The 56,386-nt window shown below is 64.7% G+C and carries 53 protein-coding genes and 1 riboswitch (2 of these 54 cut by a window edge); of the genes, 16 read left to right on the forward strand and 37 right to left on the reverse strand.

The window, feature by feature from the left end:
• Positions 1–524: the 5' portion of a ZIP family metal transporter gene (locus NX775_RS14430; RefSeq protein WP_258836769.1), read on the reverse strand. Its footprint begins 175 nt before the window's first position; 524 of the gene's 699 nt are visible here — the first part of the coding sequence; it begins with the start codon at positions 522–524; the stop codon falls past the left edge of the window.
• Here NX775_RS14430 and NX775_RS14435 point away from each other — a divergent pair.
• Entirely contained in the window at positions 460–624 is a 165-nt protein-coding gene (locus NX775_RS14435; protein WP_258836776.1) for a hypothetical protein, read from the forward strand. The two genes, NX775_RS14430 and NX775_RS14435, sit on opposite strands and share 65 nt — an antisense overlap.
• A gap of 252 nt (positions 625–876) precedes the next feature.
• Here the strand turns inward: NX775_RS14435 and NX775_RS14440 are convergent, their stop codons facing one another.
• From NX775_RS14440 to polA, 3 genes are all read right to left on the reverse strand, one after another.
• Positions 877–1,761: a dienelactone hydrolase family protein gene (locus NX775_RS14440; protein WP_258836629.1), complete on the reverse strand. Its 885-nt coding sequence runs from the start codon at positions 1,759–1,761 to the stop codon at positions 877–879.
• Between the two features lie 69 nt (positions 1,762–1,830).
• Positions 1,831–4,767: a hybrid sensor histidine kinase/response regulator gene (locus NX775_RS14445; RefSeq protein WP_258836630.1), complete on the reverse strand. Its 2,937-nt coding sequence runs from the start codon at positions 4,765–4,767 to the stop codon at positions 1,831–1,833.
• Between the two features lie 194 nt (positions 4,768–4,961).
• Positions 4,962–7,736, reverse strand: coding sequence for a DNA polymerase I (polA, locus tag NX775_RS14450; protein WP_258836631.1), 2,775 nt, complete (start codon positions 7,734–7,736; stop codon positions 4,962–4,964).
• 193 nt (positions 7,737–7,929) lie between these two features.
• Here polA and NX775_RS14455 point away from each other — a divergent pair, with 193 nt between their 5' ends.
• From NX775_RS14455 to NX775_RS14465, 3 genes are all read left to right on the forward strand, one after another.
• Positions 7,930–8,472 (forward strand): hypothetical protein, encoded by a 543-nt coding sequence (locus NX775_RS14455; RefSeq protein ID WP_258836770.1) that lies wholly within the window; start codon positions 7,930–7,932, stop codon positions 8,470–8,472.
• A 64-nt stretch (positions 8,473–8,536) separates the two neighbouring features.
• Positions 8,537–9,544 (forward strand): homoserine kinase, encoded by a 1,008-nt coding sequence (locus tag NX775_RS14460; RefSeq protein WP_258836632.1) that lies wholly within the window; start codon positions 8,537–8,539, stop codon positions 9,542–9,544.
• Positions 9,541–10,326, forward strand: a complete 786-nt coding sequence (locus NX775_RS14465) for a BPSS1780 family membrane protein (RefSeq protein WP_258836633.1) — start codon at positions 9,541–9,543, stop codon at positions 10,324–10,326. The genes NX775_RS14460 and NX775_RS14465 overlap by 4 nt, the downstream gene beginning before the upstream one ends.
• A gap of 63 nt (positions 10,327–10,389) precedes the next feature.
• Here the strand turns inward: NX775_RS14465 and NX775_RS14470 are convergent, their stop codons facing one another.
• Positions 10,390–12,702, reverse strand: a complete 2,313-nt coding sequence (locus NX775_RS14470) for a UvrD-helicase domain-containing protein (RefSeq protein ID WP_258836634.1) — start codon at positions 12,700–12,702, stop codon at positions 10,390–10,392.
• Positions 12,703–12,758: 56 nt separating this feature from the next.
• Here NX775_RS14470 and NX775_RS14475 point away from each other — a divergent pair, with 56 nt between their 5' ends.
• Positions 12,759–12,989 carry a hypothetical protein gene (locus tag NX775_RS14475; protein WP_258836635.1) on the forward strand — a complete coding sequence of 77 codons (231 nt, stop codon included), beginning with the start codon at positions 12,759–12,761 and terminating at the stop codon, positions 12,987–12,989.
• A gap of 23 nt (positions 12,990–13,012) precedes the next feature.
• On the forward strand, positions 13,013–13,558 hold the full coding sequence (locus tag NX775_RS14480; RefSeq protein ID WP_258836636.1) for an SRPBCC family protein: 546 nt from the start codon (positions 13,013–13,015) through the stop codon (positions 13,556–13,558).
• 42 nt (positions 13,559–13,600) lie between these two features.
• On the opposite strand, the gene hpaR is transcribed toward NX775_RS14480, so the two are convergent.
• The 6 genes from hpaR to NX775_RS14510 form a co-directional block, all read right to left on the reverse strand.
• Positions 13,601–14,089, reverse strand: a complete 489-nt coding sequence (gene hpaR / locus NX775_RS14485) for a homoprotocatechuate degradation operon regulator HpaR (protein WP_258836637.1) — start codon at positions 14,087–14,089, stop codon at positions 13,601–13,603.
• A 222-nt stretch (positions 14,090–14,311) separates the two neighbouring features.
• A complete protein-coding gene (locus NX775_RS14490; RefSeq protein ID WP_258836638.1) occupies positions 14,312–15,157 on the reverse strand; it encodes a hypothetical protein in 846 nt (281 codons plus the stop codon).
• A 211-nt stretch (positions 15,158–15,368) separates the two neighbouring features.
• A complete protein-coding gene (locus NX775_RS14495) occupies positions 15,369–16,475 on the reverse strand; it encodes an S-(hydroxymethyl)glutathione dehydrogenase/class III alcohol dehydrogenase (protein ID WP_183556889.1) in 1,107 nt (368 codons plus the stop codon).
• A 229-nt stretch (positions 16,476–16,704) separates the two neighbouring features.
• On the reverse strand, positions 16,705–17,853 hold the full coding sequence (locus NX775_RS14500; RefSeq protein WP_258836639.1) for an OmpA family protein: 1,149 nt from the start codon (positions 17,851–17,853) through the stop codon (positions 16,705–16,707).
• Positions 17,854–17,870: 17 nt separating this feature from the next.
• Positions 17,871–19,673, reverse strand: coding sequence for an ice-binding family protein (locus NX775_RS14505; protein WP_258836640.1), 1,803 nt, complete (start codon positions 19,671–19,673; stop codon positions 17,871–17,873).
• 357 nt (positions 19,674–20,030) lie between these two features.
• A complete protein-coding gene (locus NX775_RS14510) occupies positions 20,031–20,435 on the reverse strand; it encodes a hypothetical protein (protein WP_307732254.1) in 405 nt (134 codons plus the stop codon).
• A gap of 291 nt (positions 20,436–20,726) precedes the next feature.
• Here NX775_RS14510 and NX775_RS14515 point away from each other — a divergent pair, with 291 nt between their 5' ends.
• Entirely contained in the window at positions 20,727–21,854 is a 1,128-nt protein-coding gene (locus tag NX775_RS14515) for a metallophosphoesterase (protein ID WP_258836641.1), read from the forward strand.
• Here NX775_RS14515 and NX775_RS14520 read toward each other — a convergent pair.
• The 9 genes from NX775_RS14520 to NX775_RS14560 form a co-directional block, all read right to left on the reverse strand.
• On the reverse strand, positions 21,849–22,373 hold the full coding sequence (locus NX775_RS14520; protein WP_258836642.1) for a GNAT family N-acetyltransferase: 525 nt from the start codon (positions 22,371–22,373) through the stop codon (positions 21,849–21,851). The genes NX775_RS14515 and NX775_RS14520 overlap by 6 nt on opposite strands.
• Before the next feature lie 59 nt (positions 22,374–22,432).
• Positions 22,433–23,146 (reverse strand): ion channel, encoded by a 714-nt coding sequence (locus NX775_RS14525; RefSeq protein ID WP_258836643.1) that lies wholly within the window; start codon positions 23,144–23,146, stop codon positions 22,433–22,435.
• Positions 23,147–23,184: 38 nt separating this feature from the next.
• Positions 23,185–23,799, reverse strand: coding sequence for a thiamine phosphate synthase (thiE, locus tag NX775_RS14530; RefSeq protein WP_258836644.1), 615 nt, complete (start codon positions 23,797–23,799; stop codon positions 23,185–23,187).
• Between the two features lie 10 nt (positions 23,800–23,809).
• Positions 23,810–24,553 carry a bifunctional hydroxymethylpyrimidine kinase/phosphomethylpyrimidine kinase gene (locus NX775_RS14535; protein WP_258836645.1) on the reverse strand — a complete coding sequence of 248 codons (744 nt, stop codon included), beginning with the start codon at positions 24,551–24,553 and terminating at the stop codon, positions 23,810–23,812.
• Positions 24,550–25,395 carry a thiazole synthase gene (locus NX775_RS14540; protein WP_258836772.1) on the reverse strand — a complete coding sequence of 282 codons (846 nt, stop codon included), beginning with the start codon at positions 25,393–25,395 and terminating at the stop codon, positions 24,550–24,552. The genes NX775_RS14535 and NX775_RS14540 overlap by 4 nt, the downstream gene beginning before the upstream one ends.
• Before the next feature lie 20 nt (positions 25,396–25,415).
• Positions 25,416–25,619, reverse strand: coding sequence for a sulfur carrier protein ThiS (gene thiS, locus NX775_RS14545; protein ID WP_258836646.1), 204 nt, complete (start codon positions 25,617–25,619; stop codon positions 25,416–25,418).
• Positions 25,620–27,545, reverse strand: coding sequence for a phosphomethylpyrimidine synthase ThiC (thiC, locus tag NX775_RS14550; RefSeq protein WP_258836647.1), 1,926 nt, complete (start codon positions 27,543–27,545; stop codon positions 25,620–25,622). It abuts the gene before it with no gap.
• Positions 27,546–27,622: 77 nt separating this feature from the next.
• Positions 27,623–27,735, reverse strand: a riboswitch (TPP riboswitch).
• Positions 27,736–27,791: 56 nt separating this feature from the next.
• The gene (locus NX775_RS14555) at positions 27,792–28,199 is read right to left on the reverse strand and encodes a hypothetical protein (RefSeq protein ID WP_258836648.1); all 408 of its coding nucleotides are present in this window, start codon (positions 28,197–28,199) and stop codon (positions 27,792–27,794) included.
• A gap of 20 nt (positions 28,200–28,219) precedes the next feature.
• Positions 28,220–30,334: a hypothetical protein gene (locus NX775_RS14560; protein ID WP_258836649.1), complete on the reverse strand. Its 2,115-nt coding sequence runs from the start codon at positions 30,332–30,334 to the stop codon at positions 28,220–28,222.
• Positions 30,335–30,580: 246 nt separating this feature from the next.
• Between NX775_RS14560 and NX775_RS14565 the strand changes: the two genes are divergently transcribed.
• The 4 genes from NX775_RS14565 to NX775_RS14580 all read left to right on the forward strand — a co-directional run bounded on the left by NX775_RS14565 (position 30,581) and on the right by NX775_RS14580 (position 35,842).
• Positions 30,581–33,379, forward strand: coding sequence for a valine--tRNA ligase (locus NX775_RS14565; RefSeq protein WP_258836650.1), 2,799 nt, complete (start codon positions 30,581–30,583; stop codon positions 33,377–33,379).
• Positions 33,380–33,612: 233 nt separating this feature from the next.
• Positions 33,613–33,981, forward strand: a complete 369-nt coding sequence (locus NX775_RS14570; RefSeq protein WP_258836651.1) for a hypothetical protein — start codon at positions 33,613–33,615, stop codon at positions 33,979–33,981.
• A 32-nt stretch (positions 33,982–34,013) separates the two neighbouring features.
• Positions 34,014–35,159 (forward strand): acyltransferase family protein, encoded by a 1,146-nt coding sequence (locus NX775_RS14575; protein ID WP_258836652.1) that lies wholly within the window; start codon positions 34,014–34,016, stop codon positions 35,157–35,159.
• Positions 35,159–35,842, forward strand: a complete 684-nt coding sequence (locus NX775_RS14580) for a transglycosylase domain-containing protein (protein ID WP_258836653.1) — start codon at positions 35,159–35,161, stop codon at positions 35,840–35,842. Before NX775_RS14575 ends, NX775_RS14580 begins: the two co-directional genes overlap by 1 nt.
• Here the strand turns inward: NX775_RS14580 and NX775_RS14585 are convergent, their stop codons facing one another.
• On the reverse strand, positions 35,843–36,913 hold the full coding sequence (locus NX775_RS14585) for an MBL fold metallo-hydrolase (RefSeq protein WP_258836654.1): 1,071 nt from the start codon (positions 36,911–36,913) through the stop codon (positions 35,843–35,845).
• 115 nt (positions 36,914–37,028) lie between these two features.
• Positions 37,029–38,510 (reverse strand): alanine/glycine:cation symporter family protein, encoded by a 1,482-nt coding sequence (locus NX775_RS14590; RefSeq protein ID WP_258836655.1) that lies wholly within the window; start codon positions 38,508–38,510, stop codon positions 37,029–37,031.
• A gap of 232 nt (positions 38,511–38,742) precedes the next feature.
• Here NX775_RS14590 and NX775_RS14595 point away from each other — a divergent pair, with 232 nt between their 5' ends.
• From NX775_RS14595 to NX775_RS14610, 4 genes are all read left to right on the forward strand, one after another.
• Positions 38,743–38,937, forward strand: coding sequence for a hypothetical protein (locus NX775_RS14595; RefSeq protein ID WP_183556826.1), 195 nt, complete (start codon positions 38,743–38,745; stop codon positions 38,935–38,937).
• A 106-nt stretch (positions 38,938–39,043) separates the two neighbouring features.
• On the forward strand, positions 39,044–39,496 hold the full coding sequence (locus NX775_RS14600) for a DUF2147 domain-containing protein (RefSeq protein ID WP_258836656.1): 453 nt from the start codon (positions 39,044–39,046) through the stop codon (positions 39,494–39,496).
• 39 nt (positions 39,497–39,535) lie between these two features.
• On the forward strand, positions 39,536–39,877 hold the full coding sequence (locus NX775_RS14605; protein WP_258836657.1) for an SMR family transporter: 342 nt from the start codon (positions 39,536–39,538) through the stop codon (positions 39,875–39,877).
• A 61-nt stretch (positions 39,878–39,938) separates the two neighbouring features.
• Positions 39,939–40,463, forward strand: a complete 525-nt coding sequence (locus NX775_RS14610) for a hypothetical protein (RefSeq protein WP_258836658.1) — start codon at positions 39,939–39,941, stop codon at positions 40,461–40,463.
• Here the strand turns inward: NX775_RS14610 and NX775_RS14615 are convergent.
• From NX775_RS14615 to NX775_RS14625, 3 genes are read right to left on the reverse strand one after another with little or no spacing between them, the layout of a single operon-like run.
• Complete coding sequence (locus NX775_RS14615) at positions 40,430–41,035, reverse strand: response regulator transcription factor (protein WP_258836659.1); 606 nt, start codon at positions 41,033–41,035, stop codon at positions 40,430–40,432. The two genes, NX775_RS14610 and NX775_RS14615, sit on opposite strands and share 34 nt — an antisense overlap.
• Positions 41,032–42,153, reverse strand: a complete 1,122-nt coding sequence (locus NX775_RS14620) for a sensor histidine kinase (RefSeq protein ID WP_258836660.1) — start codon at positions 42,151–42,153, stop codon at positions 41,032–41,034. The genes NX775_RS14615 and NX775_RS14620 overlap by 4 nt, the downstream gene beginning before the upstream one ends.
• Before the next feature lie 16 nt (positions 42,154–42,169).
• Complete coding sequence (locus NX775_RS14625) at positions 42,170–43,981, reverse strand: CIA30 family protein (protein ID WP_258836661.1); 1,812 nt, start codon at positions 43,979–43,981, stop codon at positions 42,170–42,172.
• A gap of 248 nt (positions 43,982–44,229) precedes the next feature.
• Here NX775_RS14625 and NX775_RS14630 point away from each other — a divergent pair, with 248 nt between their 5' ends.
• Positions 44,230–44,685 (forward strand): hypothetical protein, encoded by a 456-nt coding sequence (locus NX775_RS14630; RefSeq protein WP_258836662.1) that lies wholly within the window; start codon positions 44,230–44,232, stop codon positions 44,683–44,685.
• Here NX775_RS14630 and NX775_RS14635 read toward each other — a convergent pair.
• The 12 genes from NX775_RS14635 to tyrS all read right to left on the reverse strand — a co-directional run.
• Positions 44,677–46,332 carry an ATP-binding response regulator gene (locus NX775_RS14635; RefSeq protein WP_258836663.1) on the reverse strand — a complete coding sequence of 552 codons (1,656 nt, stop codon included), beginning with the start codon at positions 46,330–46,332 and terminating at the stop codon, positions 44,677–44,679. The genes NX775_RS14630 and NX775_RS14635 overlap by 9 nt on opposite strands.
• Positions 46,323–46,790 carry a response regulator gene (locus NX775_RS14640; protein WP_183556801.1) on the reverse strand — a complete coding sequence of 156 codons (468 nt, stop codon included), beginning with the start codon at positions 46,788–46,790 and terminating at the stop codon, positions 46,323–46,325. Before NX775_RS14640 ends, NX775_RS14635 begins: the two co-directional genes overlap by 10 nt.
• Positions 46,787–49,123: an ATP-binding protein gene (locus NX775_RS14645; RefSeq protein ID WP_258836664.1), complete on the reverse strand. Its 2,337-nt coding sequence runs from the start codon at positions 49,121–49,123 to the stop codon at positions 46,787–46,789. Before NX775_RS14645 ends, NX775_RS14640 begins: the two co-directional genes overlap by 4 nt.
• Positions 49,124–49,252: 129 nt before the next feature.
• The gene (gene ruvB, locus NX775_RS14650) at positions 49,253–50,329 is read right to left on the reverse strand and encodes a Holliday junction branch migration DNA helicase RuvB (protein WP_258836665.1); all 1,077 of its coding nucleotides are present in this window, start codon (positions 50,327–50,329) and stop codon (positions 49,253–49,255) included.
• Positions 50,330–50,342: 13 nt separating this feature from the next.
• A complete protein-coding gene (gene ruvA / locus NX775_RS14655) occupies positions 50,343–50,921 on the reverse strand; it encodes a Holliday junction branch migration protein RuvA (protein WP_258836666.1) in 579 nt (192 codons plus the stop codon).
• Between the two features lie 15 nt (positions 50,922–50,936).
• The gene (gene ruvC, locus NX775_RS14660; protein ID WP_183556793.1) at positions 50,937–51,476 is read right to left on the reverse strand and encodes a crossover junction endodeoxyribonuclease RuvC; all 540 of its coding nucleotides are present in this window, start codon (positions 51,474–51,476) and stop codon (positions 50,937–50,939) included.
• A gap of 137 nt (positions 51,477–51,613) precedes the next feature.
• Complete coding sequence (gene purH / locus NX775_RS14665) at positions 51,614–53,200, reverse strand: bifunctional phosphoribosylaminoimidazolecarboxamide formyltransferase/IMP cyclohydrolase (protein WP_258836667.1); 1,587 nt, start codon at positions 53,198–53,200, stop codon at positions 51,614–51,616.
• Between the two features lie 91 nt (positions 53,201–53,291).
• Positions 53,292–53,525, reverse strand: a complete 234-nt coding sequence (locus tag NX775_RS14670; protein ID WP_005667930.1) for a helix-turn-helix domain-containing protein — start codon at positions 53,523–53,525, stop codon at positions 53,292–53,294.
• 116 nt (positions 53,526–53,641) lie between these two features.
• On the reverse strand, positions 53,642–54,667 hold the full coding sequence (gene dusB, locus NX775_RS14675) for a tRNA dihydrouridine synthase DusB (RefSeq protein WP_258836773.1): 1,026 nt from the start codon (positions 54,665–54,667) through the stop codon (positions 53,642–53,644).
• A gap of 241 nt (positions 54,668–54,908) precedes the next feature.
• Positions 54,909–55,583 (reverse strand): histidine phosphatase family protein, encoded by a 675-nt coding sequence (locus tag NX775_RS14680; RefSeq protein WP_258836668.1) that lies wholly within the window; start codon positions 55,581–55,583, stop codon positions 54,909–54,911.
• A 167-nt stretch (positions 55,584–55,750) separates the two neighbouring features.
• Complete coding sequence (dtd, locus tag NX775_RS14685; RefSeq protein WP_258836669.1) at positions 55,751–56,209, reverse strand: D-aminoacyl-tRNA deacylase; 459 nt, start codon at positions 56,207–56,209, stop codon at positions 55,751–55,753.
• Positions 56,206–56,386, reverse strand: partial view of a tyrosine--tRNA ligase gene (gene tyrS, locus NX775_RS14690; RefSeq protein WP_258836670.1) — the 3' portion only. The gene runs 1,049 nt beyond the window's last position; 181 of the gene's 1,230 nt are visible here — the last part of the coding sequence; its start codon lies beyond the right edge, outside the window; its stop codon occupies positions 56,206–56,208. Before tyrS ends, dtd begins: the two co-directional genes overlap by 4 nt.

The raw sequence follows: 56,386 nt of genomic DNA on the forward strand, positions 1-56,386 counted from the left end.
CGGTCCAGCGTGTAATACCCCAGCAAGCCCCCCGCGACCGCCATCAGGCTGCACAGCAGGTTGAACACATAGGCGCGCAGGCGCGAGAAGCCCGCATTGAGCAGCACGATGAAGTCGCCGATCTCCTGCGGAATTTCATGGGCGACGATCGCCAGTGCGGTAACGATGCCCAGCTCCGGATTGGCCAGGAAGGCTGCGGCGATCAGGATGCCGTCGGTGAAGTTGTGCATGCCGTCACCGAGCAGGATCATCCAGCCGGCCTTGCCCGCTTCACGCGCATCGTGGCCGTGCGCGTGGTGGTGGCCGTCGCCTTCGTGGTGGTGCGAGTGGCGCAGCAGGGCGACCTTTTCCAGCAAGAAGAAGGCCAGCAGGCCGCCCAGCAGCGTGGCGAACAGGCTCCTGGTATCGGCGCCCGAATCGAATGCTTCCGGCAGCGCGTGCAGCAGCGATGTGGCCAGCATGATGCCGACCGACAAGCTGACCATCTTTTCCACCACTTTCGACAGCAGGGCAAACGAGAAAATGGCAGCCCCGGAGATGCTGACGACGCCGGCGACGAGCGTCGCGAGCAGGATCGAGCGCAGGGTCGGGTCGATGAAGGGGGCTGAAAACGGGTCGATTTGAAGGCCTCTTGTTCTGTACGTGCGACGAGCCGCAAACCGGGCATTGTACCGCTCCCGGCCTGCCCTCGTCCAAGGCAAAGCCTGCTAGGGAAGCACTGATTTATTCTGGGGGATGGAATTGGCAGTTGAAAAAGTCAGCCTGCAAGGCGCAAAATCGAAGCAATAGCGAGCTATTGCGAGAATTTGCAACGCCGCAGGATGGCTCTTTTCAACGCCAAGTTCGCCGCCATGAATTAATCAGTGCTTCCCTAGATCAGGCGACGCCGTATTTGGCAAACCACGCCAGCGCGCGGTTCCAGCCATCCTGCGCGTCCGCCGCGTTATACATCGGGCGGTAGTCGGCGTGGAAGGCGTGGCCCGACTCCGGGTACACGTGGATCGTCGAGCGGCTGTTGCCCTTGTCGAGCGCGGCCTGCATGCGCTGGACCGATTCGACCGGAATGCCGGTGTCCTTCGCGCCGTACAGGCCCAGTACCGGTACTTTCAGGTTCTGCGCAAAATCGATCGGGTGCTTGGGCGACGTGGCGGTGGCTTCGCCCACCAGGCGCCCGTACCAGGCGACGCCCGCCTTGACCTTGAGGTTATGCGCCGCGTACAGCCAGGTGATGCGCCCGCCCCAGCAAAAACCGGTGATACCCAGTTTTTCGGTATTGCCGCCGCGCTGGGCGGCCCACGTGACCACGCGATCGAGGTCCGACATCACTTGTGCATCGGGCGTCTTCCCCACGATGTTCTTCATCAGCTCGGCCGTGCTCGGGGCCTTGGTCGCGTCGCCCTGGCGCACGAACAGGTCGGGCGCAATCGCCATATAACCCTGCTTGGCAAAGCGCCGCACGACGTCCTTGATGTATTCGTGCACACCGAAGATCTCGGAAATCACCAGGATCACCGGCACGCCCGTCTTGCCCTTGGGCTGGGCGCGATACACCGGCACGTCCTGGCCGTCGATGACGAGGATGGTGTCGCCGGCATCGAGGCCGTCGGTATCGGTCTGGATCTGGGTCTGCGCCATGACCGGCAGCGCGCTGGCGGCAAAGCCGGTGCCAATGGCGGCCCGGATGAAGTCGCGGCGCCCGACGCCATCGGTGTATGCGCTCGCGCCAAGCAGGCTGCCGGCGTCGTTGACGAGGTCTTTCATGGTCATCCCTTCGATCAGTGGTGGACAGGCTTGCGAGTTTAGCATCGCCTGTGCCGGGCACGCACGGCGCTACGTGTGCGCAGGCACCACTTCGTCAAGGATCGCATACAGCTTCTGCATGTCGACCGGCTTGACCAGATGGTGGTTGAAGCCGGCGGCCGCAGTGCGCGCGCGATCCTGCTCCTGGCCGTAGCCGGTGATCGCCACCAGCACCGCGCGCTGCGCGTTGGCCCGGGCGCGCAGGCGCCGTGCCAGTTCGATGCCATCGATGTCGGGCAGGCCGATATCGAGCAGGTACACATGCGGCGCCGCGTGCTCGGCCGCGGCCAGCGCCGGCAGCGCCGCATGCTCGACCCGCACTTCGTGCCCGTTCGCTTCGAGCAGCAGCGCGAGCATCGTCGCCGCGTCCACGTTGTCGTCCACCACCATGATCCGAAGGTGGTCCGACGGCGCCGGTGCGCCCACCGGGCTGGCGGCCGGGGCGCCCGCGGCCTCGGCCTCGCTGTCCAGGCGCGGCAGGCAGACCGTGAAGGTGCTGCCCTTGCCCTGCCCCGCACTCTCGCAGGCGACGCTGCCGTGATGCAGGCCGACCAGGCTTTTCACCAGCGCCAGGCCCAGTCCCAGTCCACCCAACGACCGGTCGGACGAGCGCTCGGCCTGCGAAAACAGCTCGAACGCGCGCGCGACCAGTTCGGGCGCCATGCCGATGCCGTCGTCGGCCACCCGCAGCAGCACGTGCATCGCGTGCACTTCGGTGCTCAAGGTGATGTGGCCACCTTCGGGCGTGTATTTCGCCGCATTGCTCAGCAGGTTGGCCAGCACCTGCACCAGGCGCTTGTGGTCGCCCTCGACCAGCGGCGCTTGCGGCGGCAGTTCGAGCGCCAGGTGATGGCGGCGGGCGTGGATCAGGGGCGTGACCTGCTCGATCGCGTCGTTCACGATATGCCGGATGTCCAGGCGCTCGGTGTGCAGCGCCACCAGGCCGCGCGTGACGCGCGAGACGTCGAGCAGATCGTCGACAAGGCTCGTCATGTGGCGCACCTGCCGCCCGATGATCTGGCTGGTCTTGCGCACCTGCGCTTCATCGAGCCGCGCCCGTTGCAGCAGGTCGGCGGCTGCGCCGATGGGTGCGAGCGGATTGCGCAGTTCGTGCGCCAGCATCGCCAGGAATTCATCCTTGCGCCGGTCGGCGGCAGTGAGCTGCTCTTGCGCTTCGCGGCGCTCGGTGACATCGCGGAAGAAGAACGCGATGCCGCCATCGAGCGAGCGGTGGGTGCGCGTTTCGATCCAGGCCTGGCGCCCATCCGGCATGCGGTGGGCCAGCTCGAGAATCCCGGGGGCGCCGGTGCTCATCACGCGCCGGAACACCGCGTCGGCCGGGGTAGCGCGCAGCTCGGGCCAGACTTCCCAGTGGCTGTGACCAATGACGTCTTCGGCGCGGCGCTGGGTCAGGCGCAGGCCTTCGGCGTTCATGCGCAGGATAGTCCAGTCCTTGTCGAGCACCGCGAAGCCCTCGCCCATGCTGTCGAAGATGCTCTGGCTCTGGTCGCGTTCACGGCGCAGCGCGGCGTGCGCGCGGGCCGCTTCGACCGCCGACCAGGTGCGTTCGGCGGTTTCCTGCGCCATCCGTATCTCGGCCTCGCGCCACCGGCGCGGCGCGGCATTCTGCACCGTCAGCACGACCCGCATCTTGCCGGCCTTGATGTATGGGACCAGCAGGTCGGCGCCGACGCCGATCTGTGCATAGACGCCCGTATTGCGCGCGGTGCGGCTGTCCTGCGCGACATCGTGATTGACGACGGTCTGGCCGGCGCGCAGCGCAGCGATCATCGGCGGGCCGAAATCGTCCATGACCATGACCTTGCCGGCCAGGCTCGCCACGCCCTGCGCGGTCCAGTCGCGTACGATCGCAACGGTGCCGGCGTCGTCGTCGATCTGCGCATACAGCACGCGCGACGCCTGCAGGGCGCGGCCCAGCAGCTCGCAGGCTGCCTCGGTGACGTCATCGGGATCGGCGAGCTGCCGGATGCGGTCGGCCAGTGTGAGCTGGAAGGTCTGGTTTTCGCGGACCTCTTCGAGCTGCTGGACTTTTTCGAACAGCGCCTGCGCCGCGTGATAGGCCTCGGTGACATCGCTGCCCTGGGCAAAGATGCCCGTCACCTGCCCGTCGTGGCCGAAGATCGGCTGGCACAGCAGATCGACGTAGCGCTGTTCCAGCGCGCCATCCGGCCGGCGCTGCAGCGAGATCAATGAATCGCGCAGCACGACCGGTTTGCCGCCCGCGAAGACGCCATCGAATACGCGGCGCACGCCCTGCGCCGCGAGCTCGGGCAATGCCTCGAGCAAGGGTTTGCCGATCAGCTCCCGGCGCCCGACCAGCTGGTAATACGCTTCGTTGGCCATCTCGAAGACATGGTCAAGGCCGGTAAGCACCGCGATAAAGCTCGGCGCCTGGTTGAACATCGTCTGCAACTGGCTGCGCTCCAGGCTCAGGATGCGCGTCATTGCCTCGTGCATCTGCGGCCGGGTCATCTGCGGCATGTCGGGGACCGCATGCGCGCCATGCCTGAGATGGTACGCGCCGCTGGCGGCGTCGAAGCGGTACAGATCCGTGACATCGATGGCGTTTTGCGCCACGAAGGCGACCTCGCCGGCCGCATCGAACACCGGCGTATGGATCGCGCTCCAGTAACGCTCGCCAAACACGTGCCCGCCCGGCGTCTCGCGCGGCACCGCATACCGCAGCAGCGCGCTGGTGTGCGGCTGCTTCGTGGCAAATGCTTGTTCGATCGATCGGCGTACCTCGTCGACATTGGTCGATGCGGGGTCGTTCGGATCGGCCGGAAACGCCTCGAAGATGTGCTGACCGACGATCTGTTGCGCCGTGCGCCCGGTCGATTCCAGATACGCGGGATTTGCACCAATGATGGTGAAATCCCGGTTGATGAGAAGGTAAGGATACGGTGAGGCCGCGAACAATGCCGCGTAGTCAGGCTGCGTAAACATCACTTATTCTCACATATAAATTGCGAGAAAAATACGCGTTCTGTAACAGATTTTGTGGGACAGTTGCCAGCCAGTGCCGATTCGGGATTGGCTGATGAGGAGGGGTTTCTGGCGGTGATGGTCATGCGAACCGCGTTCAACTCTGCCCCACGCGCGGTTGAACGCGTGGACGGCGTAGCCGTCCACCCTATGGTTTAGTGCGCCTTTTCCCAGTTCTCGCCGACGCCCGTTTCGGCCACCAGCGGCACCTTGAGCGTTGCCACGCCCGCCATCAGCTCAGGCAGCTTCACGCGCACCAGTTCGAGTTCGGCCTGTGGCACTTCGAGTACCAGTTCATCGTGCACCTGCATGATCATGCGCGTGCCCAGCTTTTCAGTTTCGAGCCAGTCCTGCACGGCGATCATCGCCAGCTTGATCAGGTCAGCCGCCGTGCCCTGCATCGGCGCATTGATCGCGGCCCGTTCGGCGCCGGCGCGGCGCGGGCCGTTCGGCGAATTGATCTCGGGCAGCCACAGGCGGCGGCCGAACACCGTTTCGACATAGCCGCGCGCCTTGGCCTGCAGGCGCGTTTCGTCCATGTACTGCTTCACGCCCGAGAAGCGCGCGAAGTAGCGTTCAATATAATTGGCCGCCGCGCCCCGTTCGATGTTCAGGTTGGCCGCCAGGCCGAAGGCGCTCATGCCGTAGATCAGGCCAAAGTTGATGACCTTGGCATAGCGGCGCTGTTCGCTCTGCACGTCCGCGGGCGGGATGCCGAAGATCTCGGCGGCCGTCGCGCGGTGGATGTCTTCGCCATCGGCAAAGGCCTTGAGCATCGCGGCGTCGCCCGAGATATGCGCCATGATGCGCAGCTCGATCTGCGAATAGTCGGCCGAGACGATCACGCTGCCGGGCGGCGCGATGAACGCTTCGCGGATACGGCGCCCTTCGGCGTTGCGCACCGGGATATTCTGCAGGTTCGGCTCATTGGACGACAGGCGCCCCGTGATTGCCACCGCCTGCGAGTAATTGGTGTGCACGCGCCCCGTGCTGGCGTTGACCATCTTCGGCAGCTTGTCGGTATAGGTCGACTTGAGCTTGGACATGCCGCGGTGCTCGAGCAGGATCTTCGGCAGCGGGTAATCCTCGGCCAGCTTTTGCAGCACTTCTTCGTCGGTCGACGCCGCGCCGGTGGCGGTCTTCTTGATCACCGGCAGGCCGAGTTTGACGAAGAAGATCTCGCCGATCTGCTTCGGCGAACCCAGGTTGAACGGGCCACCGGCCAGCTCGTAAGCCTGCTGCTCGAGTTCGAGCATGCGCTTGCCCAGTTCGTTCGATTGCACGCCCAGCAGGTCGCTGTCGATCAGCACGCCGTTGCGCTCGATCTTGTGCAGCACTTCCATCGTCGGCATCTCGATGTCGCGGTAGATGTACGTGAGGCCCTTGTCGGCTTCGACGTGCGGCAGCATCGACCCGTGCAGGCGCAGTGTGATATCGGAATCCTCGGCCGCGTACTCGGTGGCGCGGCCCAGCTCGACCTGGTCGAAGCAGATCTGGTTGACGCCCTTGCCGCACACATCCACGAACGGAATCGTCGTGTAACCGAGGTGGCGCATGGCCATCGTGTCCATGTCGTGCGGCTTGTGCGACTCGAATACATACGACTGCAGCAGCGTGTCATGCACGATGCCCTTCAGGGTGATGCCATGGTTGGCGAAGATGTGCATGTCGTACTTGAGGTTCTGGCCGAGCTTGGGCTTGGCCGGATTTTCCAGCCAGGACCGCATCTTTTCCAGTACGTGCTCACGCTCGAGCTGGTCAGGGGCACCGGCATAGCGATGCGCCAGCGGGATGTAGGCGCCCTTGCCCGGTTCGACCGACAGCGAAATGCCGACCATCTGCGCCGTCATCGGATCGAGCGACGTCGTTTCGGTATCGACCGACGTGAGTGCGGCAGCGTCGATCAGCGCCAGCCACGTGTCGAGCTGCGCATCGGTGAGAATCGTCTCGTACTCGCCCTTGATAACCGGCATGCCGTCCAGCGTGGCCTGCGCGCCTTCCGGCGAATTGAGCGGACCGCCGCCCGGCGCACTGCCGGCTGCCGGCCGCACGCTGCCGTCGCCGGCTTTGGCGCCGCCCAGGTCGCGCAGCATCGTCTTGAAGCCGTAGCGGCTGAAAAATTCGCGCAGCGCGTCGGCATTTTCGGGCCGGCCGACCAGCGTTTCTTCAAATGACACCACGTGCTTGACCAGGTCGCAGTCGGTTTTCACGGTGATCAGCTCGCGGCCTTTCGGCAGCCAATCGAGCGCCGCGCGCAGGTTCTCGCCCACGGCGCCACCGATACTGCCGGCGTTTTCCATCACGCCGTCGAGCGAGCCGTGCAGCGTGAGCCACTTGACGGCTGTCTTGGGACCGCACTTGGGCACGCCCGGGACGTTGTCGACGGTGTCGCCGACGAGGGTCAGGTAATCGATGATGCGGTTCGGTGGCACGCCGAACTTGGCCAGCACGCCGGCGTCGTCCAGGCGCTCGTTGCTCATCGTGTTAATCAGCATGACCTTGTCATTGACAAGCTGGGCCAGGTCCTTGTCGCCGGTGGAGACGACCGTCTTCATGCCGCGCGCGGTGGCCTGTACGGCCAGCGTGCCGATCACGTCGTCGGCCTCGACACCCTCGACCATCAGGATCGGCCAGCCCATGAGCCGCACCACTTCGTGGATCGGCTCGATCTGCTTGCCCAGGTCTTCCGGCATCGACGCACGCGTGGCCTTGTAGTCGGGGTACAGGTCGTCGCGGAAGGTCTTGCCCTTGGCATCGAACACGCAGGCAATGTAGGCGGCAGGAAAGTCGGCGCGCAGGCGGCGCAGCATATTGACCATGCCGTGCATGGCGCCGGTCGGGAAGCCGTCCGGGCTCCTCAGGTCGGGCAATGCATGAAAGGCGCGGTAGAGATAGCTGGAACCGTCGACGAGCAGAAGGGTATTGTCCATATGGGGCGAAAATCAGGTAAGCATGCGGCGTCAGGGTGGCGCCAGGGTCGCTGCCATTATCGCAGAATCCGCATGATGAGCAGCGCCCGCTCCAGCGTCTCAATTCCTCGCAGCAATCATGGGATATGGCACACGTTTCACAGGGAGGCGGTACTGTTTGCTACAATGGACTAAACGACATTAGGTGACCATCATGCTGCGCTCGACACCCCGCTTTGCCCTCCTGACGCTGTGCCTGTTCGCCCACGCGGGCTTGGCATCGGCGCAGCCGACCACACCACCGCAAACGCAGACCCAGCCAGCGCCACGCGCCACGACGCCAGCCCAGCCAGCGCAGCAACAGCGCCCGAGCGACGCGCCGCCGCAGACCGAGCGCATCGAGCCGGGCAGCGATGTGCCGGCCACGACGATCCCGCCGCGCAAAGGCACGGTCATTACCGAGAAACGCGGCAATGACGGCAAGATCAACGAAGTCGAAGTGCAAGCCGGCCCAAGCCGCTACACCATGAAGCCCAACGTTGCACCGGGAAATGCCCAACCAGGCGATATCTCGGGCAGCAGCATCCGCGCCCCACAATGGCAAGTGATGGAATTTGATTTTGGCAATCCCAAGAAGCAGAACACCGACGAGCAGCCAGCCGCCGCGGCGCCAGCCCGTGCCGGTGCAGCCGGGACCATCCCGGCGCGCGCCGATGTGCCGCCGCCACCTGCACTCGAGCCGACCACCAAACAATGATCCCGCCTGCCGCGTTCGCGCGGCAGTCTCGCGGCCATCGTCCACTTCTCTTTCTTGCTAGCTCATGGCAGTTTTCACCGCGGTCTCGCTGGATGACCTTCACCAGTGGATCAAGCAGTTCCCCCTCGGCCAGGCCGTCGGGCTCGAAGGCATTTCCTCCGGCATCGACAACAGCAATTTCTTTTTGAATACTCAGCACGGTCCGCAGTCCGGTCCGCAGTCCGGTCCGCAGTCCGGTCACTATGTGCTGACGATCTTCGAGAACCTGCGCTTCGACCAGCTCCCCTTCTATGTCAACCTGATGCGCCACCTGGCCGAACGCGGCATTCCCGTGCCGGCGCCGGTGCCCAGCAACGATGGCGAGCTGATCGTGAGCCTGCACGGCAAGCCGGCGATCATTGTCAGCCGCCTGAATGGCAGCTCGCAGCTCGCCCCGCAGCCGGTGCATTGCGCCGAAGTGGGCCGCATGCTGGCGCGGATGCATCTGGCGGCGCAGGACTTTTCGCTGCAGCAGCCGAACCTGCGCGGCATCGACTGGTGGACGGCAACCGCGCCCGAGGTCGCCCCATTGCTGAGCGAGGCCGAAGCCACGCTGCTGCAGGACGAGGTTGCGTACCAGGCCACATTCGCCGCAAGCGCCACCTATGCCAACCTGACTCGCGGCCCGGTGCACGCCGACCTGTTTCGCAATAACGTGATGTTCGAGGGCGAGCGCCTGAGCGGCTGCTTCGACTTTTACTTTGCCGGCATCGACACCTGGCTGTACGACGTGGCCGTCACCGTCAACGACTGGTGCGTCGACCTGGCCACGGGCGAGCTGGACGAAGCACGCGTGCGCGCCCTGCTCGACGCTTACCATGCGGTGCGCCCGTTCACCGACGACGAGCGCGACGCCTGGCAACCACTATTGCGCGCGGGCGCACTACGCTTCTGGCTGTCACGCCTGTATGATCTGCACCTTCCCCGCGCGGCCGAACTGTTGACGCCGCACGACCCTACCCATTTCGAACGTATTCTGCGCGAGCGCATTGCGCACCCCGCGCCGGGCTTGCCCACCACTGTCATTACATGAACAAACTACCTGCATCTACCGGCTGGACCTGGCTCAAAAATGGCGCCCTGCTGTTTCGTCAACAACCGGCCGCGCTGACCACGCTGCTGTTCGCCAATATCCTGGTCAGTATTCTGATCAGCGCCGTGCCGGTGCTGGGCGCGATGGTGGCGGTGGTGCTGATTCCCTCGTTCTCGATGGCGTTCATGATGGCGTGCTCGATGATCGAAAACGGCCAGCGCGTCACGCCGGCCGTGGCGCTGACGGGTTTTCGCAAGCCAGTGCTGCGCGAGCTGTGCAAGGTCGGCATCGTCTACCTGGGCGTGTCGCTGATCCTGACGCTGATTACGCGCTTTGCCGTCCAGCCTGACTTCTGGGAACAGGTGCAGGCCCAGAGCACGGATGGCACGCCCGCCGTGCTGGCAGGCCAGGACGTGCTGGCGATGTTCCTGATTTTCGCGCTCGACGCGGTGGCGCTGATTTCGCTGTGCTTCGCCGCGCCGCTGACCTACTGGCAGAAAATGCCGCCGTTCAAGGCCGTGTTCTACAGCTTTTTTGCCGTCAAGCGCAGCGCGGGCATCTTCATCGTGATGCTCCTGGCGTGGTTCGGCATCTTCTTTACTGTGTGCATGGTGATCGCCGTCATCCTGGGCGGTAGCAGCATCGCCCGCGTCGTGATCATGTGGGTGATCTTCTTGTTCATCCTGCTGCTGCAGTGCGCGCTGTATGTGGGTTACCGCGAGATCTTCGGCAAGCCACCGGCAGAGCCCGGCAGCAAGGTCAACCTCGACAAGCAGCGGTAGTCAGAAAAGATCAGCAGCAATCAGCAAACACTGGCGGCCATGCCGCCAGCGTTTGCTGTTCTCTTAGCGGCCCACCCGCTCCAGCTTCGCGATCGACAGATCCAGCACCTTCACCCCCGCCGAACCAAAGTTGATCTGGGCCCGCGCCGCGCCAGCGCCGCCCTCAATGTTGACGATCACGCCTTCGCCAAACTTGGCGTGGACCACACTCTCGCCCACGCGCCAGCCGGTGCCATTGCCCGCCTTTTGCGTGATCTGCTGCGCGATCTTGTTGTCGCTGCCACCTTCGCGGAACTTGGCGTCGTCCCATGCCGTCGTCGACTTGCGCCCGCCAAACCAGTTGCCCTGCACGCGTGGCGAGAGCCACTTGATCGATTCATCGGGCAGTTCGTCGAAGAAACGCGATTTCATGTTGAAGCGTGTCTGGCCGTGCAGCATGCGCTGCTGCGTAAAGCTCATGTACAGACGGCGGCGCGCGCGTGTGATTGCCACGTACATCAGGCGCCGTTCTTCATCGACACCGTCGGCTTCGCGCGCGCTGCTCTCGTGCGGGAACAGGCCTTCTTCGAGGCCCGTGATGAACACGGCGTCGAATTCGAGGCCCTTGGCCGAGTGCACTGTCATCAGTTGCAGCGCCTCTTGCCCGGCCTGCGCCTGGGCATCGCCCGCTTCGAGCGACGCGTGCGACAGGAACGCCGACAGCGGTGACATCACGGTAGGCAGCGGCGCGCCGCCATCGAGGATCTCGATGCCATCCTGATACACGACCGATTCACCGGCCTGCGCCTGCGCCGGTGGCCCGAGGTGGGCCGGCGCCTGGGTACCGAAGCCCTCTTCTTGCACGAACTGGGTCGCGGCGCTGACCATCTGCTCCAGGTTTTCGATGCGGTCGGCGCCTTCTTTTTCATTGCCGTAATGCGTCAGCAGCGTACTGCGCTCGAGCACCACGCGCACAAGTTCGGGCAGCGGCAATTGCTGGGTCTCGAAGCGCGCACCTTCGATCAGTTTGACGAAGTTGCCCAGCACGGTGCCGGCCTTGCCCGTCATGTACGGCACGGCCGCGTACAGCGAAATGCCATAGCTGTCGGCCGCCATCTGCAACTGCTCGATCGAGCGCGCGCCGATACCGCGCGTGGGAAAGTTCACCACGCGCATGAAGGCCGAATCGTTGTGCGGATTGTCCATCAACTGCAGATAGGCGATCGCGTGCTTGACCTCGGCGCGCTGGAAGTAGCGCAGGCCGCCGTACACCGTGTAGGGAATGCCGGCCGCGAACAGCGCATGCTCGATCACGCGGCTCTGCGCGTTGCTGCGGTACAGGATCGCGATCTCGTTGCGGCCCATGCCCTCGTTCATGAGGCTCTTGGATTCTTCGATGATCCACTGCGCTTCTTCGAGATCCGACGAGGCCTCATACACGCGCACCTGCTCGCCCTGGCCCGCATCCGTGCGCAGGTTCTTGCCCAGGCGCTTGGCGTTGTTGGCGATCAGGAAGTTGGCGCTGTCGAGGATGTGGCCATGCGAGCGGTAATTCTGCTCGAGCTTGATCAGATTCTTGACCTGGTAGTCGCGTTCGAACGCCGACATATTGCCGACGTTGGCGCCGCGGAAGGCGTAGATGCTCTGGTCATCGTCACCGACGGCAAAGATGGCGCCGCCGCCCGATTCGCCCTGCCCCGCCAGCAGCTTGAGCAGATTGTATTGGAGGTCGTTGGTATCCTGAAACTCGTCGACCAGGATGTGGCGGAAACGCATCTGGTAATGGTGGCGCAGCGGCGTGTTGCGTGCCAGCAGTTCGTAAGAGCGCAGCAGCAGTTCGGCGAAATCGACGACGCCTTCGCGCTGGCATTGCTGGTCGTACAGTTCATACAGCTCGACCATGCGGCGCTCGATTGGGTCGTAGGCCTCGACCTGCGACGCGCGCAAGCCCTGGTCTTTCGCGTTGTTGATGAAGTACATCAGCGCCTTGGCCGGGTACTTTTCATCGTCGACGTTGTGCGCCTTGAGCATGCGCTTGATCAGCGAAAGCTGGTCTTGCGAATCGAGAATCTGGAACGTCTGTGGCAGCGCGGCGTCGCGGTAGTGCGTGCGCAGCAGCCGGTTGCACAGGCCGTGGAAGGTGCCGATCCACATGCCCCGCGTGTTGATCGGCAGCATCGACGACAGGCGCGTGAGCATTTCTTTCGCGGCCTTGTTCGTGAACGTCACCGCCATGATGCCGGCGGGCGAGACCTGATTGGTCTGGATCAGCCAGGCAATCCGCGTGGTCAGAACGCGCGTCTTGCCCGAGCCGGCGCCGGCCAGGATCAGGGCGCTTTGCGCCGGCAAGGTGACGGCGGCAAATTGTTCAGGATTCAGGGTGTCGAGTTTCAGCATCCGGCCATTATACCGCCGCCATATACTGTATGCCCATCCAGTTTCGTGGCGTACGCATGACGAATAGGACCGATGCGCTGTTGAACAATGCGCCATTGGTTTCAAACCGTACTGCGTCGCAGAAGTACCAGGTGGATAACGTCATCTTCCCTCCTGCTGTCATCTTCGGACATTTCATCGAAGAAATAGGATTAACTTCGCGTAATTTTCACGAATTAATCATCAAGCGCGCGCCGTGCGATGAGTGTTTCGATTATGTTAACACCAGCGTTGCGACAAGCTCGTGAAAATCTTAACAAGGAGAATGATCATGCTAGGACGCGTAGTGACCATGGCCGCACTGGCCGTCGGCGGTGTGATGCTGTCGAAAAAATTCAAGGGAAACAATGGCTTTGGCGCCAGCTCGGGAATCGTCGAAACCATCGAGATCAATGTGCCCGTGAGCACCGCCTATAACCAGTTCACACAGTTCGAAGACTTCCCACAATTCATGAAAAGCGTGAAGGAAATCCGCCAGCTCGACGACACGCACCTGCACTGGCGCGCCAACGTCGCCGGCGAAGAAAAAGAGTGGGATGCCGAGATCACCGAGCAGATTCCGGACAACCGCATCGCATGGCGCAGCGTCACCGGCGTGAAAAATGGCGGCGTCGTCACCTTCCACAAGATCTCGGACACCGTCACGCGCATTGCGCTGCAGATGGATTACGAGCCCGAAGGCGCGCTGGAAACCCTGGGCGACGCCCTGGGCGCCGTGCGCATGGAAGCGCGCGCCAACCTGGCCAACCTCAAGGAATTGCTCGAGCAGCGTGGCAGCGAAACCGGCGCCTGGCGCGGCAAGGTCGACCAGCATTGATCGAGCAGCATTGCTCGACCCATGCTGGCACAGGCACGCCGGCTAAGGCCGGCGGCTGTTGACCGGCTTGATCGACGACGGCAGCGCCACCCGCTCGACCGGCGTCGTCTGCGCAGCAATAAAACCTTCGAGCGCCAGCGACAGATCGGCCACAACCTGCGCGCCGTAAGCCGCTTCGATCAATTTGTACTGGCGCTCGATGAGCGGCGCGATATCGTCAATCAGACGGTCGCCTTTGGGCGCGAGGCGCACCCAGATGCGGCGCTGGTCGGCCGCCACGCGCTGGCGCTCGATCAGCCCCAGCTCTTCCATCCGCGACAGCACGCCCGTCATGCTCGGGCTCAGGATCTGGCAAAGTTCGCACATCTCCCGTGGCTCCAGTTGCGCATGCTCGTCCAGCACGCGCAGGATGCGCCATTGCTGTTCGGTCACACCGAAATGGTTGAGGATGGGACGGAAGTGCAGCAACAACGATTCTCGCGCCTTCAGAAAAAGCTGGGGAAGATTGCGGTGGGTGATCCGGCGGGCCAAGGAATGCTCCGTAATAGGTAATTCTGTCTCTGGTTCTGCATCGGCCGCTGCGCAGGGAGCGCGGCAATCGTGCCTGGCTGACTAATATACTTGCCAGCCCGGTGGATTTCGCTTCACGCAGCCGATTCCAGGCGAATTTTTTGTGAACAGATATTACCGCAACCCCTCTGGAGCACAAAAGGGCGGCTCGATGGCCGCCCTCTTCACGTCAATGGGAACGCATCAACCCGCAACCGGCGCCGGCCGCGCCAGCCCTTTCGCCCGCGCATCGCGGATCAACGCGCGCACTGTTTCATCGGCGACTTTGCTTTCGCGCTCCATCTCCTTGCCCAGCATGCCCATTTGCTCACCCAGCACATGCATCGGCTTGCCGGCCTCTTCCATCTGGCGGCCAATCGCCTCCATCGACGCGTGCGACTTGCGTATCTGCGGCGAGTCATAGGCCTGGCCAATCTGCCGGCCCGCGGCATTCATGCGTGCACCGGTCGCGGCCATTTCGCGGCTCAGGCGCTCGCGCTCCGCCTGGTCACGTGCCGTTTCCATCTGGCTGCTCAGGCGTTCCATGTGCTGGCTCAGGGCCTGCATGCCGCCGTCGATTTCACGCATGTCGCGCTCGCTGGGCAGGTTGTCCTTGCTGACGGCAACCCGGTCCATCTGGCGCCCCAGCGCGTCCATTTTCTTGCTGTGGACATCCATCTCCTTGCTGTGCACGTCCATGCGGGCACTCAGCCGATCCAGCGGCGCCCAGGCGGTACGCACTTTGGCCATGACCGCGGCATCCTGAATCACGTAGTCGCGTCCGCCTTCACGGAACCAGATGAACTCGCCGGGAATGGCGCGCTGGGCCGCTTTCACTGCTGGCCAGTCGTCGCTGCTGCCACTGATATTGAAGCTGCCTTCCTTGCCGCGCACAAGCGCGTACGGCTCGCCCTGCGTCACGCGCACCGCGCGTTTGGCCTCCTGCGCGCCAGCCTGCATGGGCACGGTCAATGCCAGCGACGCAGCGCACAGCGCCAGGCCAATGAAGGGAAGCGCCAGTCGGCGTGTGAGCGGTGCAGGATGCGGCATGATGTTCTCCTTGGGCCAGGGACAATGGCAACGGGCCGGACGCAGCCGGCGATGACATCACTCTAGCCACCGCTCACGCCACGAACCAGCACGCTGCGACAGGGCGTCGAAATCGCGGCGCAGGCCGTCATTCGAGGCACAGAACGACAACGCGGCCCGAAGGCCGCGTTCAATTCATGCAAAGAGCGCAAGCCGCGAGGCCTGCCTTGACTTAATACACGACCACCGAGCGGATCGACTCGCCCGACTTCATGAGGTCAAAGCCTTCGTTGATGCGGTCGAGCGGCAGGTGGTGGGTGATCAGGTCGTCGATATTGATCTTGTTTTCCATGTACCAGTCGACGATCTTCGGCACGTCGGTGCGCCCGCGCGCGCCGCCGAAGGCCGAGCCCTTCCATTCGCGGCCCGTCACCAGCTGGAACGGACGGGTGGCAATTTCCTGGCCAGCAGCGGCCACGCCGATGATGATCGACTTGCCCCAGCCCTTGTGGCAGCACTCGAGCGCCTGGCGCATCGTGTTCACGTTGCCGATGCACTCGAAGCTATAGTCGGCGCCGCCATCGGTCAACTGAACAATGGCGTCGACCACGTTCTCGACCTGGGTCGGATTGATGAAATGGGTCATGCCGAACTTGCGCGCCATCGCTTCGCGTTCCGGGTTCAGGTCGACACCGATGATCTTGTCGGCGCCCACCATCCGGGCTGCCTGGATCACGTTCAGGCCGATACCGCCCAGGCCGAACACGACCACATTCGCGCCCGCCTCGACCTTGGCGGTGAAGATCACGGCGCCGATGCCGGTGGTCACGCCGCAACCGATGTAACAGATCTTGTCGAACGGCGCGTCATTGCGCACCTTCGCCAGGGCGATCTCGGGCACCACGATGTAATTCGAGAAGGTCGACGTGCCCATGTAGTGATAGATCGGCTGGCCGTCGATCGAAAAGCGCGACGTCGCATCCGGCATCAGGCCGCGGCCCTGCGTCGAGCGGATCGCCTGGCACAGATTGGTCTTTTGCGACAGGCAGAATTTGCACTGGCGGCATTCCGGCGTGTACAGCGGAATCACGTGATCGTCTTTACGCAGGCTGGTCACGCCCGGACCCACATCGACCACCACGCCCGCGCCTTCATGGCCCAGGATCGACGGGAAGATGCCTTCCGGGTCAGCGCCCGACAGCGTGTAGTAGTCGGTATGGCAAATGCCGGTGGCCTTGATCTCGACCAGCACTTCACCGGCCTTCGGGCCTTCGAGTTCCACTTCTTCGATCGTCAGCGGCTGACCCGCCTTCCACGCGATTGCTGCCTTGGTTTTCATGTCGTTTTCCCGTTGCTTGAGGTGATCCGCGCACGCGTGTGCGCTGCAAAGACCCCATGATAACAAGCCTGGCGCATCATGGCCGCGCACGCCGGTGGGTGCAGCGCTGTCACCGTTGATCCTGCAACGAGGTCGTGCCGCAGAGGCAACAACGCCGTCCGGGCTGTTTCCAGCGGGGACGGCGTTATTGGATGACGCTGAAGGCCATCGGCGCTTCAGCCAAACCCGCTCAGCGGCTGGTACGCGTTCCCACCACTTCGATCACGACGCGGCGATTCTTGGCGCGTCCTTCGGCCGTGGCATTGTCCGCGATCGGCTGCGTTTCGCCCTTGCCCTCGGTGTACAGGCGGGCCTGGTCCAGACCTTTCGACACCAGGTAGGCCTTGACGGCATCGGCGCGGCGCAGCGACAGTTTCTGGTTGTACGCGTCCGAGCCGACCGAGTCGGTATGACCCACAGCAATCATGACTTCGGTATCCATGCCCTGCAGCTTGCTCATCAGGTCGTCCAGCCCTGCCTTGCCCTCAGGCTTGACCACCGCCCGGTCGAAGTCGAACAGCGCTTCGGCCGCAAACGACACCTTCTCCGACACGGGCTGCGGCGCCGGCTGCACGACTGGCGCCACAGGTTGTACTTCCGGCTGCATGACCACCGGCTCCGGTGCCGGGATCGGGCGGGCCGCAGGCCGGCCGAACGCACGGATCAGGCTGATCGACGCCAGGTCCATTTCGCCGCGGTTGCCCAGCGGGTCACGCAGACGATAGCGTTCGATCTCGCCGCGCACTGCCCAGGCATCGTTGATCTGGTATTGCAGACCGAGGCCGACCTTGGCCTGGAACTTTTCTTCTTTCTCGGGATTCGGGGCAGTCACGCCATTGAGCCGGTTGCCCGAAAAATGCGCCGTCGAGCGTCCATACTGACCACCGACGCGTGCCAGCGCCGACAGGCGCGGGGTCAGCGGCAGATAACCGATCAGGTCGAGGTTGACGCCGCGAAAGCTCGTCTCGCCGCGCAGGTTGCCGTTGCCAGATGTGGTGGCCTGAAAGCCGAACTTGCCGATGTCAAAGTACCCGGCCTCGACCGCGAAGTAGCGGTTGAACTTCTTGCCGACGAATACCTTATAGCCAAGATCACGCTGGTCGGTCGTAAACGACTCGAGGCTGGCGCCGTTGGAGGTCAGGCTGCGCGCGATGCGCTCGTCGTCGATCTTGGCACGGCCCTGGCCCAGGCCGGCACCGGCATACCAAGCGCTGTCGGCCCAGTCGGGATCGATGATATCGCTGTTGACGGTGCTCCGGTCCTGGCCCGCCGCGCTGGCGGCGTTGATGCCAGCGCCGGCAAGGACGGCGCAGGCGAGCAGTGTGAGTGTATTTTTCATGATGGGTTCCGGACCGGTTATTTGGTGATGCGGTTATTGAGCAGCGTGACGGCGACGCCCGAGAGGACGCGGCCATTGAGCAGCGTGGCGTTGTCACCCACGGTGATCGCGGCAGCCTGCCCCAGAACCGTTCCCTTGAAGGTGCTGTTCGCGGCCACGGTGGTTGCGCCCACAGGCACCCACGTGACGTCGTTGGCCGTGGCGCCGTTGATGAGTTCCACTTCCGAGTTTGCCGCCGTATCGAGCGTCTGCGCGGTGCGGAAGATATACACACCAGCACCATTCAGCGTCAGTTTTCCGGTGATGTTGATCTTGCCAGCGTAGCAATACACACCAGGCGTGAGCACCAGGCTGCCGAAGTCGACGTCGCCTGCAAAAGTAAGCGTGCACAGTCGGCTGTTGGCATCGACGATGGCCAGTTGAAGGTCGTTCAGCGCGGTCTGCAGAATTGCACCCGACTGGTAGTTCGTGAAACCGGGCGCGACGACCGGCGCAGTGGTTTGCGACGGCGAACCGACGTCGCCGGTGATGAGCGTGGTGCCGCCCGAATTATTGGTCAGCGCGGTACCGGCCAGCACGCCGAACGTCGCTGCAGAGCGCAGGTTGACGGAAGCAACCGGCGGCGCGGGCACAACGGGTACCACGGGCACAACTGGCACAACAGGCAACACGGTCAGATTGGCCGTGCCCGATGCGCCGTCCAGTGCTGCGGTCAGGACCACATTGCCGGCGGACACGCCAGTGGCGATGCCGGTAGGCAGCACGGTAGCGATCGCCGTCGAAGACGATGTCCAGCTGACGGCCGTGGTAACGATGGCGCTCGTGTTGTTCGAGTAGAAGGCCGTGGCGACGAATGGCATGCTGCCGTTGACGACGACGGTGCCAATCTCCGGTGTAACGACGAGTCGGGAGATCGTCACGCCAGGCAGCACGGCGCCGTTCAGCGTGGTGGCGCTCGCCGTGGCCGACCTGCCGCTGAAGCTGGCGGTAATGACCGACGTACCCGGCGCGACGCCGGTGATCACGCCACTGGCGGCGACGGCGACCTGCGCCGTGCTGGACGAAACATACGTGCTCGCGCCTGTGACATCGACGACCGAGCCATCCGAATAGCCTGCCAATGCGGTCAGCTGGGCAGTGGCGCCAACGGCGAAGCTGTTCGCGGCAGGCGTGAGGCCCAGCGAGACCAGCGTCGCCGGCAGGACCGTCAGCGTGGCGTTGCCTGTGAGGCCGCCGGACGATGCGCTGATGACCGAGGTCCCCTGCGCCTTGCCCAGCGCCAGACCGGTGCCGGCCACGACCGACGCCACATTCGTGGAGGCCGAGCTGAAGGTCGATACTGCACTGATGTCGCGCGTCGTGTTGTCACTGAACGTGCCAAGCGCGACGAACTGCTGGGTATTGCCGATATTGATCGACGGATTCACCGGAGCGACGGCAAGCGATACCAGCCGCGCGGGCAGGACCGTCAGAGTTGCCGAGCCGCTCTTGCCTTCAAAGGCAGCGGTGATCACCGAAGTGCCGGCAGCAACGCCGATAGCCATACCGCGCGCTGCATCGACCGTGCCAGCCGCCGGCGTGGCCGAGGTCCAGGCCGAAAGCAGCGTGATATCACGCGCCGAACCGTCGGAATAGGCGGCCGTGGCCGTAAATTGTTGGGTTGCACCGATTGCCACCGACGCGGTCGTTGGCGACACCGCCACGCTGACCAGACTTGTCGCCGGCAATCCCAGGACCGGATCGCGTCCCTGGTCACCGCCGCCACAGCCTGTGACAAGCACGGCGCTCATCAGGCCGAGGCCGCACAAGAGGCGTTTCATGGAGCGTCTCACGGTTTGTATCATATGTATTCCTGTTCGAGAAAATTTCCGGAGCTGCTCTGCATGGGCTCATGCACGAGGACGGAAACTGCGGCGGCGCTTGCGATGCAAAGACGCGAACCGGAACCGACTATCTGTTGTAAAGTTGGTGAGAACCGTGCGGTAGCGCGCTTATGCACAGCAATAGTTTCCCAAAAGATATATCCACTTGGAATCGTTATTCTGTGTTAGCGCGCGGGAGAGGATGTCACCTGCCGGAAGGCACGGTGCCTTCAATGGGCGAAAGATGGTTAGCAGACGACGTTATCTGGCAGAAGCAGCAACCCTGGTCTGCCGCTTCTTTTGATTGACAGGCGGTCACACTCCCGGCGCATCCACCAGCAGGTCGGGCTGCAGTGCGCGAATACGCAACTCGGTGAAATAGCCACCGGCCTCGTTATAGCGTAGGTAGTGGCGGCTGCATTTGGTGCAGCGTGCCACGCTACAGCGGTTAGTTGGATAAAAACGCGGCGCGATGGGCGCGTCCGGGCTGTCGTAGCGGGTGCCGGCCGGGTGGTATTCGGCAAAGGTCGGCTCGTCGTACGGATCATCGAGCAGGGTGCCGACCTCTTCGAAGCAGTCCAGCTCCAGGGTCAACGGCTGCGCGGTCCAGGCTTGCAAGGGCGTGATGGTGCAGCTGCATGCCTGCGTCACGGCCGCCGATGCCTGGGCCTGGCGCATCAGCAATGGGAAATCCACTGTCAGCTGGTTGTTCAAGGACATATCGGTTCTTTCATCGATCGTCGGGTGCGAAGGCGATTTCATCGCCTTCACGCAGCCTGCCATGGCATCCTACCCTGCCCCGCCCGTGGCGTCACCCAGGGACCTTCGTCTCCATTTCTTCCCGGGTCCTCAGCGCTGCCATCGGACAATCTGCGTTATGCTCGCCTGTTCGACAGTTCAAGCAGAAGCCACGATGCATATTTACCCAACGTTTTCTGCGGACAGCACGCCCTGTCCGCACCACCCCCCGGTATGCCCAAGCGGCATGGCAATCCTGACCGGGAGTGTCTGATGTTTCATCTGATGTTCAGCCTTCCCTGCCTGCTGGTCCTGGTGCGCTGGCTCTGGCCGCTGCCGTTGCCCACGAAATCCAAAGTCGCCAGCGCCGTCGTGCTGGTGCTGGTCTCGCAATACCACCTGTGGTCGCGTCTGTCGTCCGGCAGCGTGTTCTCGCCCGAATTCCCGAAGGGCCTGATCATCCTGTTCAACTGGGGCTTCGGCGCGATCCTGCTGCTGGCCGTGTTCCAGCTGCTGGTCGATGCCGGCGCGCTGATCGCGATGGCGATCCGGCGCCGCCGCGTGGCGATTGCACCGCGCGTGCGCTACGGCATCGCCATCGCCGCTGCGCTGCTGGCCGCCCTGGGCGTGAACCAGGCAATCAAGTCGCCGTCGCTCGAAGACGTGCTGATCGAGGTGAAGAACCTGCCGCACGAATTCGACGGCTACCAGGTCGTGCACCTGACCGACCTGCACATCAGCCGCCTGTTCGACGCGCCGTGGACGCGCAAGGTCGTCGCCGACGCCAATGCGCTGGACGCCGACCTGATCGTCATTACCGGCGACCTGATCGACGGCAATATCGCGCACCGCGAACGCGACGTGGCGCCACTGCGCGACCTGCGCGCACCGGATGGCGTCTGGGTCATTCCTGGCAACCACGAGTACTTTTTCGGCCACAAGGCGTGGATGGCGTATTTCGCGGGGCTCAACATGACGCCGCTGGACAACAGCCATACCGTTCTCAAGCGCGGCGCCGGGCAGCTGGTATTGGCCGGTGTCAACGACGTGACCGCCCCGCAGACCGGCGCGGCGCCGCCCGACGTCGATGCCGCCTTGCGCGGCGCACCGACCGGTGCACCAGTGATCCTGCTCGACCACCAGCCGCGCAATGCCCGCCACGCCGCCAGCCGCGGCGTCGCGCTGCAACTATCCGGCCACACCCATGGCGGAATGATCGTCGGACTCGATCGGGTGGTGGCGCGCGCCAACAATGGCTTCGTCTCGGGCCGCTATAACGTCGACGGGATGACGCTGTACCTGAACAATGGCACCGCATTGTGGCCGGGTTTCGCGCTGCGCCTGGGCGTACCGTCCGAGCTGACCCGGATCACGCTGCGGCGTCAGACGGCGCGTTCATGATCCTGCGATGACCAGCCGCATGCGCTGCTCGACCTGATCCGACCCCGGCCGCATCGGCTCTTGCCATCCCGTGGCAATGAACCCGGCGCGCGTGTACAAGCGCACTGCCCCATCGTTGGCGCAATTAACACCAAGCTGCATCGCAGTGGCGCCGCGCGCCCGCGCCCAGCGCACCGCTTCGGTCAGCAAGCCCGCAGCCACACCCTGCCCGCGCGCTTCGGGCGCCACCCACATCTGGAACAGGTTCACGAGGGCCGGGTCGTCGGCGTCGACCTTCGCCCAGGCCAGCCCGGCGGGTTGGCCTGCGACGTGGGCCACGAGTGGATGGTCGATGCCGGACATGGCCGCGCGGGCCATGCGCGCCGCCCATTCTTCGGGCGGCCGCGTGGATTCAGCGGCCAGCGTGCTGCCAAAGGCGTCGGGCGCGTCTTCCAGCGCGCGCAGGCGGAGCGCGCGGTAGAGCGGCCAGGCATCGGGCGTGAAGTTGCGAATCGTGTAGCCTGCCAGTTGGTACGCCATGCACGTGCTCCTGTTGGTCGTTGGAGGACGATTCTAGCAAGCAATTCTAGCGTTGTGGCTCAATCCTGTTCCCACTCTTCTAGCTTGCGCTTGCGTGCGCGGCCGACCTCGATCCGGTTGCGGGTCGTGAAGGCAATCAGCCGCGCCACGACCACCGCCAGGTACATCAAACCGACCAGCATCTCAACACTGGCCAGCGCCCGCGCCGGTGGCGTCAGCGGAATCACGTCGCCGATGCCCGTGCTCGACAGCAGCGCAAAGCTCAGGTAATTGAGTTCGGTCCAGGTACGCGGGGCGCCTGCGTTGACGGCGGCGGCGAACGTGCCGGGCTGGACTTCCTGCAGCAGGATGTACATGTGCGTGAAGGCCCAGGCCAGCAGCGTGAACGTGGCGCCGGCCGCGAACAGCTCGTCGGTCGTGGCCCGTTCGTCTTCCATCATGTAGGCGATCAGACTGCCGGCCGCGTAGAAGTAGAACAGCGCCTCCAGCCCCGAGGACCAGGCCAGCAGGTGGTTATAGCCGAGCAGGATCTGCGCCAGCAGCAGGACGATGATCGGCACCGCCAGTGCCCAGCTCACGCGCACCTCGCCAGGCGTGCGCCGCACCATGCGGATGGCAAACGCCAGCACCACGATGCCGAAGCAGTTGAACGCCACCTGGCCGGCCCGGGTGCCTTCGATGAACGGATAGGACAGCATGCCGAGCAGCTGCACCAGCAGCAGGATAGCGGACGGATGGCGGCGGGTGTGGATGAACAGGCGCGGAGAGATCATGGTGGCAGGACAAAGTCGTAAGTACTGCCATTGTAGGTTCAGCCGGCCGAAAACAGGCTCCCGAATGCGTGCGCGGCCGTGTGCGGATCGGCCGCACCGTAGACGCTCGTGATCGCCGCGACCATGTCGGCGCCCCGCGCGACCAGCGGCGCGGCGTTGGCCGGCGTCATGCCGCCGATGACGACCAGGGGCAGTGTGAACTCGGCGCGTGCCTGGTCGAGCAGCTCTGGTGGCGTCACGAACGTGTATTGTTTGACCGGTGATGGATAGAAGCCGCCAAAGGCTAGATAGCTGGCGCTGGCGTCGCGCGCAGCGCGCGCCAGCGCCAGCTCGCCGTAGCACGAGGCGCCGACGATCTTGGCCGGGCCCAGCAGCGCGCGGGCAGCGGCGATGGCCCCATCGGTATGGCCCAGGTGCACGCCATCGGCGTCGATCGCCTGGCACAGGTCGGGATGGTCGTTGATGACGAGCGGGCAGCCGTGGCGGCGGCACAGCGCCAGCAGCGCGGTCGCCTGCTCGAGGCGCAGCAGCGCGCTCGCGTCCTTGTGCCGGTATTGCACCAGCGCGGCGCCGGCGCGCAGTGCGGCGTCGGTGGCGGCGAGCAGCCGGTCGGTGTCGTTCCAGTTCGGTGTGACGAGATACAGGCCTTGCATGGTGGCTCCTTCAATGGGGTTGGCACAGCCGGCGCGGAATGCGCTGGCCCGGCGCGACTGCGAACGATTGCGCCAGCGTGGCGTGCGTATAGGCCTGCGCGCGCTCGAGGGCGATGACCATCGACTCGCCCAGCGCGAGACGCGCCGCCAGCGCTGCGGCCAGCGTGCAGCCGCTGCCGTGGTACGTATCGGGCAGGCGCGGCCAGCGCCACTCGCGCAGCACCCGACCATCCTGCAGCCAGCGGTTGATGACCGTGTCGCCAGGCGCATGGCCGCCCGTAACGAGCATCTGTCTGGTGCCTGGCAGGTCCAGCGCGGCGCGCTCTGGCAGATTGGGCAGCACGATCGTCGCCAATGTCAGCAAATCGGACAAGGCGGCGCTGGCGCTGCCCCGCCCCAGCGCATCGCCATGGCCGCTGGCCAGCACCGGGTCGAGCACCACCGGCAGCTCGGGTTGCCGTGCGCGCAGGTCGCGGATGATGGCCGCGATTGCCGCGGCATTGGCCGCGTTGCCGGGGATGCCCAGCTTGAAGGCGCGGATATCGAAGGCCGCGACCAGCGGCGCGGCCTGGCGCGCGACCAGGCCGGCGTCGACCGGGTGCGCCTCGAACACACGGTTATTGTCCTGGCAGGTCAGCGCCGTGGCCACCGGCAGCGCATGGGCGCCCTGCGCGGCAATGGCCAGGATGTCGGCCGCCAGGCCCGCGCCGCCGCCGGGATCCAGCCCGGCGAAGACCAGCACGCACGGTGTCATGCGGCGAGGTTATCGATGACGTCAGGTGTGACGTCGCCCGTGATCCTGCCCTCGACCGGCGACGATGGCGAGGCCGCGAACCGCTTCGGCATGCGCCCCGCCAGATAGGCGTCGCGCCCGGCCAGCACCGCATGCTTCATCGCGCGCGCCATGCGCACCGGGTCGCGCGCGCCGGCAATCGCGGTGTTCATCAGCACGCCATCGCAGCCGAGTTCCATCGCGATCGCGGCATCCGACGCCGTGCCCACACCGGCATCGACCAGCACCGGCACCGTGGCCTGCTCGATGATCAGCTGCAGGTTCCACGGATTGAGAATGCCCATCCCCGAGCCGATCAGCGACGCCAGCGGCATCACGGCCACGCAGCCGATCTCTTGCAGGATGCGGGCCTGGATCGGATCGTCGCTGCAGTAGACCATCACGTCGAAGCCGTCGCGCACCAGCGTTTCGGCGGCCTTGAGTGTCTCGGGCATGTGCGGGAACAGCGTCGTGGCGTCCCCCAGCACCTCGAGCTTGACGAGATTGCGCCCGCCCAGCAGCTCGCGCGCCATCTGCAGCGTGTAGACCGCATCCTTGGCATTGAAACAGCCGGCCGTGTTGGGCAGGATAGTGAACTCCGACGGCGGCAGCACGTCGAGCAAGCTGGGCGCGTTCGCGTCCTGGCCGATGTTGACGCGGCGGATCGCCACCGTGACGATCTCGGCGCCGGCCGCCAGCGTGGCCTCGCGCGTTTGCGCCAGGTCGCGGTATTTGCCGCTGCCAACCAGCAAGCGCGAACGGTAGGCGCGTCCGGCGATGGTGAGTACATCCGGTTGCCCGTCTGGTTTCATGTTTTCGTTCATGACATTCATCCTGTTCTCCTTTAGCCGCCACCGATGGCGCGTACGATATCGACCCGGTCCTGCGCCTGCAGGCGGCGCGTCGGCCACTGCTGGCGCGGCACCACCTCGCGGTTGACGGCCAGCGCCATCCCCTGCCCGCTCAGGTCCAGCTGCTCGAGCAGGCCGGCGAGCGTCTGGCCCGGCGACACGCCGCACGGCGCGCCGTTGACTTCGATCGATGTCATTCAGACCTCCCGGTACAGCCGGGCGCCGTCGCGCACGAACTCGATCGCTTTTTCCTGCATCCCCTGTTGCAGGGCCGTCTCGCCCTGCACGCCATTGGCGGCGGCGTAGGCGCGTACTTCCTGCGTGATCTTCATCGAGCAGAAATGCGGGCCGCACATCGAGCAGAAATGGGCCACCTTGGCCGAATCCTTGGGCAGCGTCTCGTCGTGGAATTCGCGCGCCTTGTCGGGATCCAGGCCCAGGTTGAACTGGTCGTCCCAGCGGAATTCGAAACGCGCCTTGGACAGCGCGTTGTCGCGCAGCTGCGCGCCCGGGTGGCCCTTGGCCAGGTCGGCCGCATGAGCCGCGATCTTGTACGTGATGATGCCGTCCTTGACGTCCTGCTTGTCAGGCAACCCCAGGTGTTCCTTGGGTGTCACGTAGCACAGCATCGCCGTGCCGTACCAGCCGATGGTGGCCGCGCCGATGCCGGACGTGATGTGATCGTACCCGGGCGCGATATCGGTCGTGAGCGGCCCGAGCGTGTAGAACGGCGCTTCATGGCACTGCTCGAGCTGCAGGTCCATGTTCTCTTTGATCAGGTGCAGCGGCACGTGGCCGGGGCCTTCGATGATCGTCTGTACGTCGTGCTTCCACGCGATCTGCGTGAGTTCGCCCAGCGTTTTCAGTTCGGCCAGCTGCGCTTCGTCATTGGCGTCGTAAATCGAGCCGGGGCGCAGGCCGTCGCCCAGGCTGAAGGTCACGTCGTACGCCTTCATGATGGCGCAGATGTCTTCAAAGTGGGTGTACAGGAACGATTCGCGGTGGTGCGCCAGGCACCACTTGGCCATGATCGAGCCGCCGCGCGAGACGATGCCCGTCAGGCGATTGGCCGTCATCGGCACGTAGCGCAGCAGCACGCCGGCGTGGATCGTGAAGTAGTCGACGCCCTGTTCGGCCTGTTCGATCAGCGTGTCCCGGAAAATCTCCCAGGTCAGGTCCTCGGCCTTGCCATTGACCTTTTCCAGCGCCTGGTAGATTGGCACCGTGCCGATCGGGACAGGGCTGTTACGCAGGATCCATTCGCGTGTTTCGTGAATATGCTTGCCGGTCGACAGATCCATCACCGTGTCGGCGCCCCAACGGATCGCCCAGGTCATCTTTTCGACTTCCTCGCCAATCGACGAGGTCACGGCCGAATTGCCGATATTGGCGTTGACCTTGACCAGGAAGTTGCGGCCGATGATCATCGGCTCGATTTCGGGGTGGTTGATATTGAGGGGGATGACGGCGCGGCCGCGCGCGACTTCGGAGCGCACGAATTCGGGCGTGATCTCGGCCGGGATGCTGGCGCCGAACGACTGGCCCGGATGCTGGCGGCCCATCAGGTCAGCGACCCGCTTGCCCATCGGGCCGGACGCATGCAGCGATGCGATGTACTCCTTGCGCTGCATGTTTTCGCGCAGTGCGATGAATTCCATCTCGGGCGTGATGATGCCCTGGCGCGCGTAGTGCATCTGCGTGACGTTCGCGCCGCTCCTGGCGCGGCGGGGCGCGCGCTGCAGATCGAAGCGCAGCGCGCTCAAGGCCGGATCGTTCAGCCGCTGCTGGCCATACTGCGACGATGGCCCGGCCAGTTGCTCGGTGTCGCCGCGCCCGTCGATCCACGGTTGGCGCATTGGTGCCAGGCCGCTGCGGATATCGATCGCGGTGGCCGGTTCGGTGTACGGCCCCGACGTGTCGTAGACGAACAGCGGCGGATTGGGTTCGCCGCCAAAGCTGTCGGACGTGGCCGACTGGCTGATCGCGCGCATCGGCACGCGGATATCGGGCCGGCTGCCTTCGATGTAGACCTTGCGAGAATTGGGTAGCGATGCGATGGCTGCCTGGTCCACCGTGGCGGTGGCGGCATCGAACAGTTGCGAAGACTTCGGCGGTGCGTTCATGTGGCTCCCTTGCGTGCATGAGAGCCAGCAAAGGAGTTACCGGGTGCGGCGAGGTCGGGCGCAATGTGCGCACGCTTGCGGCGAATCGGCTGCTTCCCTTCGCTGGCATTATCCAGATCAGGTTCGGAGGGTATTTCTCACCCACGCATCGTTGTAAAAGCAACGACGCGCAGGACCCCTAGCGTTTGCTGCCAGTAATGGCAGCGGGTGGATTATAGCCGAACAAATATTGAATGGGCATCATGGTTACAACATCGGCGGCTCGGCCGGCAATGGCAGCAAATGCAAAGCGCCGTCGATAAAACGCACTTCGACGAACGGCGTCTGCGCCGGCTCGACCGCCCGGCGCACCGTCGGCCCGCCCTGCACCGCCACCTCGAGCTGCACGCTGGGCCCGTCGACCGCCACATCGAACGAATCCGCACGCGAAATCGTCAGGTCGGTACTCACGTTCGGCCGGTCATAGACCTGCTTGCCGTCGACCCGCACGCTGACCGTATTGTCTTGAAATCCCTCGCCCAACCTCACGCGTAACGTCATCGCTTGCCTCGCCTTTCCATTGACTGCAACAGGTTTGCCGGACAAGCCGCCTGAAGGGCAGGCTTGTCCGGAACAGAGTAACGCCAGCACGGCCAGCCCAAGTGCCCGGCGCATCCCCTGCGATCCAGCATGGATCATGCCTTGCGGTGCGGCCGCGCGCCCGGCCCGGTCGCGCCGGCCGCCGCAGTACCATCCTGGATCGTGGCCAGGCAGGTGAGCAACTCGCCCTGGGATACCGGATCGAGTACCTTGGCGTGGGCGGCGCTCGAGAGCAGTGCAACGCTCTCGTCGAGACGCGCTGCGCGCACGAACAGCGGCTTGCCCTCGCCCGCGTTCACTGTCTTGAACGCGCGGGCGGCATTGACGCCCTTGACCATGCGCACATAGGCGGCCATCGGATGCATGTCGAAGCGGTCGAGGACCTCGTCGAAGGCGGCGTTACCCGAGCGCAGCGTTTCGTTGTCCGACCCTTGCAGGTACAACAGCGCGCCCTGGTCTTCGCCCATGAACAGGTCGGCCAGCACGTTGTCGTCAGTGCTGACCGGATAGCGCACGCGCACCGTCAGGATATCGGACAGCACCTGCGATCCGTCGAGCGCCGCATACGCGGCCCGCACCCGGTACTGGCCCGGCTGGTCAAAATAGAAACCATCCTTGCCATAGCCGATATAGGCGCTGTCCTGGACCGGATTGTCCACCCCGAGCATCGTCTGGCGTTCGCCCACCAGATGGTCGATCATCGGCTCGTAGGCGCAGAGCCGGCCGCCAGGTTGTTCGATGATGACCTTCACCAGCCCATAGTTCGGATGCAGCCAGGTATGGGCGCGGCGCCCGCGCGTGTCGGTGGCGCGCAGCTTGAGTTGGAGCACCACCGGCTCGCCCAGCGCGAAGCTGCGCTGGTGGGTCGAGATATCGAGCACCAGGCCGGATTCGTCCGAGATCGGATCGGCCATCACGTCACGACCAAGCGAGGCGCCGCTCGTGAAGCTGTTGCCACCCATGATGATGTCGTTGCGGAAACCGTGGCGCAGGTGGATCAGCTCTTCGTCGTCGAAGCGGAAGTCGAAGCTGCTCCAGAAGCCGGGTGCGCCGCCATTTGGGTAGTACCACGGATAGTTCATCCACGACAGCGCTTCGGGACGGTTCGGTTTGGGTGGATTGGCATACGATTTCTGCCACGAGTGCATCAGGTTGAAGCAATGCCCCAGTTCGTGCACGTAGGTGTAGAGCTGCAGCCGGTGTTGCTCGGCCGTGGCGCCGCCGATCCCGGCGTGAAACACGGCGCAGCCCTGGCGTTGCTTGCCCTGCTGGTCGAACATGATGCCGTACAGGCCCGTGCCCATATCATGCTGTTGCGCCACCAGTTGCCAGACGCACCACTGCTGCAGGTCGCCCCACAGCGAAAAATGCTGCTGCATCGACGCGTGCAGCTCGGCATTGCTCCAGGTGGCATTGGCCCCGGCCGCGCCGACATCGATGACATTGTTGCCGGCGGTGGGCACCATGCCGATGCCCGCTTCACCAAAGGCGCTGACCACGTTGACCGTACGGGCACTGCCGCCCGAAGGCAGTGAGCCCGTGTTGTAGCTCGAAAACGGCGTGGTCTTCACGTCGGACACGCTGTCGGTTTCAATACGCACCGTGCGGAAATGCAGTGACGAGAACGGGCAATGGTAGGACGCCCCCGGCGTATTGTTAACCGTGAAGAACTGCAGCGTGGCCGCGGCCTGCGGCTGGAAGATATTCACGCGCGGGATCGTGACTTGTATTACCGGCGCCCCGGCCGAGAACGTGAAGCGGCCCATGCCCTTGACGACGATGCGGGTGGTCGACACCGTCACGGTCGGGCTGTCGACCACAAACGAGCCGAAGTACGACTTGGTCTTGCCGCTGGTCTGGTAAAAGTCGCCGCTGACCCGGCGCATCGGCCGGTTGCGGTCGACATCGACCCGCAGATCGAGCTGGAAGCTGCCGAGCGAACTGGCGTAGCAACCGCTGACCGCCTTCTTGATGGCCGGGATGGACGGAATGGGCAGCGAGGGGATCGGCAAGGGCACCTGCGGGGCAGGTGCGATGCCCGGCCCCGCAGCAATCCCGGGCGCGGCGCCGGTGGGCCCGGTGTCGTACGGCTCGGGAATCCCCAGGTCGCCATTGGACAGCCCGGATACTTCTTCATAGGTCATCACGCCGGTGTCGCCGATGGCGTCTTCGTTTGCATTGTCGATCCCGGTTGGGTCGAGTTGTGACATGGTGTTCTCCTCATGGTCGAAAAGCCCTCGTTCGACCAGTGGAGTGGGGGTGATGGTTCGTCGAGGCTGTAGATATTCAGAGGAATCACGCGCGCATCTGGAGGTAGATCAAGGAGCCCGATCAAACAAAGAAGGATTCAAACGAGCTGGACAACGACTGGCAATTCAGCGACGTTGCCAGGATAGGCTGGCGCTGGAAGGTGACCTATAATGGTTTCTTTCGCAAAATTCACACACGACCACATCATGGAATTAGCCAAGTCTTTCGAGCCAGCCGATATTGAACAGTTCTGGCGCGCCGAGTGGGAACAGCGCGGCTACTTTGCCGCGACCATGGACGAGGGCAAGCCCTCCTTCAGCACCCAGCTGCCGCCGCCGAACGTCACCGGCACCCTGCACATGGGCCACGCGTTCAACCAGACGATCATGGATGGCCTGACGCGCTACTACCGCATGCGCGGCTACAACACCGCATGGGTTCCGGGCACCGACCACGCCGGCATTGCCACCCAGATCGTCGTCGAGCGCCAACTGGACGCGCAAAAGATCTCGCGCCATGACCTGGGCCGCGACGCGTTCCTCGAAAAAGTCTGGGAGTGGAAAGAAAAATCGGGCAGCACGATCACCGGCCAGATGCGCCGCCTGGGCACGTCGCCCGACTGGCAGCGCGAATACTTCACGATGGACGAGCCGCGCTCGAAATCGGTCGTCGAAGTCTTCGTGCGCCTGTACGAGCAGGGCCTGATCTACCGTGGCAAGCGCCTGGTGAACTGGGACCCGGTGCTGGGCACGGCCGTGTCCGACCTCGAAGTCGACTCGCAGGAAGAAGACGGCTTCATGTGGTACATCCAGTACCCGCTCACCGACGGCAGTGGGCACCTGACGGTCGCCACCACGCGTCCTGAAACGATGCTGGGCGACGTCGCCGTCGCGGTCGACCCGACCGATGAGCGCTACCTGCATTTGCACGGCAAGACACTCACGCTGCCATTGACCGGCCGCGAAATCCCGATCATCGCCGACAGCTACGTCGACAAGGAATTCGGCACCGGCTGCGTGAAGATCACGCCGGCCCACGATTTCAACGATTACGCGGTTGGCCAGCGCGCCGGCCTCGCGCCGATCAGCATCTTCACGCTCGACGCCAAGATCAACGAAAACGGCCCGGCCCAGTACCAGGGGCTGGACCGCTTCGCCGCGCGCAAGCAGATCGTCGCCGACCTCGAAGCGCTTGGCCTGATGGAACAGATCAAGCCGCACAAGCTGATGGTCCCGCGGGGCGACCGCACCAACGTCGTGATCGAGCCGATGCTCACCGACCAGTGGTTCGTCGCGATGACCAAGCCGGCCCCGGAAGGCACGTTCAATCCAGGCAAGTCGATCACCGACGTGGCGCTGGAAAAAGTCGCCAGTGGCGAAATCAAGTTCGTGCCCGACAACTGGAGCACGACCTACAACCAGTGGCTGGGCAACATCCAGGACTGGTGCATCTCGCGCCAGCTGTGGTGGGGTCACCGCATCCCGGCCTGGTTCGCCGAAGACGGCCAGATCGTCGTCGCGCGCGATGAAGCCGAGGCGCAGGCCAAGGCGGCAGCTGCCGGCATCACGGGCGCCCTGCGCCGCGACGACGACGTGCTCGACACGTGGTTCTCGTCGGCGCTGGTGCCTTTCTCGACCATGGGCTGGCCCGAAGAAACGCCCGATATGAAGATGTTCCTGCCGTCGTCGGTGCTGGTCACGGGCTTTGACATCATCTTCTTCTGGGTGGCGCGCATGGTCATGATGACCGCGCACTTCACCGGCAAGGTGCCGTTCGAGACCGTGTACGTGCACGGCCTGGTGCGCGACTCGCAGGGCCAGAAGATGTCGAAGTCGAAGGGCAACACGCTCGACCCGATCGACCTGATCGACGGCATCGACGTCGAGACGCTGGTGGCCAAGCGCACCACGGGCCTGATGGACCCGCGCGCCGCCGAGAAAATCGGCAAGGCCACGCGCCGCGAATTCCCGGACGGGATCCCGGCATTCGGCACCGACGCCGTGCGCTTCACGATGGCAAGCTACGCGTCGCTGGGCCGCAACATCAACTTCGACCTGGGCCGCGCCGAAGGCTACCGCAACTTCTGCAACAAGCTGTGGAACGCGACGCGCTTCGTGATGATGAACACGGAAGGCAAGGATTGCAGCGCCCCATTGCCTGAAGATTTATCCCAGGCCGATCGCTGGATCATCTCGCTGATGAACCGCGTCGAGCAGGATGTCGCCAAGGGCTTTGCCGACTACCGCTTCGACAATATCGCGAACAGCATCTACAAGTTCGTCTGGGACGAATACTGCGACTGGTACCTTGAAGTGTCGAAAGTCCAGGTCCAGCAAGGCACCGAAGCGCAGCAACGCGCGACGCGCCACACGCTACTGCGCGTGCTGGAAGTGATCCTGCGCCTGGCGCATCCGATCATCCCGTTCGTGACCGAAGCGCTGTGGCAGAGCATCGCCCCCCTGGCCGGCAAGACCGGGCCGACGATCATGCTGCAACCGTATCCGCAGGCCGATGCGACGCAGATCGACGAAGGCGCCGAAGCCTGGATGGAGCAGTTGAAGGCGCTGGTGGACGCCACCCGCAACCTGCGCGGCGAGATGTCGCTGGCGCCGTCGCTGCGCGTGCCGCTGATCGTCGAACCGTCGAGCGAGGCCGGGCGCGCTGACATGGCGGTGTTCGCACCGTACATCCAGCTGCTGGGCAAGCTGGCTGAAGTGCAGATCGTCGATGCGCTGCCGGAATCGCCAGCGGCCGTGTCGATTGTCGGCACCACCAAGCTGATGCTCAAGGTCGAGATCGACGTCGCCGCCGAACGCGAGCGCCTGTCGAAAGAGATCGCGCGCGTGGCCGGCGAAATCGCCAGGGCCAACGGTAAGCTGTCGAACGAAAGTTTTGTGGCGCGTGCCCCGGCCGCCGTCGTGGCGCAGGAGCAGGAACGCGTGGCAAACTTCTCGGCCACGCTCAGCAAGATGCAGGAACAACTGGAGAAATTGGCAGCGGCGTAATCCGCCAGTCCCCAAAGAAAACGCGGCCCCGGCCGCGTTTTCTTTGTCCTTACTCACATTAACCCATGCCACCAAAACAGCCGGGGTCAGGTCTGACATTCGGACACGACCTCAGCCCTAACTACTTGCAATGGCTTCTTGCCCGGCATTAGCATGGCCCGGTGTAAGCTGGTTCCGACTACCCAATTGTCGAGTTCGTGTCCGAATGTCAGACCTGACCCTGGCTTTTAGTCGTGGACCGCAACGCCGGTCAATGCAGGCAGGGCGACCGTGCGTGGCATCGAATTAGAAGGCAAGGCCACGATCGACCGGCGGGCGGCACGAGCCGGCGCATCGACGTCGGCGGCAACTATACCCACACCAGCCGCGTTGTCAGCCGCAGCAGCGCATCGATCTTCGATGCAAATAGCATGAAACGCCAGCTTGACCTTTACGCACTGTGGAAACGTGATGCAAGATCGCGCCTGCGACTGTCGGTCTCGGACCTGCTGCAGCAAGACCTTCTCGAACGGCGCACGTTCGAAGGCAACGCGCCGTTGCTGCGCGCAACGACATATCGGGTGCGCGCAACCTGGCGCCTGGTATGGGAGCACTCCCTGTAGACGATGGCAGCAATCACCCTGGAAAGCACCGCATGACGACTTCCCTTCCCCACTGGCACGCCGCGCGGCGCAACGTCGGCATCGATTGCCTGCGTGGCCTGGCGATCCTGCTCGTGATCGTGCATCATCTGGCCTTGCCGTTTCGCCTGCCGCTGGGTCCAAGCCTGCTTGGCCAGTGGCTGCCCAAGCGACTGATCGACGCCATCAGCTTCAACGGCTACGAAGCAGTCTTCATCTTCTTCACGTTGTCGGGCTTTCTGATCACGCTGCGTATCATCGAATGCGATGGCGACATTGGACGGGTCGACCTGCGCCGCTTCTACCGCGCCCGCGCGCGGCGCATCTTGCCCCTGCTCGGCCTGGCCCTGACGCTGCTCTCGCTGCTGGCCGTGTGCCAGGTGCCGGGATTCATGCCAGAGACCGACCGCCACTCGCTGGCCGGCTTGCTCGGTTCGGCGCTGACGTTTACGTTTAACTGGTACGAAGGCCGCACTGGCTGGGCGCCGGCGGGCTGGGATGTGCTGTGGTCGCTGTCGATCGAAGAAGTGTTCTACGTGGGCTTTCCACTCCTGTGCCTGTGGCTACCGCGCCGTGTACTGATCGGCATGCTCGTCGTGCTGGCGCTGGGGCTGCAACCGCTGCGCTCGCTGGTGCCGATGAGCGATGAGGTCTGGTGGGAAAAAGCATACCTGCCCGGAATGGCGGCGCTGGCCTGGGGCGTGCTCGCTGCACTGCTGGCGCGCCAGTGGCAGCCAGGCAAGCGAGGGGCCCGCATCATGGGTCTGGCTGGTGCGTTGTGCCTCGTGCTGGTATTGGGCTGGTCGGACGTGGTCTACCGTCATCTGTTCAAGTCGAACCTGTACGTGATTTGCGTCGGCGCCTGCCTGCTGCTGCTTGCCTTTTACGCGCAGCCACCTGCGCCGCGCCGTGGTCTGGGATGGCTGGCGCGCATGGGAAGCCTCAGTTATGAGCTATACCTGTTCCACATGTTCATCGTGCTTGGCACCGCGGGCCTGTACCGCGCGCTGATGGGCAATGTGCAAACCTGGACCTTCGTCGTCTACGTGCCGGTGCTGCTGTGCTGTTACGCGCTGGCGCGCCTGCTCGAACATGGCGCCGTGCATCTGGGTTTGCAGCGCAGACCATCCGTGGGCCAGGCGCCCGTCAAAGGCGTGTGATGCGACGACGAACCCGTTGGCTGTCGATCCTGCCCGCGATGGTGGCGGGCTATCTGCTCCTTGTCGTCATCTGGGCCTGGGCCACCTTTGACACTGTCACTGCGCACATGCCTGCAATCGCTGACGCGCCCCTGTCCGCGCGGCAGACGCAGATCCTGCTGCGCGTCGAAGATCCTGCCTTCTTCGTACACCACGGCGTGAGCCTGACCAGCGGCCAGGGCTTTGCGACGATCTCGGGCGCGGTCGCGCGCGACCTCTACCTGGAAGGTGCGGACCTAGGCGGGGCTGGCGGCGCGTTGCAGGCGCTGTACCGCAGCGTCTTCGCATGCTGCAAACGGATCGATCTGGGCCGTGATGCGATGGCCGTGGTGCTCGATGCCAGGCTGTCCAAGGCGCGACAACTGGCGCTGTACACCACCCATGTCTATTTGGGAACGCACAACGGCAGGCAGATCATGGGCTTGTCAGCGGCGTCCCGGAATTATCTCGGCAAGTCGCTGGAACAGACCAGCGAAGAAGAATTCATTGGCCTGGTTGCCATGATCAAGGCGCCCAACACGTACCATCCTGTCAGGCAGCCCGCAGCGTATGCGACGCGCGTGGCACGGGTGCGTGCGCTGGTGCAGGGCACCTGCAAGGCTCACGGCTGGTTCGATACAACACTGTCGCACTGCGGCGCGTGATCACTTGAGGCCATGCCACCAGCGCCCGCCGGCATGCGGCTGCGTCAAGCTCAGTGCTTCGCCCATCTCCGGCGTGGTCAGCTTGATGTCTTGATCATCGGCCAGCGTCTCGATCCGGTCGAGCGGCTCCTGCCAGCGGTGCAGCCCCAGATCGAACGTCCCGTTATGCATCGGCAGCAGCCAGGCTGCGTTCAGGTCCACGAAGGCTTGCAGCGTTTCTTCCGGCTGCATGTGGATGTCCGGCCAGAGCTTGTCGTAGGCGCCGGTTTCGATCAGCGCCATGTCAAAAGGCCCGTACCTGGCGCCGATCTCCTTGAAGCCCTTGAAATAACCGGTGTCCCCGCTGAAGAACAGGCGCAGGTCATCGTGCTGGATCACCCATGACGCCCACAGCGTCGAATTGCCGTCGTGCGGGCCGCGCCCCGAGAAGTGTTGAGCCGGCGTGGCAACGAAATGCACGCCGTCGATCTCGGCGTCCTGCCACCAGTCGAACTGGCGCACTTTGGCGCGGTCGATGCCCCAGTCGACCAGCCGGTCGCCCACGCCCAGCGGCGTGAGAAATACCGACGTCTTCGGCGCCAGCGCCATGATCGCCGCGTAGTCGAGATGATCGTAATGGTCGTGCGACAGGATGATCGCCTTGATGGGCGGCAGTTCGTCGATCGAGATGGGCGGCGCATGAAAGCGCGCCGGGCCGAACCACTGCACGGGCGATGCACGCTGCGAGAACACGGGGTCGGTCAGGTAGAACTCACCGGCGAGCTTGATCAGCATTGTCGAGTGGCCGAGGCGGTACAGCGTATTGTCGGGCGCCGCCAGCAGGGCCGCCCGGGTCAGGCTCTGCACCGGCACTGCCTGCTGCGGCATGGTCCCGGCCGGCTTGTCGAACAGGAAAGCCCACCACAGCTTGGCAATGCCGCCAGCACCCAGCTTGTGCATGGCGACCGGATTGCGGTATTTGCCGTCATGGTATTGCGGCGAGGTTGGCGCGGTCGTCGTTGCCGAGACAGATGTACAGATTGCCATGGTAGCGAGAGCTCCCGTAACGATGATGCCGACAAGCAGGCGCATGAACGCGTCGATTCGATAAAGTGCACTACGGCCGATCCGGACTTCCTGGCGCTGGGGCGGATGGCACACGCTCCAGCGGGCGTCCGGGCCTGGATGGCCGGGACGCCGCACGTCTCTATTTGATCGCCGCCGCGTCGCGCGCACTATCGCCTTGGAGCTTGAGCGCAGCAGCACGCCCCTCCCAGTAATGCGCATTCTTGATCCCCAGCGCAACCGGATCGAACTCGGGTTCCTTGCCGGCCTTCTTCTGCGCTTCGTAGTCGCGCAGGCACTTGAAAGCGTCCTTGCGCAGCAAGAAGATCGCGACGATGTTCAGCCAGGCCATCAGGCCGACGCCGATGTCACCCAGGCCCCAGGCCACGTCGGCGGTCTTGACAGCGCCGTAGATCGTGGCCGAGACGATGCACAGCTTGAGGAGCACGCCCAGCCACGGATGGCGGTTATGGCGGTCCATGTAGGCGATATTGGTCTCGGCGATGTAGTAGTAGGCGACGATGGTCGTGAACGCGAAGAACAGCAGCGCGATCGCAACGAACAGCGCGCCGAAGCCCGGCAGCACGTTCTCAAGCGCCGTCTGCACATAGCCCGGGCCCGACGCCACGCCCTGCACGCCGATGAAGCGCGCCGTGCCGTCGGTATTTTCGACGTTGTACTGACCCGTCACCAGCAGCATGAAGGCGGTGGCCGAGCACACGAACAGCGTGTCGATGTACACCGAAAAACCCTGCACCAGACCCTGCTTGGCCGGGTGGCTCACTTCGGCCGCCGACGACGCGTGCGGGCCGGTACCCTGCCCGGCTTCGTTCGAATAGATGCCGCGCTTGACGCCCCACTGAATGGCCATGCCGAGCATGGCGCCAAAGCCCGCGTCCAGGCCGAAGGCCGAGCTGACGATCAGGCGCAGCACGCCCGGCAGCGCTTCGATGTTCATCGCCACCACCACCACGGCCACGAGGATGTAGGCGGCCGCCATGAACGGCACCACGATCTCGGCGAAATGGGCGATACGCTTGACGCCGCCGAAGATGATCGCAGCCAGCACCACGGCCAGGCCGATGCCGGTGTAGAGCGGATCGATACCGGCGGCAGTCTTGAGACCTTCGGCGATCGAATTGGCCTGCACGCCCGGCAGCAGCAGGCCCGTGGCGAACAGCGTGGCGATGGCGAAGGTCCAGGCGTAGCGCTTCATGCCCAGGCCTTTTTCGATGTAGAAGGCCGGGCCGCCGCGGTACTGGTTGCCGATCTGCTCCTTGTAGACCTGGCCCAGCGTCGACTCGACGAAGGCCGAACTGGCGCCCAGGAAGGCCACGGCCCACATCCAGAACACGGCGCCCGGGCCGCCAAACGTGATGGCGGTGGCCACGCCCGCGATATTGCCAGTGCCGACGCGGCCGGCCAGCGTCATGGCCAGCGCCTGGAACGACGACACGCCCTGCTCCGAGCTCTTCCCTTCACGCATCAGGCGCAGCATCTCGCGGATGTGCCGCACCTGCAGGAAGCGGCCGCGTATCGAGAAATACAAGCCCGCCCCGAGGCACAGGGCGATCATGATGGGGCTCCAGATGATACCGTTGACTGCGTTGACCAGGTCGAGCATGGGGGTGCGACTCCTGCGTTGAGGGGTTCAGGAAGGGCGGCATATCGCCGCCGTGACGTCGCACAAGTTACATGATTCCGTAGGGAATTAACATCATTTTCTGGGTCTTGTGGCGGCATGCGCCGGGCTGACGCAGGATGGAGAGGAAATGGGCGCTGCTGGTGCAGGCGCGCCCGGTCGGTGCACCAATTGCTGGCGATCTAAAGCGTGGTGGACATGATACGATCCCACCATGGACCGACGAAGCGATTACAAGACCTCCCTCCTTATCGACGCCGTGCTGCACGACGTGTCGATCGAGGCCCGCCCTGCGGCGCGCGAACTGGCCACGCTCGGCGTGCCGCTCGAAGTGAGCCTGCGCGTGCTCACCCGCCCGGCCGAACGGCGCCACCAGGTCACACCGGAAGACGTGCGCAACGCGCCATAACCGCGGGCTGCGCGATTGGAAGACATCCTCGGGCGTCAACCTGTCACACGGGCGAAGCGGTAGGCTACACTGGCGCCGTACCTACAACAACACTGGAGACACCACCATGCGCCACCTGATCCAAGCAAGCCTGATCGCCGCCACCATGCTCGCCCTGCCCGCCGCCGCGTGTGCACAGGCCACCTCGCCTGTCGGCACCTGGAAGACCATCGATGACAAGACCGGCAAGCCAAAAGCGCTGGTGCGGATCACCGAAGAAGGCGGCGTCCTGACTGGCAAGATCGAAAAACTGTACCGCGCGCCATCCGAAGAGCAGAATCCGCTGTGCGGGAAATGCAGCGACGCGCGCAAGGACCAGCCGATCATCGGCATGACGATCCTGTCGGGCCTGAAAAAAGACGGCGGCGACTACACCGGCGGCGAAATCCTCGACCCGGCCGCCGGCAAGACCTACAAGAGCAAGGCCACGCTGGCCGACAACGGCAACAAGCTCGAAGTGCGCGGCTATATCGGCGCGCCGATGTTCGGGCGCACCCAGACCTGGCAGCGCGAGCAGTAATCATTACCACGGCCCGGCGACGGGCCGTTTTTATTGTCCATGACCCTGCACCTCGCTTACCTCTATCTCGGATTCGCCATCGTTGCCGAAGTGATCGGCACCACGGCCCTCAAAGCCTCCGACAGCTTCACCCGTCCCCTGCCCAGCCTGATCACGGTGGGCTGCTACGCCCTGTCGTTCTACCTGCTCACCTTCAGCCTGCGCGTGCTGCCAACCGGCATCGCCTACGCGATCTGGTCCGGCGTGGGCATCGTGCTCATTTCGATCGTCAGCTGGTTGTATTTCAAGCAAAGCCTGGATCTGGCGGCGATTGCCGGCATGGCGCTGATCATCGCCGGCGTGCTGGTCATCAACCTGTTTTCAAAAAGCGTCGGACACTGACCATGTCAACCGCACCGTGCGCCCGGACGTTACATCCGGCCCCATTCCCATCATTCGTACCATGACACCCACTCCCATCACGCGTACCGCACGCCCCGTTTTTCGCGGGCGCGAAATGCGCGTGCTGCGGCTTCTGAGCATGGCGGCCGGCGTGTTCGCCATCCTGCTGCCGGCTGCGCTGCTGGCCTCGACGGCGCATGGCATCCCGGACTGGCTCGAACCGTACATCGTGCTGGTGGGCGTGGCGCTGGGTTCGGGCGGGTTCTTTCTGGTGGCGATGGCGGGGCATCGCATGGGGCGCGACGCCATGCTGCGCTCGTTCGCGGCGCTGCTGCTGATGGTGCCGTTCGGCGCCAGCGGCATCGTCATCTGGCATGGCAGCAATATGCTGATGGTCTACCTGTGCACGTTCTTCCTGATCCACACGGTCCTGCTTTATTGCAGTTTCATCTATCCGCTGATGCACGTGCCGCAGCCACCGGCGCCGCCCCGGCGCGGCGGTAAAACACCCGCCTGGAACCAGCTGAGCCGGCCCCGCGGCAATGCCGACGACTACAACCAGCCGGCATCCCGCGCCAACCGGTAAGCTTCGACGCGGTTCCCGGCCCCCAGCTTGCTGATCGCCTCGGACAGATAGTTGCGCACCGTGCCTTCGGACAGGTGCACCTGGCGCGCGATCTCGCTGCTGCTGCGCCCTTCGCCTGCCAGCCGCAACACCTGCCGCTCGCGCTCGGTCAGCGGATCGCTGCCGCTGTTCCAGCTCTCCAATGCCAGTTCGGGCGCGATTGCACGGCCGCCACCGTGCACGACGCGAATGGCCGCCGCCAGCGCGTCGACCGGCGCGTCTTTCAGCAGATAGCCGCGCACGCCGGCTTCCATCGCGCGGCGCAGGTAGCCGCTGCGCGCAAACGTGGTCACGACCACGACCCGGCACGCCAGCTTGCGCTGGACCAGGCCCTGCGCCAGTTCGAGGCCCGTCATGTGCGGCATCTCGATATCGGTCAGCACGATGTCCGGCACCAGGTGCTCGCACAGCGCCAGCGCTGCGCGCCCGTCTGCGGCGCCGCCTACCACGTCGAAATCAGGCTCGAGCCGCAGCAGCGCGCTGAGGGCGCCCAGCACCAGCGTCTGGTCTTCGGCGATCAGGATGCGGATCATGCCGATGCTCCCGCCGGCACGTGCAGTTCGAGTGCCAGGCCGGCACCGGCCTGCAGCGACAAGCGCCCACCCAGCGCCGCGACGCGCTCGCGCATGCCGGCCAGGCCGTTGCCTGGCTGCAGACCATCCGTGCTGCGCAGCTTGCCGTCGTCGAGCACGCGCAGCACGGCGTGCGTCTGCCCATCCTGCTGCTCTTGCACGAGGCTGAGCGTGCAGCGCGACGCGCCGGCATGACGCACGATATTCGTTACGGCTTCGCGCACGGCCAGCGCCACCACGTGTTCTGCCGCCGGCGCCAGGTCGATGCGCTCGATGCGCTCGTCGAGGATCACGTCGGCCGCCAGCAGGCTGGCGCGCGCACTGGCCAGCGCCTGCACCAGGCCACTGTGGCGAAACCCCGTCACGGCGGCGCGCACCTCGGCCAGCGCCTGGCGCGCATTGGTTTCGATGTCGGCGATTTCGCGCTCGCAGGCCGCCAGATCGCGCCGCGCCAGCTTGCGCGCCAGTTCGGCCTTCAGCGCAATCATCGACAGCGAGTGGCCCAGCAGGTCGTGCAGGTCGCGCGAAATGCGTTCGCGCTCGGCGATGCGCGCCATGTGCTCGACCTCTTCCTGCTTGCGCAGCAAGAGCGTGCGCGATGTGCGCAGCCGGGCATCCATGATGCACGACAGGCCAACCGGCATGCCGGCCATCAGGATCGGCAGCAGGAACACCATCTGCATCTGCGGGATCAGCAAGGCAACGACCGCGCCGACGGCAATCACGCCCAGCATGGCGCACACGGGGCGGGCCGTGCCGGGAATGCGGGCGCACATGGCACAGGCAAAGATGAAGAAGCAGGCAGCGCCCGGATTCCACGGCGCCCAGGCTGCGCCGATCAGGCACGTGGCTGCCACGCAGGCGCCGACGCGCCAGCCGCGGGGCCAGAAGCTGGCGCAGTACAGCGGCACGAACAGGATGATCGTCAGCGCCAGCAGCACCGCCTCGGCCACGCCGGGCGTCACGTAATAAAACTTCCAGAACAGGTAGCCCAGTGACAGCAGCCACGTGTATTGCAATGCGCCGTAGTCGGCCGGCATCCACGGTCGCGCCAGCACCTGCCTGAAGGTCATCGTCATCGTGACTCCGTGATCGTCATTGCGCCAGCAGGCGCACGTCGGCGAGTTCGAAGCGATACTCGCCCGGCTGTGGCCCGGCACTGAATGCTAGCATGGCAACCGCCGCCGGATCGATGCCGGCAAAGGCCGACAGCGGCAGGCTGATTTCCGCCCATTCCGGGCCGGCGACGAATGGCACACTGCTTGGCCGCCCATTGGCCGCGCCCATGAGCATCACCTGATAGGTTTTGCCGTCACCGCGCACCTTGAAGCGCAAGACCCGGGCCGCGCTCAGGTCGGCCGGCTGCATCGGCTGCGCACCGGGCATGAAGGCGACGCTCGACCACGCATACGGCAGGCCGGGGGCGACGCTGGCCTGCACCGCCAGCGGTACCTGCCCATCGGGCAGCGCAGGCAGCACGTCGAGCTTGACGGTTGACTTGCCGCCAGCGTACTGGTCGGTCGATGGCATCCAGCCGCTGCCAAATGGACTGGCCAGTTTCGCCGCGCTGAACTGGCTGATGCGTCCATCGGCCGGCAAGCCCTGGCGCGTCGATCCACCGCGCTCTTGCGCGACCTGTTCACGCTTGGCGTCGCGCAGGGCATTCGCGCTCTGCCCGTCTTTCCACACCTCGACGATGCGGCGCGTGGCCGTGATGTCGCGTGTCGGGTCGCCCTCGACCAGCATCAGGTCGGCCTTGCAGCCTGTGGCAATACAGCCGCGCCGGCCCAGCCGGAAGGCGGCGGCTGGTGCGCTCGTGGCGGCGGCCAGGGCGGCGGTCGGCGTCAAACCCGCCTCCACCAGCGCAGCCAGTTCGCGGTGCATGCTGATGCCGTACAGCGTGCCGGCATTGCCGGCATCGGTGCCGGCCAGGATCGGCACGCCCGCCCTGGCCAGTGCCGCCGTGACGGCCTTCGGCATGGCCAGCAGCTGGGGACGCGCCTGCTGGCCGTAGCGCGCCTTGAGGGTCGTCGCGCCCTCGCGCCCGACCAGCGCCGCCAGATCCGCATCGCCCAGCAAGTCGTCGCCGCGCACGCCGGCCATGCTTTCCATCACGGTAAAGGTCGGGATCACGAAGGCATTCTTACGTTTGGCCAGCCTGGCCAGGCTGTCGACTGCAGTGGCATCGGCCGCCGCGCCCAGGAACAGATGGACCAGCGCGTCGGCGCCTGCCTCGAGCGCGGCGCGGGCGTCCTTTTCGGTGCTGACGTGTACAACGGCCAGCTTGCCGCGCCGGTGCGCCGCCTCGACCAGCGCGGTGGCCGTCGCGATGTCGAGCGAGTTCATCGCGCCGGCGCCGTGGCCGCCTGCTTCGAGCACGATCTTGATGAAGTCGGAGCCTTCGGCGATGCGAGCGTCGACAAAGGCCTGCGCCTCGCCCGGGTTGCTCAAGGTTGGGATCGGCACGCCGAACTGGGTGCCGTGGCCGCCCGGCGCGGTGGCCAGGGTGCCGGCCGAGAACAGGTCGGCCTGGCCCGCATGCCTGCCTGCGGCCATGCTGCGTTTGGCGTCCTGCATGACCGGCACGGCAGTAAACATGTCGATCTGGGTCGTCACGCCAAACAGCACCGGCAGGTCGAATTGCCGGAACGCGTGGGTGTGGGCGTCGATCAGGCCCGGCAGCAGCGTGCGCCCGGCCCCCTGGACGATGCGCGTACCTGCCGGGGCCGACCCGCGAAAATCCGCATCGACGACGCGCGTATCATCGAACAGCACCGAGCGCCGTTCGTGCACAGCCTTGCCGTCGAAGACGCGTACGTCCTGGACCAGGGTGGCGGCGCCCAGCGCCAAGCAGGAGAGGGACAGACCGGCTGCGGCAACTGCCGCTTTTGCGACGATCGTGGACATGGTTTCCTCACGGGTTGGTGTGAAACCAGTATGGCGATCGCGCCGGTATGCCGACAGGCGCACTTGCCATCACTATCGGATGACAACTGTCATGTGCGACCAGGCCCGTGCTACATCTGAACGACATATTCACGGCAAAACAAGGACAAATCTGTCGTGTGCCAAAGACAGTAATTAAGACCACAATATTGCCTGTGTGCTATCTTTGTCACACTGCCGTGCTGGCTGAACAATGCAATCGATCTCGTATGAGCCAGAACACCGTCCCTGTCAACTTTGCCGCGCGAAAAATCGCCATGACGATCCTGCGGCTGCTGTGCTTTGCCGCCGGCATGCTGGTGCTCGTTGCGCCGGCAATCGTGCTGCCGGCCGGCGCCATGACGCCGCACGCGGGCAAGGCGGCGGCAACCCTGGCCTGCCTCGTGCTCGGCGCGTGCGCCTTTTTCGTGACCGGGATGGCCGGCCACTTGCTGCGCCGCTCTGCCCTGCTGCGCGCACTGGCCGCGCTGCTGCTGGCGGTGCCCCTCGCCTTTTGCGCTGCATTGCTGTGGCGCGGCGCCGCGCCTGCGTTCATGTGGACTGCCGGCGTGCTGCTTGGCTTCACGCTGACGCTGTACCTGACGTTCGTCTATCCGGTGCTGCGCGCGCAGACGCAGGCCTGGCTGCGCTGGCGCGCCGCGCGCCAGCTGGCGTCATTACACTAGCCCCACCAGCCGCGCCACCGCCCGGATCAGCAGATGCGGCTGCAAGGGCTTGATCACGTACGCCTGATACCCCACCTGCAAGGCGCGCTGCTGGTCCAGGGGCCGCGCAAACGCGGACATCGCCACGGCCGGCAGCATGTGTTCGTCGAGGCGCATGTCATTGCGCACCGTGCGGATCAGGTCGTAGCCATTGAGCTTGGGCATGCTGATATCGCTGACCAGCACCTGCGGGCGCGCAGCGCTCAACTGCGCGAGCGCCGCCACGACCGAATTCACGGTGACGACAGCGGCGCCCCGCTCTTCCAGCACGCGCCGGCTCAACTCCAGGATGTCTTCGTTGTCGTCCACCAGCAGCACGCTCACGCCGCGCAGGTCGATCAGCATCAGCTGATCCGCTTCCGCTTCTGCTTGCACGACCGTGCCGGCGTCGCCACCCACCTGTTCGATGGCGCGCAGCGGCAGCATCACCGTGAATGTCGCGCCCTGGCCCACGCCGGCGCTGTGGCCGCTGACGGTGCCGCTATGCAGCTCGGTCAACTGCTTGACGATCGACAAGCCGATCCCCAGCCCGCCATGCACGCGCGCAGCCTTGCTGTTTTCCTGGCTGAAGCGCGTAAACAACTGCGGCAGGAATGACGCATCAATCCCCTCGCCGTTGTCGTGCACCGTCACCGCGACCTGCGCATCGTCGCGGCGCCGCGCCGTCAGGGTGATCGCGCCGCCGCCAGGGGTGAACTTGAGCGCATTGCCCAGCAAATTGGCGAAGATCTGCTGCAGGCGGACCGGGTCGCCATCGAGTTCCAGCGGCGCGCCGTCATGCGTGTCGATCCGGATCTCGACGCCCTTCTCGATGGCGAGCGGACGCAAGAATTCGGCGGCCGAATCGAGCAGCGCGCTCAGGTCGACCCGCTGCAGATCGAGAATCAGCTTGCCGGTCACGATGCGGTTCATGTCCAGCAGGTCGTTGATCAGCTTGGCCTGCAGCCCGGCATTGCGTGCGATGGCGTCGACGCCGCGCTTGACCGTAGCAGGGTTGTCCTGCCCGCGTTGCAGCACGCCGGCCCAGCCGACGATCACGGCCAGCGGCGTGCGCAGTTCGTGGCTGAGCGTGGCGAGAAATTCGTCCTTCAGCAGTGCAACCCGTTCGCTCTCCAGACGCGCCGTGCGTTCGGCCTCGAACAGGTACTGGCGCTGGTTGTCCATCAGGTGGCGTTCGGCCATGACTTCGCGCGCGATCTTGCGCCGCTCGATGGCGTTTTCGACGGCCCAAGTCAGGCTCTCGCGGCCCAGCCAGGCCTTGCCCACGAAATCCTGGGCGCCGTGGCGCAGCGACGCGCGGCTCTCCGTCCCGGCCACGCCGGTCAGGATCACGACGGGCAGGTGCGGAATCTTGTCAGCGTCGCACGGCAGGCGCGCCAGCACGTCGAGCGCGTCGCCGTCGGGCAGAAAAAAGTCGAGAATCATGCAGTCGAATGGCGCCGAACTCGCGCACAGGTGCATCGCCTCGTTCGCTGACGTCGCTTCGACGAACTGGTAGCGGCGATCGTGCCCGCCCAGCAGCGCCGCCTTGGCATCGGCGCGGTCCAGCGCATTGTCATCGACCAGCAGGATGCGCCAGGGACGATCGGTGTCGTAAGTCACGGGCATAAGGGTTTTCCAGTCGATGATGTGTCCGCGCCTGGCAGGACGACGTGCGTCAGCCAGTAGCGAAAGATGCTCTCGAGGTTGGCCAGGCCGTCCTCGAAGTTCACCAGTTTGACGTGATAGGCGTTGCCGCCGGCCGCATAGAACGCGTCGCGGTCGCGCGGGTTGATGCTGGCTGTCAGCACGATGACGGGCAGCGTGCGGCGTTGTGGATGGCGGCGCACTTCTTCCAGCAGCGTCAGGCCGTCTTCACCCGGCAGATTGCAGTCCAAAAGCATGAAGGCGTAGTCCGCGCCAGGCACGGCGAACAGCTGGCGCCTGGCGTCGTCGGCATCCATGGCATGCACCAGCAGGTTGCCGATGCCGGCGCGCCGCGCGGCAATCGAGACGGTGTCGAAATCCTCGTCGCTGTCGTCGACGACCAGAATGGGCGGCAAGTCGCTCCGCACCAGTGGCGTCATGCGCCTGGCTGCTTCATGCCGGCGCCGATCAGCGTGAAGTAAAAGGTGGTGCCCACGCCCAGTTCGGACGTGAACCAGCTGTGGCCATTGTGCTGCTCGACGAGCTTCTTGACGATCGCCAGGCCGGCGCCACTGCCGCCCCCGTACGCGTCGCGCGTGTGCAGACGCTTGAACATCATGAAGACGCGCTCACTGTGCTTGGTGTCGATGCCGATGCCGTTGTCGCGCACGTAGAACGTGGAGACGACATCCGCGCCATCGACCGGATCGAGGTAGCCGATCTCGATCCGGCGCTGCAGCTTGTCGTTGTACTTGGCGGCGTTGGAGATCAGGTTGGCGAACACCTCGCGCACGCGGATACGGTCGCACGAAACCGTCGGCAGCGGGCGGGGAATCTGCACGTCGATTTCGCGCCCGAGCAGACTCGCGCCCAGCATGTCGGTCGCTTCGGCCACCACGTCGCCCAGCGCGATCGGCTGGCGCGCAAGCGAGAGCCGGCCGACGCGCGAAAAGTGCAGCAGCGCGTCGAGCAGGCTGTCCATGCGCACCGTGAGGCGCAGCATGGCGTCGATGCGTTCGCGGCCCTGCGCGTCGAGCGGGCGGCCCGCCTTCGTTTCTTCGAGCAGGAAGTGGGCGTACTTGTGGATGCCGCGCAGCGGTTCTTTCAGATCATGGCCAGCGACGTAGGCAAACGCGTCGAGTTCGTCGTTGCTGCGCACCAAGTCCGTGTTCAGCGCCGCCAGCTGTTCGGCGCGGGCAACGACGACGTCGAGCATCAACAGGCGCAGGTTCTTGGCCGCCTCGATCTCGACCGGCTTCCAGGGTTCGGCGCGGCCCCGTACTTCTTCCTGCCACACGGCGAAGCTCTGGCGCGGCGTCAGGCGCGCGCCGTGCTCCCCGGTTGCCTTGCCGGCTTCGTACGGATTGCCGCCCCAGCGATACGTCTGCAGCTGCTCGGGGCGGAACCAGATGACCCAGTCGCCCTGGCTGCGCTGCGAGATCGGAAACGCCAGCAAGCCGCTGCAGCAACCAAGCGCGTCGCCGCCCTCAGGATAAGCGCGGCCCAGATCGTCCAGCGCAATGACCGTGCCGCCATCGGCCAGGCGCGCGCTGTGCAGCGTCAGCCAGGCCGCCAGCGCCGTGAGCTGCTGCGCATCCGGCGTGGCGCCGGCCATGCTCCACTGACCATTCTCCGAGACCGCCACGCCGCCCGCTTCGATCCCGTCGAGCAGCGAGGGCGCGCCATCGGTCAGCGCCGCGTAGTTGCCGTCGGCGAGCGCCTGGCCCAGTACCGCATGGTGCGCGGCCTCGAGCTTGAGCCGGTATTCCAGGTGCTCCCGGCCTTCGGCCGAGGCAATTTCGAGAGACGTGACCTGGCCGAGGAATTCGGCGGCCGCGCGCAGGGTATAGGGCAGCACGATCGGCGCGTAATGGTGGCACGCGATCAGGCCCCACAGCCGGCCGTCGCGCAGGATCGGCATCGTCAGCGTGGCGGCCACGCCCATATTGCGCAGGTAATCGGTGTACATGACGGAGGCGCCGCGCAGGGCGCAATAGGTCATGTCCAGGGGCCGCCCGGTCACGGGGTTCAGCAGCGGTACGATTTCCATCAGCGCGCCGTCCACGTCCGGCAAGGGCCGCACGCCGATGCGCTTGAAGATAGCGCGCGCCGGCACTGGAATGTCGCTGGCCGGATAACGCAATCCTAGCCACGAATTGAGGTCGCTGCGGTGCGCGTCGGCGATCACTTCGCCCGTCTCGTCGCGGTGGAAGCGGTAGATCATCACGCGGTCCAGGCCCGTCGTGCGGCGTACTTCGTTGGCGGCGATGTCGCAGAACGCGCTCAGGCTGCTGGCCGACTTCAGGCGCACCAGCGTCGTTTTCACCATCGAGTAATAGTCACTGTCGGTCACGACCGTATCGCCGGTGCGGCTGGCCGGCTCGATCTCGACGATCAGGACGCCGTCGGCCTGGTGGACCGAAAAATCCATCGGCACCTCCTGGCAAGGCGGATGGGGCAGCGGCGCCGTGAGCACGTACAGCGCATTGCGCTCCAGGACTTCGGTGCGCATTGCATGCACGATGCGCTGCGCCGCATCCGGGCCGACAACGGTGGCCAAGGGCTGGTCCAGCACCTGGTCCATGGCCAGGCCGGTACGCTGCGGCCAGTTTTCACTGGCCTGGCGCACGATCAGATCATCGGGACTGAGCGCCAGCAGCAAGCCATGCGCCTGGATGCAGCCCGGGGTCTGCACCGGCTCATCATCGCAGTTGGACAGGGAGACGCCATGGCGCTTGATACTGTACGGGAACGGCAGGGTGCTGCGACTCATTGAGTGACTCTTTATCGCATGGCCGTTTGCTAGACGAAGGGGCGAAGAGTAGCACTAACATGAGAACAGGGTAAATAATCGTCGTGCGCGCCCGAAAACCGATGGTTTTCGGACAAGCACATCAAGCGGTCAACCGCCCTGCCCTGGCGGCAGACTGTCCCACAAGTCGCCCGTCGGGCTGATGCGCGGCGCCGTCACGCCAAAGTGCTGGTATGCCAGCGGCGTGGCGATGCGTCCGCGCGGGGTGCGCTGCAGATAGCCCTGCTGGATCAGGAACGGCTCGAGCACGTCTTCGATCGTGTCGGCCGCTTCGCCGATGGCGGCTGCCAGGTTGCCGATGCCGACCGGGCCGCCGGCAAACTTGAACAGCACTGCTTCGAGCAGCTTGCGGTCCATGACGTCAAAGCCCACGCTGTCGACGTCGAGCATCTTGAGCGCGCGGTCGGCGATGTCGCGCGTGATCTCGCCTGTGCCTTTCACCTGCGCGAAGTCGCGCACGCGGCGCAGCAAACGGTTGGCGATACGCGGCGTGCCGCGGGCGCGCTTGGCCACTTCGCGCGCGCCGTCTTCGTCGATCGGCGCCACCAGCAGCGCGGCGCTGCGCAGCACGATCTTGGTCAGCTCGGGGACGTTGTAGAACTCCAGGCGCGCCACGATGCCGAAACGGTCGCGCAGCGGATTGGTCAGCATGCCGGCGCGGGTGGTCGCGCCCACCAGCGTGAACGGCTGCAGGTCGAGCTTCACGGAACGTGCGGCCGGGCCTTCGCCGATCATGATGTCGATCTGGTAATCCTCGAGCGCCGGGTACAGGATCTCTTCGACCACCGGCGACAAGCGGTGAATCTCGTCGATGAACAGCACGTCGTTCGGCTCGAGATTGGTCAGCAATGCCGCCAGATCGCCCGGGCGCTCGAGCACGGGGCCCGAGGTCTGGCGCAGGTTCACGCCCATCTCGCGCGCGATGATGTGCGCGAGCGTCGTCTTGCCCAGGCCCGGTGGGCCGAACAGCAACGTGTGGTCGAGCGCTTCGCGCCGGTTGCGCGCGGCCGTGATGAAAATCTCGAGCTGGTCGCGGATTTTCTCCTGGCCGACGTATTCGTCGAGCTGCTTGGGCCGCAGCGCGCGCTCGATCGCCTCTTCGTTGGGCGAGGCCGGCGCGGCGTCGATCACGCGCTGTTCGGTAAAGTTGTCGGTCTGGATACTCATTGCTTACATCCGGTCAGGCTTTGGAAAGCGCCTTGAGCGCAAATTTGATGCCATCCGAGACGCTGCCGCCGGCTGGCATGCTCTTGATCGCGAGCAGCGCTTCCTTGTCGGAGTAACCCAACGCGGCGAGCGCATTGAGCACGTCGGTCTGCGTGTCGTCGCGCGGCACGCCGGCGACCATGCCGATATCGGCGCCGAGCTTGCCCTTGAGCTCGAGCAGCAGGCGCTCGGCAGTCTTCTTGCCGATGCCGGGCACCTTGACCAGACGGCCCGTCTCTTGCAGCGTGACGGCCTGCGACAGCTCGGCCACAGTCATGCCCGACAGGATCGACAGCGCCATGCGCGCGCCGACACCCGTGATCTTGATCAGTTGCCGGAACAGCGCGCGTTCGGCGGCGCTGCCAAAGCCGAACAGCAGGTGCGCATCTTCGCGCACGGTCAGGTGCGTAAACAGCACGACTTTTTCGCCCGTGTGCGGCAGGTTGTAGAACGTGCTCATCGGCACATCGACTTCATAGCCGACGCCATTGCAATCCACCAGCACATGCGGCGGCGCTTTTTCGAGCAGGGTTCCGGAGAGACGACCGATCATCGAATGAATTCCTTGTTATGAGACGAGACGGCTGTTTTTCATGCGCAGCCCGATCATGTCGGGCGCAATCGCGCCGAGCAGCGCCAGCGTGTCGATCGTGTGGGCGTGGCAAATGGCCACGCCAAGCGCATCGGCAGCGTCGCTGCCCGGCAGGCCTGGCAGCTTGAGCAGGCGCGCGACCATGTCCTGCACTTGCGGCTTGGCCGCGCGGCCCGTGCCCACCACCGCTTGCTTGACCTGCACCGCCGTGTATTCGGCCACATCGAGATCGGCGCCCACGAGCGCCGTGATGGCCGCGCCGCGCGCCTGGCCCAGCAGCAGGGTCGATTGCGGATTGACGTTGACGAACACTTTTTCGATCGCGGAACAGGCTGGCTGGTAGGTCGCGATGATCTCGCTGACGCCGTGCAGGATGACTTTCAGGCGTGGCGGCAAGGCGCCTTCCAGCCCGGTCTTGATGGTGCCCGAAGCGATGTAGCGCAGCTTCGTGCCGTGTTTTTCAATGACGCCAAACCCCGTCGTGCGCAGGCCCGGGTCGATGCCGAGAATAATCATGCTGGAATGTTACCCCGGCTGGGGGTGTTCGTGGGAAAAATACTGTGCAAAAACACAGGGGCGCACCATTTCGGTACGCCCCCGTTGGACGTCAGCGGGGGCAGCAGGTTTCCCGCTGCCCTCGCCTTGCCAATGAATCAATGACGGAAGTGACGCGTGCCCGTGTACAGCATGACAACGCCACGCTCGTCGGCGGCATCGATGACTTCCTGGTCGCGCATCGAACCACCCGGGTGGATCACGCAGGTCGCGCCCGCATCGACGACGACGTCCAGGCCGTCACGGAACGGGAAGAATGCATCCGACGCCACGGCCGAGCCGGTCAAGCTGAGGCCAGCGTTCTGCGCCTTGATCGAGGCGATGCGTGCCGAGTCGATGCGGCTCATCTGGCCGGCGCCGACGCCCAGCGTCATGCCGTTACCGCAGAACACGATCGCGTTCGACTTGACGAACTTGGCCACGCGCCAGGCGAACATCAGGTCTTGCAGCTGCTGCGGCGATGGCTGCAGCTTGGAAACGACACGCAGCTCTTCCATGCCGACATTCTTCGCGTCTGGCGACTGCACCAGCAGGCCGCCGCCGACACGCTTGACGTCATAGGCATTCTGGCCGGCGCCCAGGGCGATTTCCAGCAGACGCACGTTCTGCTTGGCCGACATGATCTGGCGCGCCTCGGCGGTAAAGCCTGGCGCGATCAGCACCTCGACGAACAGCTTGGCCAGCGCTTCGGCCGCCTTGCCATCGACTTCGACGTTGAAGGCGATGATGCCGCCAAAGGCCGAGGTCGGATCAGTCTGCAGCGCGCGCGAATACGCGTCCAGTGCATCGACGCCGATTGCCACACCGCACGGATTAGCATGCTTGACGATCACACAACCGGCCGCCTGGCCAAGGCCGCCGAGCGACTTGACGCATTCCCACGCCGCATCGGCATCGGCGATATTGTTGTACGACAGCTCTTTACCCTGCAGCTGGCGGTAGTTGGCCAGTGCGCCATCGATCGTGACGAGGTCGCGGTAGAAGGCGGCGCCCTGGTGCGGATTCTCGCCGTAGCGCATTTCCTGGACTTTCTCGAAGCCCATGTTCAGGGTGGCCGGGAAGTTCGAGCGGGTCGCGTGTGCGCGGTCCTCGCCCAGGCTGGTCAGGTAATTGGTGATCGCGCCGTCGTACTGGGCGGTGTGTGCGAACACTTTCTTGGCCAGGCGGAACTTGGTCTCGTAGCTGACCGGACCGGCGTCGCCGCCCGAGCCCTTCATTTCCGCCAGCACGACGCCGTAGTCGGCCGGATCGACGACCACGACCACGTCGCGGTGGTTCTTGGCGGCAGAACGCAGCATGGTCGGGCCACCGATGTCGATGTTCTCAATCGCATCTTCCAGCGAGCATTGCTCTTTGGCGACGGTTTGCTGGAACGGGTACAGATTGACCACGACCATGTCGATCTGCGGAATATTGTGCTCTTCCAGTTTCGCGATGTGCTCGGGGAAATCGCGACGGGCCAGGATGCCGCCGTGCACTTTCGGGTGCAGCGTCTTGACGCGGCCATCGAGCATTTCCGGAAAACCGGTGTAATCGGCCACTTCCGTAACTGGCACGCCATTTTCTTGCAGCAGCTTGGCGGTGCCGCCAGTGGACAGGATGTTCACGCCCAGCTGGTTCAGCGCGCGCGCGAAATCGAGCACGCCGGTCTTGTCGGATACGGAAATGAGAGCTTGTTTGATCATGGTGAGGCCTATGGTTGAGAATTCCTGGCGCCGGACATGGAGACCGTTGGGTCTCCGGGGCCGCGCAGGAAGCGCAGCCAACCGGCAACGCTTAGAGCAGCCCGTGCTCTTGCAGTTTCTTGCGCAATGTATTGCGATTGATGCCCAGCATCTGCGCGGCATGCGACTGGTTGCCGTCGGCGCGCGACATGACCACTTCGAGGACGGGCTTTTCGACGGTCAACACCATCATGTCGTAGATGTTGGTCGGTTTTTGCTCGCCGAGATCGTTGAAATAGTCTTCAAGACTCTTCTGGACGACTTCCTGGATACTTTCTTTGCTCATGTCTTTGCTGCTTCATCCTGGTTGTGTGATTGCTGCCCAGCTTGCTGCACTGGCTTGCTGCATCTGCGGGCAGCGCGTCCCCAATTGTTCTTCTTGTCGCTTGTCGTGCTGGTGTTCTATGCCGCGATCGCGTCCACGGCGGGAAGCGCGGGGCGGTATTGTAACCGCTCGCCATGGCGGTGCTGGGATTTCAGGAAGTCATCCATCGCCGCAAGTTGCTCGGCGGTCGATTCCAGCAGATTCATGCGCTGACGGAATTCCTCGCCATCTGGCAAGTCCTGGACATACCAGCCGATGTGCTTGCGCGCAGTGCGCACGCCGATGAACTCGCCATAAAAGGCGTAGTGCGCCGGCAAGTGCTCGTGCATCAGTTCGCGCACTTCTTCCACCAGCGGCGCCGGCATGTGCTCGCCCGTGCGCAGGAAATGATCGATTTCGCGGCAGATCCATGGCCGGCCCTGGGCCGCCCGGCCGATCATGACGGCGTCCGCCCCCGTGTAATCGAGCACGAACTTCGCTTTCTCGGGCGTGGTGATGTCGCCATTGGCCACCACCGGGATGCCGACCGACGCTTTCACGGCGCGGATGGTGTCGTACTCGGCGTCGCCCTTGTAGCCATCGGCACGCGTGCGGCCATGCAGGGTCAGCATCTGGATGCCGGCCTGCTCGGCCAGACGCGCGATGCGCAGCGCGTTCTTGTTTTGACGATCCCAGCCGGTGCGGAACTTCAGCGTGACCGGCACATCGACGGCCTCGACCACCGCGTGCAGGATGCGCTCGACCAGGTCTTCGTGCTGCAACAGGGCCGATCCGCACCAGCTGTTGCACACCTTTTTGACCGGGCACCCCATATTGATGTCGATGATCTGCGCGCCACGCTCGACGTTGAACTTCGCGCAATCGGCGAGGTCTTTTGGATCGGCGCCAGCGATTTGCACGGCCTTGGGCTCCATCTCGCCCGCGTGGTCGATCCGGCGCGACGTCTTTTCGCTGGCCCACAGGCGCGGATTGGACGCGGCCATCTCGGACACCGCATAGCCCGCGCCGAGCTGCTTGCACAGTTGCCGGAACGGACGGTCCGTCACACCAGCCATCGGCGCGACAAAGACGTTATTACGCAGGAGATAAGGACCTATTTGCACAGCTGGCAGACTCAAAAGTGACACGGGAACCTGCTATTTTACCTCAAGCGCTGCTCAATTTATCAGCACAATTTTTCAAATTGTTGTGTGTGCGATATTGGCAAGGCCAGGAAATGGGGGATGAGACCCCTCAGGTAGGGTGGACGGCTTGGCCGTCCACGCGGCGATCGCTATCGGCGCCGGTCTCGTGCCGGGCACGCCACCGCCAACCATCACCGCGTGGAAGGCGGAGCCTTCCACCCTACGGCAACTCGTCGAGAGCGGGTTGGCGCAGATGCTCGACTTCGCCCCAACTGAGCAGGCGCAGCTTGCCCTGCTCGACCGCAAAGCGGTTGATGCTGGCGTTGTGCACCTTGAAGTCGCGCGGGGTGTCCAGGGCCAGGCCCAGTGCGGCGCGGTAGGCGCACTCGAGCACGCCGCCGTGCGCCACCAGCGCCAGCATCTGCCCCGGATGGCGGGCAGCGTGGGCCGCGATCGCCGTCGTGACGCGGTCGAAAAAGGCGCGGAACGATTCACCCTGGTTTTTGCCCGGTGGCAGCGTCGCATCGACATTGCGCGCCTGCCATGCGGCAAAGTCCGCCGGATAGCGGGCCGCGATCTCACTATAGAGCAAGCCTTCGAAGCCGCCGTAGCAGCGTTCGCGCAATTGGGGATCGACCTGCAACGCCGTTGTCGCGCCGCGCGCGCGCAGGATCGCTTCGGCAGTCTGTCGGGCACGGCCCAGGTCGCTGGACAGCACGTGGTCGATCGCTTCACCGGCCAGTGCCGCGCCAAGCAGCGCCGCCTGGCGCTCGCCTTCGGCATTGAGCGGGATATCGAGATGGCCCTGCAGCCGGCGTTCGGCATTCCAGGCGGTTTCGCCGTGGCGGATGAGCAGGATCGTGGTCGCGCCCTGGGGCGCCGTGGTCAGGGTCATGAGGTTCTTGTGCCCAAACCTCGGGGCAATCGTATGGAAGCGCTATTCTGGCAGATCGGCGAGAGCGTGGGAGTTGCGGGCATACCCAACTTGTACCCGGTGAGCGCTTGCGTGTCGTCGCCCGGTCTTCCGGCTGTCGATTTCACCCTTCGCAACCAGCCGGGGTTTCAGCGCGTTGCTGCGACCGGATCAACGCGCAGCCAGAAGGTCACCGGCCCATCGTTAATGAGCAACACTTTCATGTCGGCGCCGAACACGCCGGTTTCCACCTGGCCGTGGCGCTCGCGCGCCTGGCGCACTACGTGGTCAAACAGGCGCCGGCCGTCTTCCGGCGCTGCCGCTGGCGTGAACGATGGCCGCGTACCCGATTTGGTGTCGGCCGCCAGCGTGAATTGCGGCACCAGGAGCAGGCCGCCATTGACGTCGACCAGGCTGCGATTCATCTTGCCGGCCTCGTCCGAAAAGACGCGGTAACCGAGTATTTTGGTCAGCAGCAGGTCGGCTTCGCGCCCGGTGTCGCCCTTTTCGGCGCACAGCAATACCAAGAGGCCCGGACCGATGGCGCCGACGGTCGCACCGTCGACGCGCACTGCCGCTTCGCTCACGCGTTGCAGCAAGCCGATCATGCCAGCGTCACGCGCGCGAACTTGCGCTTGCCCACTTGCACGACGAGCGTGCCCGCATCCACCTGCAACCCTTTATCGGCCACGACGGCGCCGTCGATGCGCACGCCGCCCTGGTCGACCATGCGCATGGCTTCCGACGTCGATGCACACAGGCCAGCTTGCTTGAGCAATTGCGCA

Origin of the sequence: Massilia aurea, assembly GCF_024753205.1 — a bacterium.
GTDB classification, from domain to species: domain Bacteria; phylum Pseudomonadota; class Gammaproteobacteria; order Burkholderiales; family Burkholderiaceae_D; genus Telluria; species Telluria aurea.

What these genes read in the sequence shown, in the direction of transcription:
- NX775_RS14495 (WP_183556889.1), bottom strand. Translation starts at nt 16,475, where the DNA reads ATGAAAACCAAGGCAGCAATCGCGTGGAAGGCGGGTCAGCCGCTGACG.
- NX775_RS14680 (WP_258836668.1), bottom strand. Translation starts at nt 55,583, where the DNA reads ATGACCCTGACCACGGCGCCCCAGGGCGCGACCACGATCCTGCTCATC.
- purH (WP_258836667.1), bottom strand. Translation starts at nt 53,200, where the DNA reads ATGATCAAACAAGCTCTCATTTCCGTATCCGACAAGACCGGCGTGCTC.
- NX775_RS14445 (WP_258836630.1), bottom strand. Translation starts at nt 4,767, where the DNA reads ATGTTTACGCAGCCTGACTACGCGGCATTGTTCGCGGCCTCACCGTAT.
- ruvC (WP_183556793.1), bottom strand. Translation starts at nt 51,476, where the DNA reads ATGATTATTCTCGGCATCGACCCGGGCCTGCGCACGACGGGGTTTGGC.
- NX775_RS14500 (WP_258836639.1), bottom strand. Translation starts at nt 17,853, where the DNA reads ATGAAAAATACACTCACACTGCTCGCCTGCGCCGTCCTTGCCGGCGCT.
- NX775_RS14460 (WP_258836632.1), top strand. Translation starts at nt 8,537, where the DNA reads ATGGCAGTTTTCACCGCGGTCTCGCTGGATGACCTTCACCAGTGGATC.
- NX775_RS14615 (WP_258836659.1), bottom strand. Translation starts at nt 41,035, where the DNA reads ATGATCCGCATCCTGATCGCCGAAGACCAGACGCTGGTGCTGGGCGCC.
- NX775_RS14510 (WP_307732254.1), bottom strand. Translation starts at nt 20,435, where the DNA reads ATGTCCTTGAACAACCAGCTGACAGTGGATTTCCCATTGCTGATGCGC.
- polA (WP_258836631.1), bottom strand. Translation starts at nt 7,736, where the DNA reads ATGGACAATACCCTTCTGCTCGTCGACGGTTCCAGCTATCTCTACCGC.
- NX775_RS14580 (WP_258836653.1), top strand. Translation starts at nt 35,159, where the DNA reads ATGCGACGACGAACCCGTTGGCTGTCGATCCTGCCCGCGATGGTGGCG.
- NX775_RS14670 (WP_005667930.1), bottom strand. Translation starts at nt 53,525, where the DNA reads ATGAGCAAAGAAAGTATCCAGGAAGTCGTCCAGAAGAGTCTTGAAGAC.
- NX775_RS14575 (WP_258836652.1), top strand. Translation starts at nt 34,014, where the DNA reads ATGACGACTTCCCTTCCCCACTGGCACGCCGCGCGGCGCAACGTCGGC.
- thiE (WP_258836644.1), bottom strand. Translation starts at nt 23,799, where the DNA reads ATGCAAGGCCTGTATCTCGTCACACCGAACTGGAACGACACCGACCGG.
- NX775_RS14595 (WP_183556826.1), top strand. Translation starts at nt 38,743, where the DNA reads ATGGACCGACGAAGCGATTACAAGACCTCCCTCCTTATCGACGCCGTG.
- NX775_RS14635 (WP_258836663.1), bottom strand. Translation starts at nt 46,332, where the DNA reads ATGCCCGTGACTTACGACACCGATCGTCCCTGGCGCATCCTGCTGGTC.
- NX775_RS14520 (WP_258836642.1), bottom strand. Translation starts at nt 22,373, where the DNA reads ATGGCGTACCAACTGGCAGGCTACACGATTCGCAACTTCACGCCCGAT.
- NX775_RS14440 (WP_258836629.1), bottom strand. Translation starts at nt 1,761, where the DNA reads ATGAAAGACCTCGTCAACGACGCCGGCAGCCTGCTTGGCGCGAGCGCA.
- ruvB (WP_258836665.1), bottom strand. Translation starts at nt 50,329, where the DNA reads ATGAGTATCCAGACCGACAACTTTACCGAACAGCGCGTGATCGACGCC.
- NX775_RS14455 (WP_258836770.1), top strand. Translation starts at nt 7,930, where the DNA reads ATGCTGCGCTCGACACCCCGCTTTGCCCTCCTGACGCTGTGCCTGTTC.
- NX775_RS14525 (WP_258836643.1), bottom strand. Translation starts at nt 23,146, where the DNA reads ATGATCTCTCCGCGCCTGTTCATCCACACCCGCCGCCATCCGTCCGCT.
- NX775_RS14560 (WP_258836649.1), bottom strand. Translation starts at nt 30,334, where the DNA reads ATGTCACAACTCGACCCAACCGGGATCGACAATGCAAACGAAGACGCC.
- NX775_RS14465 (WP_258836633.1), top strand. Translation starts at nt 9,541, where the DNA reads ATGAACAAACTACCTGCATCTACCGGCTGGACCTGGCTCAAAAATGGC.
- NX775_RS14555 (WP_258836648.1), bottom strand. Translation starts at nt 28,199, where the DNA reads ATGCGCCGGGCACTTGGGCTGGCCGTGCTGGCGTTACTCTGTTCCGGA.
- NX775_RS14475 (WP_258836635.1), top strand. Translation starts at nt 12,759, where the DNA reads ATGACGAATAGGACCGATGCGCTGTTGAACAATGCGCCATTGGTTTCA.
- NX775_RS14620 (WP_258836660.1), bottom strand. Translation starts at nt 42,153, where the DNA reads ATGACGATGACCTTCAGGCAGGTGCTGGCGCGACCGTGGATGCCGGCC.
- NX775_RS14600 (WP_258836656.1), top strand. Translation starts at nt 39,044, where the DNA reads ATGCGCCACCTGATCCAAGCAAGCCTGATCGCCGCCACCATGCTCGCC.
- NX775_RS14610 (WP_258836658.1), top strand. Translation starts at nt 39,939, where the DNA reads ATGACACCCACTCCCATCACGCGTACCGCACGCCCCGTTTTTCGCGGG.
- NX775_RS14490 (WP_258836638.1), bottom strand. Translation starts at nt 15,157, where the DNA reads ATGCCGCATCCTGCACCGCTCACACGCCGACTGGCGCTTCCCTTCATT.
- NX775_RS14540 (WP_258836772.1), bottom strand. Translation starts at nt 25,395, where the DNA reads ATGAACGAAAACATGAAACCAGACGGGCAACCGGATGTACTCACCATC.
- thiC (WP_258836647.1), bottom strand. Translation starts at nt 27,545, where the DNA reads ATGAACGCACCGCCGAAGTCTTCGCAACTGTTCGATGCCGCCACCGCC.
- NX775_RS14645 (WP_258836664.1), bottom strand. Translation starts at nt 49,123, where the DNA reads ATGAGTCGCAGCACCCTGCCGTTCCCGTACAGTATCAAGCGCCATGGC.
- NX775_RS14535 (WP_258836645.1), bottom strand. Translation starts at nt 24,553, where the DNA reads ATGACACCGTGCGTGCTGGTCTTCGCCGGGCTGGATCCCGGCGGCGGC.
- NX775_RS14480 (WP_258836636.1), top strand. Translation starts at nt 13,013, where the DNA reads ATGCTAGGACGCGTAGTGACCATGGCCGCACTGGCCGTCGGCGGTGTG.
- ruvA (WP_258836666.1), bottom strand. Translation starts at nt 50,921, where the DNA reads ATGATCGGTCGTCTCTCCGGAACCCTGCTCGAAAAAGCGCCGCCGCAT.
- NX775_RS14435 (WP_258836776.1), top strand. Translation starts at nt 460, where the DNA reads ATGATGCCGACCGACAAGCTGACCATCTTTTCCACCACTTTCGACAGC.
- NX775_RS14640 (WP_183556801.1), bottom strand. Translation starts at nt 46,790, where the DNA reads ATGACGCCACTGGTGCGGAGCGACTTGCCGCCCATTCTGGTCGTCGAC.
- NX775_RS14585 (WP_258836654.1), bottom strand. Translation starts at nt 36,913, where the DNA reads ATGCGCCTGCTTGTCGGCATCATCGTTACGGGAGCTCTCGCTACCATG.
- NX775_RS14470 (WP_258836634.1), bottom strand. Translation starts at nt 12,702, where the DNA reads ATGCTGAAACTCGACACCCTGAATCCTGAACAATTTGCCGCCGTCACC.
- NX775_RS14630 (WP_258836662.1), top strand. Translation starts at nt 44,230, where the DNA reads ATGAGCCAGAACACCGTCCCTGTCAACTTTGCCGCGCGAAAAATCGCC.
- dtd (WP_258836669.1), bottom strand. Translation starts at nt 56,209, where the DNA reads ATGATCGGCTTGCTGCAACGCGTGAGCGAAGCGGCAGTGCGCGTCGAC.
- NX775_RS14625 (WP_258836661.1), bottom strand. Translation starts at nt 43,981, where the DNA reads ATGTCCACGATCGTCGCAAAAGCGGCAGTTGCCGCAGCCGGTCTGTCC.
- NX775_RS14565 (WP_258836650.1), top strand. Translation starts at nt 30,581, where the DNA reads ATGGAATTAGCCAAGTCTTTCGAGCCAGCCGATATTGAACAGTTCTGG.
- NX775_RS14605 (WP_258836657.1), top strand. Translation starts at nt 39,536, where the DNA reads ATGACCCTGCACCTCGCTTACCTCTATCTCGGATTCGCCATCGTTGCC.
- NX775_RS14505 (WP_258836640.1), bottom strand. Translation starts at nt 19,673, where the DNA reads ATGAAACGCCTCTTGTGCGGCCTCGGCCTGATGAGCGCCGTGCTTGTC.
- thiS (WP_258836646.1), bottom strand. Translation starts at nt 25,619, where the DNA reads ATGACATCGATCGAAGTCAACGGCGCGCCGTGCGGCGTGTCGCCGGGC.
- NX775_RS14590 (WP_258836655.1), bottom strand. Translation starts at nt 38,510, where the DNA reads ATGCTCGACCTGGTCAACGCAGTCAACGGTATCATCTGGAGCCCCATC.
- NX775_RS14515 (WP_258836641.1), top strand. Translation starts at nt 20,727, where the DNA reads ATGTTTCATCTGATGTTCAGCCTTCCCTGCCTGCTGGTCCTGGTGCGC.